This window comes from Adlercreutzia rubneri (genome assembly GCF_009755265.1).
Classification (GTDB): Bacteria; Actinomycetota; Coriobacteriia; order Coriobacteriales; family Eggerthellaceae; genus Adlercreutzia; species Adlercreutzia rubneri.
The window spans coordinates 1-57,671 of the sequence record NZ_WPOO01000007.1; the positions used below are offsets into that span (position 1 = coordinate 1).

48 protein-coding genes and 1 tRNA gene (1 of these 49 running past the window's edge) are annotated in these 57,671 nt (G+C 62.0%); 33 read left to right on the forward strand and 16 right to left on the reverse strand.

Annotation, left to right across the window (positions count from 1 at the left end; all coding sequences use genetic code 11):
* The first annotated feature begins 101 nt into the window (after window positions 1–101).
* Complete coding sequence (locus GO707_RS05605; protein ID WP_157012454.1) at window positions 102–773, forward strand: Abi family protein; 672 nt, start codon at window positions 102–104, stop codon at window positions 771–773.
* A 127-nt stretch (window positions 774–900) separates the two neighbouring features.
* Here the strand turns inward: GO707_RS05605 and GO707_RS05610 are convergent, their stop codons facing one another.
* The 3 genes from GO707_RS05610 to guaA all read right to left on the reverse strand — a co-directional run bounded on the left by GO707_RS05610 (window position 901) and on the right by guaA (window position 5,727).
* Window positions 901–2,436 (reverse strand): restriction endonuclease subunit S domain-containing protein, encoded by a 1,536-nt coding sequence (locus GO707_RS05610; protein ID WP_198161023.1) that lies wholly within the window; start codon window positions 2,434–2,436, stop codon window positions 901–903.
* 3 nt (window positions 2,437–2,439) lie between these two features.
* Window positions 2,440–4,236 carry a restriction endonuclease subunit M gene (locus GO707_RS05615; RefSeq protein ID WP_157012455.1) on the reverse strand — a complete coding sequence of 599 codons (1,797 nt, stop codon included), beginning with the start codon at window positions 4,234–4,236 and terminating at the stop codon, window positions 2,440–2,442.
* Between the two features lie 510 nt (window positions 4,237–4,746).
* Window positions 4,747–5,727, reverse strand: coding sequence for a glutamine-hydrolyzing GMP synthase (gene guaA / locus GO707_RS05620; RefSeq protein WP_117284781.1), 981 nt, complete (start codon window positions 5,725–5,727; stop codon window positions 4,747–4,749).
* A gap of 436 nt (window positions 5,728–6,163) precedes the next feature.
* Here guaA and GO707_RS05625 point away from each other — a divergent pair, with 436 nt between their 5' ends.
* A complete protein-coding gene (locus tag GO707_RS05625; RefSeq protein WP_157012456.1) occupies window positions 6,164–8,380 on the forward strand; it encodes a cation:proton antiporter in 2,217 nt (738 codons plus the stop codon).
* A 292-nt stretch (window positions 8,381–8,672) separates the two neighbouring features.
* Here the strand turns inward: GO707_RS05625 and GO707_RS05630 are convergent, their stop codons facing one another.
* Window positions 8,673–9,929, reverse strand: a complete 1,257-nt coding sequence (locus GO707_RS05630) for an MFS transporter (RefSeq protein ID WP_157012457.1) — start codon at window positions 9,927–9,929, stop codon at window positions 8,673–8,675.
* Window positions 9,930–10,079: 150 nt separating this feature from the next.
* Here GO707_RS05630 and GO707_RS05635 point away from each other — a divergent pair, with 150 nt between their 5' ends.
* The 3 genes from GO707_RS05635 (at window position 10,080) to GO707_RS05645 (ending at window position 13,417) form a co-directional block, all read left to right on the forward strand.
* Window positions 10,080–10,409 (forward strand): thioredoxin family protein, encoded by a 330-nt coding sequence (locus tag GO707_RS05635; RefSeq protein ID WP_161128117.1) that lies wholly within the window; start codon window positions 10,080–10,082, stop codon window positions 10,407–10,409.
* On the forward strand, window positions 10,409–11,899 hold the full coding sequence (locus GO707_RS05640) for a DUF2252 domain-containing protein (protein WP_157012459.1): 1,491 nt from the start codon (window positions 10,409–10,411) through the stop codon (window positions 11,897–11,899). Before GO707_RS05635 ends, GO707_RS05640 begins: the two co-directional genes overlap by 1 nt.
* A 219-nt stretch (window positions 11,900–12,118) precedes the next feature.
* Window positions 12,119–13,417, forward strand: a complete 1,299-nt coding sequence (locus tag GO707_RS05645) for a sensor domain-containing diguanylate cyclase (protein ID WP_157012460.1) — start codon at window positions 12,119–12,121, stop codon at window positions 13,415–13,417.
* A gap of 111 nt (window positions 13,418–13,528) precedes the next feature.
* Here GO707_RS05645 and GO707_RS05650 read toward each other — a convergent pair whose 3' ends face one another.
* Window positions 13,529–14,116: an LOG family protein gene (locus GO707_RS05650; RefSeq protein ID WP_157012461.1), complete on the reverse strand. Its 588-nt coding sequence runs from the start codon at window positions 14,114–14,116 to the stop codon at window positions 13,529–13,531.
* Window positions 14,117–14,329: 213 nt separating this feature from the next.
* On the opposite strand from GO707_RS05650, the gene GO707_RS05655 reads away from it, so the two are divergent.
* Window positions 14,330–15,352, forward strand: coding sequence for a VanZ family protein (locus GO707_RS05655; protein ID WP_157012462.1), 1,023 nt, complete (start codon window positions 14,330–14,332; stop codon window positions 15,350–15,352).
* Window positions 15,353–15,399: 47 nt separating this feature from the next.
* On the opposite strand, the gene GO707_RS12305 is transcribed toward GO707_RS05655, so the two are convergent.
* Complete coding sequence (locus tag GO707_RS12305; RefSeq protein WP_330037496.1) at window positions 15,400–15,570, reverse strand: response regulator transcription factor; 171 nt, start codon at window positions 15,568–15,570, stop codon at window positions 15,400–15,402.
* A gap of 19 nt (window positions 15,571–15,589) precedes the next feature.
* Here GO707_RS12305 and GO707_RS05660 point away from each other — a divergent pair, with 19 nt between their 5' ends.
* From GO707_RS05660 to GO707_RS05670, 3 genes are all read left to right on the forward strand, one after another.
* Window positions 15,590–16,465, forward strand: coding sequence for an amino acid permease (locus GO707_RS05660; protein ID WP_231699532.1), 876 nt, complete (start codon window positions 15,590–15,592; stop codon window positions 16,463–16,465).
* Between the two features lie 20 nt (window positions 16,466–16,485).
* Window positions 16,486–17,607, forward strand: a complete 1,122-nt coding sequence (locus GO707_RS05665) for an aminotransferase (RefSeq protein ID WP_157012464.1) — start codon at window positions 16,486–16,488, stop codon at window positions 17,605–17,607.
* Between the two features lie 447 nt (window positions 17,608–18,054).
* Window positions 18,055–19,452: a uracil-xanthine permease family protein gene (locus tag GO707_RS05670; RefSeq protein ID WP_232325637.1), complete on the forward strand. Its 1,398-nt coding sequence runs from the start codon at window positions 18,055–18,057 to the stop codon at window positions 19,450–19,452.
* 298 nt (window positions 19,453–19,750) lie between these two features.
* On the opposite strand, the gene GO707_RS05675 is transcribed toward GO707_RS05670, so the two are convergent.
* Window positions 19,751–20,116 carry a DUF488 domain-containing protein gene (locus GO707_RS05675; RefSeq protein ID WP_114548547.1) on the reverse strand — a complete coding sequence of 122 codons (366 nt, stop codon included), beginning with the start codon at window positions 20,114–20,116 and terminating at the stop codon, window positions 19,751–19,753.
* 524 nt (window positions 20,117–20,640) lie between these two features.
* Here GO707_RS05675 and GO707_RS05680 point away from each other — a divergent pair.
* Entirely contained in the window at window positions 20,641–21,210 is a 570-nt protein-coding gene (locus GO707_RS05680; protein WP_114548548.1) for an NAD(P)H-dependent oxidoreductase, read from the forward strand.
* 10 nt (window positions 21,211–21,220) lie between these two features.
* On the opposite strand, the gene GO707_RS05685 is transcribed toward GO707_RS05680, so the two are convergent.
* The 4 genes from GO707_RS05685 to GO707_RS05700 form a co-directional block, all read right to left on the reverse strand.
* Entirely contained in the window at window positions 21,221–22,423 is a 1,203-nt protein-coding gene (locus GO707_RS05685; protein WP_157012466.1) for an excisionase, read from the reverse strand.
* 180 nt (window positions 22,424–22,603) lie between these two features.
* The gene (locus tag GO707_RS05690; RefSeq protein WP_231699531.1) at window positions 22,604–24,079 is read right to left on the reverse strand and encodes an MATE family efflux transporter; all 1,476 of its coding nucleotides are present in this window, start codon (window positions 24,077–24,079) and stop codon (window positions 22,604–22,606) included.
* Window positions 24,080–24,233: 154 nt separating this feature from the next.
* Window positions 24,234–25,484, reverse strand: coding sequence for an ATP-binding protein (locus GO707_RS05695; RefSeq protein ID WP_157012467.1), 1,251 nt, complete (start codon window positions 25,482–25,484; stop codon window positions 24,234–24,236).
* 265 nt (window positions 25,485–25,749) lie between these two features.
* Window positions 25,750–26,673 (reverse strand): LysR family transcriptional regulator, encoded by a 924-nt coding sequence (locus tag GO707_RS05700; protein ID WP_157012468.1) that lies wholly within the window; start codon window positions 26,671–26,673, stop codon window positions 25,750–25,752.
* A gap of 204 nt (window positions 26,674–26,877) precedes the next feature.
* On the opposite strand from GO707_RS05700, the gene GO707_RS05705 reads away from it, so the two are divergent.
* From GO707_RS05705 to GO707_RS05740, 8 genes are all read left to right on the forward strand, one after another.
* Entirely contained in the window at window positions 26,878–28,458 is a 1,581-nt protein-coding gene (locus GO707_RS05705) for an FAD-dependent oxidoreductase (RefSeq protein ID WP_157012469.1), read from the forward strand.
* A gap of 153 nt (window positions 28,459–28,611) precedes the next feature.
* On the forward strand, window positions 28,612–29,343 hold the full coding sequence (locus GO707_RS05710) for a nuclear transport factor 2 family protein (protein ID WP_157012470.1): 732 nt from the start codon (window positions 28,612–28,614) through the stop codon (window positions 29,341–29,343).
* A gap of 161 nt (window positions 29,344–29,504) precedes the next feature.
* A complete protein-coding gene (locus GO707_RS05715; RefSeq protein ID WP_173114758.1) occupies window positions 29,505–30,410 on the forward strand; it encodes a LysR family transcriptional regulator in 906 nt (301 codons plus the stop codon).
* Window positions 30,411–30,572: 162 nt separating this feature from the next.
* Entirely contained in the window at window positions 30,573–33,059 is a 2,487-nt protein-coding gene (locus GO707_RS05720; protein WP_157012472.1) for a molybdopterin-containing oxidoreductase family protein, read from the forward strand.
* Window positions 33,060–33,074: 15 nt separating this feature from the next.
* Window positions 33,075–33,695, forward strand: a complete 621-nt coding sequence (locus GO707_RS05725) for a 4Fe-4S dicluster domain-containing protein (RefSeq protein ID WP_114548557.1) — start codon at window positions 33,075–33,077, stop codon at window positions 33,693–33,695.
* Between the two features lie 15 nt (window positions 33,696–33,710).
* Window positions 33,711–34,913, forward strand: a complete 1,203-nt coding sequence (nrfD, locus tag GO707_RS05730; protein ID WP_157012473.1) for an NrfD/PsrC family molybdoenzyme membrane anchor subunit — start codon at window positions 33,711–33,713, stop codon at window positions 34,911–34,913.
* 191 nt (window positions 34,914–35,104) lie between these two features.
* The gene (locus GO707_RS05735) at window positions 35,105–35,440 is read left to right on the forward strand and encodes a hypothetical protein (protein ID WP_157012474.1); all 336 of its coding nucleotides are present in this window, start codon (window positions 35,105–35,107) and stop codon (window positions 35,438–35,440) included.
* Window positions 35,427–35,846 carry a DUF4405 domain-containing protein gene (locus GO707_RS05740; RefSeq protein ID WP_157012475.1) on the forward strand — a complete coding sequence of 140 codons (420 nt, stop codon included), beginning with the start codon at window positions 35,427–35,429 and terminating at the stop codon, window positions 35,844–35,846. The genes GO707_RS05735 and GO707_RS05740 overlap by 14 nt, the downstream gene beginning before the upstream one ends.
* A 47-nt stretch (window positions 35,847–35,893) precedes the next feature.
* On the opposite strand, the gene GO707_RS05745 is transcribed toward GO707_RS05740, so the two are convergent.
* Together GO707_RS05745 and GO707_RS05750 are read right to left on the reverse strand one after the other, a co-directional pair.
* Window positions 35,894–38,656 carry an excinuclease ABC subunit UvrA gene (locus GO707_RS05745; protein WP_157012476.1) on the reverse strand — a complete coding sequence of 921 codons (2,763 nt, stop codon included), beginning with the start codon at window positions 38,654–38,656 and terminating at the stop codon, window positions 35,894–35,896.
* A 63-nt stretch (window positions 38,657–38,719) separates the two neighbouring features.
* Window positions 38,720–38,795 (reverse strand) — tRNA-Thr (locus GO707_RS05750).
* Between the two features lie 356 nt (window positions 38,796–39,151).
* On the opposite strand from GO707_RS05750, the gene GO707_RS05755 reads away from it, so the two are divergent.
* The 8 genes from GO707_RS05755 to GO707_RS05790 all read left to right on the forward strand — a co-directional run bounded on the left by GO707_RS05755 (window position 39,152) and on the right by GO707_RS05790 (window position 49,893).
* A complete protein-coding gene (locus GO707_RS05755; RefSeq protein WP_157012477.1) occupies window positions 39,152–41,422 on the forward strand; it encodes a MurT ligase domain-containing protein in 2,271 nt (756 codons plus the stop codon).
* A 230-nt stretch (window positions 41,423–41,652) separates the two neighbouring features.
* Window positions 41,653–43,353 carry an LCP family protein gene (locus GO707_RS05760; protein WP_232325627.1) on the forward strand — a complete coding sequence of 567 codons (1,701 nt, stop codon included), beginning with the start codon at window positions 41,653–41,655 and terminating at the stop codon, window positions 43,351–43,353.
* A gap of 76 nt (window positions 43,354–43,429) precedes the next feature.
* Window positions 43,430–44,215: an exodeoxyribonuclease III gene (locus tag GO707_RS05765; RefSeq protein WP_157012478.1), complete on the forward strand. Its 786-nt coding sequence runs from the start codon at window positions 43,430–43,432 to the stop codon at window positions 44,213–44,215.
* A 3-nt stretch (window positions 44,216–44,218) separates the two neighbouring features.
* Window positions 44,219–44,689 carry a 23S rRNA (pseudouridine(1915)-N(3))-methyltransferase RlmH gene (gene rlmH, locus GO707_RS05770; protein WP_157012513.1) on the forward strand — a complete coding sequence of 157 codons (471 nt, stop codon included), beginning with the start codon at window positions 44,219–44,221 and terminating at the stop codon, window positions 44,687–44,689.
* A gap of 190 nt (window positions 44,690–44,879) precedes the next feature.
* Complete coding sequence (locus GO707_RS05775) at window positions 44,880–47,345, forward strand: molybdopterin-dependent oxidoreductase (protein WP_157012479.1); 2,466 nt, start codon at window positions 44,880–44,882, stop codon at window positions 47,343–47,345.
* Window positions 47,346–47,352: 7 nt separating this feature from the next.
* On the forward strand, window positions 47,353–47,913 hold the full coding sequence (locus GO707_RS05780; RefSeq protein WP_157012480.1) for a 4Fe-4S dicluster domain-containing protein: 561 nt from the start codon (window positions 47,353–47,355) through the stop codon (window positions 47,911–47,913).
* Between the two features lie 120 nt (window positions 47,914–48,033).
* The gene (locus GO707_RS05785) at window positions 48,034–48,732 is read left to right on the forward strand and encodes a Crp/Fnr family transcriptional regulator (RefSeq protein WP_114540087.1); all 699 of its coding nucleotides are present in this window, start codon (window positions 48,034–48,036) and stop codon (window positions 48,730–48,732) included.
* A gap of 6 nt (window positions 48,733–48,738) precedes the next feature.
* A complete protein-coding gene (locus GO707_RS05790; protein WP_114540088.1) occupies window positions 48,739–49,893 on the forward strand; it encodes an MFS transporter in 1,155 nt (384 codons plus the stop codon).
* Window positions 49,894–49,908: 15 nt separating this feature from the next.
* Here GO707_RS05790 and mscL read toward each other — a convergent pair whose 3' ends face one another.
* Window positions 49,909–50,388 carry a large conductance mechanosensitive channel protein MscL gene (gene mscL, locus GO707_RS05795; RefSeq protein ID WP_157012481.1) on the reverse strand — a complete coding sequence of 160 codons (480 nt, stop codon included), beginning with the start codon at window positions 50,386–50,388 and terminating at the stop codon, window positions 49,909–49,911.
* A gap of 115 nt (window positions 50,389–50,503) precedes the next feature.
* Here mscL and folE point away from each other — a divergent pair, with 115 nt between their 5' ends.
* Together folE and GO707_RS05805 are read left to right on the forward strand one after the other, a co-directional pair.
* Window positions 50,504–51,067 (forward strand): GTP cyclohydrolase I FolE, encoded by a 564-nt coding sequence (gene folE / locus GO707_RS05800; RefSeq protein WP_335878762.1) that lies wholly within the window; start codon window positions 50,504–50,506, stop codon window positions 51,065–51,067.
* Window positions 51,068–51,175: 108 nt separating this feature from the next.
* On the forward strand, window positions 51,176–51,451 hold the full coding sequence (locus tag GO707_RS05805) for an ACT domain-containing protein (protein ID WP_157012482.1): 276 nt from the start codon (window positions 51,176–51,178) through the stop codon (window positions 51,449–51,451).
* Between the two features lie 106 nt (window positions 51,452–51,557).
* On the opposite strand, the gene GO707_RS05810 is transcribed toward GO707_RS05805, so the two are convergent.
* Window positions 51,558–51,941, reverse strand: a complete 384-nt coding sequence (locus GO707_RS05810) for a winged helix-turn-helix transcriptional regulator (protein ID WP_157012483.1) — start codon at window positions 51,939–51,941, stop codon at window positions 51,558–51,560.
* A 116-nt stretch (window positions 51,942–52,057) separates the two neighbouring features.
* Here GO707_RS05810 and GO707_RS05815 point away from each other — a divergent pair, with 116 nt between their 5' ends.
* Entirely contained in the window at window positions 52,058–52,618 is a 561-nt protein-coding gene (locus GO707_RS05815) for a flavin reductase family protein (protein WP_157012484.1), read from the forward strand.
* Window positions 52,619–52,627: 9 nt separating this feature from the next.
* On the opposite strand, the gene GO707_RS05820 is transcribed toward GO707_RS05815, so the two are convergent.
* Window positions 52,628–54,061, reverse strand: coding sequence for a helix-turn-helix transcriptional regulator (locus GO707_RS05820; RefSeq protein ID WP_157012485.1), 1,434 nt, complete (start codon window positions 54,059–54,061; stop codon window positions 52,628–52,630).
* 235 nt (window positions 54,062–54,296) lie between these two features.
* Between GO707_RS05820 and GO707_RS05825 the strand changes: the two genes are divergently transcribed.
* The 4 genes from GO707_RS05825 to GO707_RS05840 form a co-directional block, all read left to right on the forward strand.
* Entirely contained in the window at window positions 54,297–55,916 is a 1,620-nt protein-coding gene (locus tag GO707_RS05825; RefSeq protein ID WP_157012486.1) for a molybdopterin-dependent oxidoreductase, read from the forward strand.
* 14 nt (window positions 55,917–55,930) lie between these two features.
* Window positions 55,931–56,419: a hypothetical protein gene (locus GO707_RS05830; RefSeq protein ID WP_157012487.1), complete on the forward strand. Its 489-nt coding sequence runs from the start codon at window positions 55,931–55,933 to the stop codon at window positions 56,417–56,419.
* A 123-nt stretch (window positions 56,420–56,542) separates the two neighbouring features.
* Window positions 56,543–57,154 (forward strand): molybdopterin-binding protein, encoded by a 612-nt coding sequence (locus GO707_RS05835; RefSeq protein ID WP_157012488.1) that lies wholly within the window; start codon window positions 56,543–56,545, stop codon window positions 57,152–57,154.
* 84 nt (window positions 57,155–57,238) lie between these two features.
* Window positions 57,239–57,671, forward strand: partial view of an isochorismate synthase gene (locus tag GO707_RS05840; RefSeq protein ID WP_232325629.1) — the 5' end (the start) only. 977 nt of this gene lie beyond the right edge of the window; the window shows 433 of its 1,410 coding nt (coding positions 1–433); the start codon lies at window positions 57,239–57,241; its stop codon lies beyond the right edge, outside the window.

Sequence of the window (57,671 nt, forward strand, 5' to 3'; positions counted from 1 at the left end):
GAGAGTACTTCGCCAAGAAGAGGCGCGCTGATTAGCGGTACCGAGACAGCCTACTCGCGGTACCGCCTTTTGCTGATCGCCGGTACCAAGCCAGGTGATCGATGGTACCGCGAGAGGTTACTACTCACAGGAGCCTCACTGACTATCGCAGCTACACTGGTAGGACATACCGCAAGGCGTGGGAGACGCGTCAGAGGCTGCGCAGCGAAATCGATGGCATCATCTACGGCCATAGGGGGCGCGACGTCATCGGCCACTTCCGCGACGCTGACAAGGACATCCCCATCTGGGCCATCTTTGAGGTCATGACGCTCGGTAACTTCGGCTCGTTCTATGATTGTCTCGACAGACGTGTGAAGACGGTCATCGTGCGCGACCTCGGCATGCCGACCAACCTTGATTCTGAACTGCGCCTCAAGGAGATAGTGTTCGCGCTCAAGGATTTCCGTAACGCTATAGCCCACAACGGTGTGGTCCTCGACGTGCGCTTCCAGTCTGGCGCCATCAACACAGGTGTCTCCCAGTTGCTCAAGCAGGAGACCGGTGTGGGCAAGATAGACTTTACCGATATTACCGACTACGTGATCTTGCTGGTCTACCTGATGCGACGCATGGGCTTCACGAAGACGGAGTGCAAGCAGCTAATCGCGGGCTACGAGGCGATAATCGAGCACTTTCGAGCCGAGCTGCCCATCAATGTCTACTCGCGGATTATTAAGACTACCGCACGGGGCAAGTTAACCGCCCTTCGACAGTTTGTGAGCAACGGATAGACGTGGGCCTAAAAGCTTAACGCGCGTGGTAGAATGCAGTCAATAGCGGTGAAAGGCTTCGGCTGACACCTGGGAGGGCCCGATGCGTCGGGCCCTTCTTATATCATGGTTGCTCTTCTACCATTCCTCATTCCTCGGCCCCCATTATGTGAAGTCCAAATGTGTCGTATATGGGCACCTCGTCATGAGCAAGCCAGCTTATGCCAAAGGCAAACGCCTCGATGTCATCCTTGCCCATGATGCGGTCAATGATAATGTTGCGAACGTATTCCGCGATTTCGTCGCGCAACGTCTTATTCTTTGGGATTGGTAGCACGATTTCTGGAAATCGGTTTCCAAGAGTGTCGATAACATCGCGCGTAAACTGCTTGCTCCGGATTTGACGTTTAACGATATACGAGTTCAAAAGCGCGAGGAGAAGAAACGAGCTTACACGCTTCTGGTCGAGCGCGCGGATCTTGATTAGTCCGCCGCAGTAAAGCATCTTGCTTTTTTCTGGAGTGATTATGCATGTATTCCCAATTAAATAGGTGCCGTCTCGCACTAGCAAAATGTCTTCCGCTTGGACGTCTTCCTTTGTTGCATACGCATTATAGATTTGCTCAGAAACGCCCTGCTTGGGGTCGTGCTTGATCTCCCAATTAGCGAAGTCCGAGGTGCGTACGAAGGGAATTGTCCCGGTTCCGTATGCCATCTTTCCGGGTTCGTCGCCACTTGCTAGGGATAGGACGCCGTCTTCGACAAGTTCGGCGATAGTAACAAGGTCACATGTCTCAGCAAGCGTGTCTAGATCTTCGTTAATCATCGGATCGTAATATTTCGGAATGAAAATGTTGTCTACAATTGCGTCTGAGCGCATTGCATATTTTGAGCCCTGTCCAAACTCAAGGGTGCTTGTATCACTAACCAGCTGATTCATTTGCGCATCAAACGGCAAGTTGTCGAACTCCCTGAAAGCGCGCATGCTGCCCTCTTGCAGCGCCTTCTCGATAAGCACAGGGAACTGCTTAACGATGGTTCGCGCATGCATTCGTTTCTTTAGAGCGTCTCCGACAATTACCTCGATTCTCTTGCGAGTGTCTACATCGATGGGAATGGGTAGCATAATCTCGCGATAGCGGGTTCCGATTGTGTCGATGATGTCAGCGGTGAATTGAAACGCTCGGATCTGTTGCTGAACAAGTGGAGTATTCAAGGCGATGAAGAACATCTCTGTTGTGACAACGGAAGGATCTTCGACCCTGAACTTCACAATATGCGACTGGAACAACATGGGCGTATCGAGTGGAGTCACAATACAGCTTGTCCCGATGAGGTAAGTGCCATCCTTGACCAATAGTATGTCACCGGGCTGCACGTCTTCCTTTGCAGCGTATTGCTGATATATAGTTTCGGAGACCCCTTGCTTGGGGATGGTCTTGATCTCCCAGTTGCTGATATCTGAAGTTCGGACAAACGGAATGTCTCCCGTTCCGTAAGCCATTTTGCCGGGCTCGTCACCGGAACATACGCTAATAACGCCGTCATCTATCAATTGTCCCAGATTGAGCAGTCGAAGGTTATCGCCCAACTGACTCATAGAGCTCTCGATTTTGTTGTTGTAATACTTGGGTATCAGGATGTTGTCCTTGATATCGGCCGAAGAAATGACAGTTGCTTTCATGCTTTACTCGCTCATGAGGCGCTTGTACTCAGCGGCAACCGTGGGGATGTCGTCCATCAGTACTTGCTCACCGCGCTCGTCAATCTTAATCGTCGGATTGCCCCGGCTATCGTGACCGCACCATTTCGTCTCGCACATGAAAATGGGATAAGGGTCGATGCTCTCGAAGACTTCGCCTTTCTCAAACTTAATAAATATAACGACGCAGCATTTAGCATGCGTTTCTGGCTGGAACGTATCCTCCGGCAATGTCACCACAGCCTTGATGCGACCCTGCCTCCTTATGTAATCGACAACATAACGGTATTTCGGCATCCCGAATATCGTTTCTGGCAGCACAATTCCCATGCGACCACCTGGCCGGAGAAGCGATATGCATCTCTCAATGAATAGAATCTGAGGCGGCTGCTTGTCGAGAACGACACCTTTCTCAAATGTTCCATCCTTAGCCTGCTTCCAACGATGTCCAAGATCGTAACGCTTAAGAATAGCTTCCGAGTCGATTGCAAGCTTCTTTCCGAAAGGCGGATTGGTGATAATGACATCAAAGGCATCTTCGGTGATGTCATTGCGCGTCTTGCTGCTCCATTCGGATGAGTGCTCAAGCGAGTTCTCACAATGTATTCCGCCACGACCATCGCCTAATATTGCAAGATATGCTTTTGCGACTTTACTAAGGAAACTGTCTTTGTCTATTCCAAAGAAGTTCTTGATAGCGACCTTCTGTTTCTCTGAATCTATCTCTGATTGGGGCCACCCATATTTCGCGCCTCGTGCCTCAATCTCGCTCCACACGTATCGCAGCCCTTCCACGAGAAAACCTCCGCTACCACAGGCGGGATCTAGAATCTTGTCGTCGGGTTCCGGATCAACCATGTCGATAACCATTTGAACAACGTTACGTGGGGTGAAGAACTGTCCTTGTCCGCCCTTCAAAGATGGTCCGATAAAGACTTCGAAAGCAGCTCCGACTGCATCTCGCGTACTTTCCATCAGGCTATAGAGCTGCAGTTCACCCACAACATACAGTAACGACCTATCGTCGATATCAATCGAATCGCTCTTCGTTATAACGTCGCTGTATTGCTTTCGCACGACAGTGAAGAGATCCTTGATTCGCTTTGCGACATTGGATGCGCTCTCGTCTACGCCGGCACGAAACCTAACCGTATCGTCGGGTTTAGTGAACCTCTCATCATAAATCTTGCAGAAGATGAGGTTGATCATCTGAGAGGCAAGAACCTCGTCCCGAGTTATGCCTACAGCGTTGGCTGCAAGGTAGTTGCGTATCGCCTTGAACGTTGACTTCAGACTCTCTGCAGGCCGCAGGTCCTTCCTCTTGAACTTGCCAATATCTTCAAGCCTTTCTCCGTAGCGAGGAATATTTGGTATCTCATAGAATTCGACTTTGCCATCATGCTCACGTTTGGCAAGGAACAATCTCTCGTTGCCATTGAACCATACGCCCATACTCGCTTTGGATAGGCGCATATAGTCTTGAAGCTGCGTCATGCCGTCTTTGCGCGTCTTTTTCTTGCATTCAACAACGATGCTGAGTGTTTCGTCGCTATGTGAAGCATCTGAAAAGACGGCTATGTCAACAGGGTATTCTTTCTTCGTGTCGGAAGGACGCGCTTTTACCCTCCATTGGGGGCGCGTCTGAATGACATCTTTTGGATACCCGTAATCGTCAACAAGGATTCTTGCGAATGGCTGCACCGCCTGTACTTCTTCAGGTGTTGCCCTAAGCTTCTGTCCTGATATGAAATCGATGACGTAGTCATCATTCTTCTCTGCCATTCGCTACTCCAAGCAATAGATACCGTAACTTATCAATAATCTCATTTCTTGGATGTTCTGTGAAGTTATCGGATCGCGACTTTACAAAGTGTCCATTTCGAGCCGCTGATACTTGATTGCAAAGACAAGCTGGACACTGCAAGAGCAATCTGGACAATCGCTGATTCTTAGACGAATCGCAGGAAGATCAATTGGCCAAGTGTCCAGATAAGCTGCAATGATCCAAAATACATCTGTACAACCATCGCGAGTGGTTAACCGAGATCATTCTTTTGAAAAGCTCTCGAATGCTGCCCACTTCTATCTAATTCTCTTGATGCTGCAGAATTAAAAAGCGTGCTCGACCCGAGAATAGAAAGACCCGTCGAAGCTTCGGCGGGTCTGAATTCCATGATTTCCAGTTGAGAGCTTTTCCCGAAGGCCTACAGCTTTTCCCCAACGGAATGGGTGTAAATTACACAGAATTGCAAAGCATAAGACTAGATAAAAAATAGCCTCTGACCTTGCAATTTACTCCCACTCCACCGTGCCCACGGGCTTGGGGGTGAGGTCGTAGCAGACGCGGCAGATGCCGGGGACTTCGTGGGTGATGCGATCGGTCATGCGCTTGAGGAGCGCCCAGTCCAGCTCGGGCACCTCGGCGGTCATGACGTCCACGGTGTTGATGGCGCGGATGATGGCCGGCCACTCGTAGGCGCGCACGCCGTCGCGCACGCCGGTGGCGCGTATGTCGGGCACCACGGCGAAGTACTGCCAGGCGCCCACGTTCGCCGCTTCCATCTCCTCGCGCACGATGGCGTCGGCCTCACGCAGCGTCTCCAGGCGATCGCGGGTGATGGCGCCCAGGCAGCGCACGCCCAGGCCCGGGCCGGGGAAGGGCTGGCGCTCCACCATGTTCTCGGGCAGCCCTAGCTCACGGCCGACGACGCGCACCTCGTCCTTGTACAGCAGCTTCACGGGCTCCACCAGGTCGAACTGCAAGTCCTCAGGCAGGCCGCCGACGTTGTGGTGGGCCTTCACGCCGTCCTTCGACTCCAGAATGTCGGGGTAGATGGTGCCCTGGGCGAGGAAGTCCACCTCGTCGCCCACCTTGCGGGCCTCCTCCTCGAACACGCGGATGAACTCGCCGCCGATGATCTTGCGCTTGGTCTCGGGCTCATCGACGTCGGCCAGAAGATCCAGGAAGCGGTCGGTGGCGTCTACGTACACCAAATTCGCGTCCATCTGGTTCTGGAACACGTCGATGACCTGCTCGGACTCGCCCTTGCGCATAAGCCCGTGGTTCACGTGCACGCACACGAGGTTCTTCCCGATGGCCTTAATGAGCAGCGCCGCCACCACCGAGGAATCCACGCCGCCGGACAGCGCCAGCAGCACCTTCTTGTCGCCCACCTGCTCGCGAATGGCGGCAACCTGTTCGTCGATGAACGCCTGTGCCAGCTCGGGGGTGGTGATGCGCTCCATGTCGTCGGGGCGAACGTTCTCGTCCATTGAGACCTCCTCGGTTTCAGTGCGGCTTTTCCGATGGCGAGATTATAGCGTACAGGGGCAGGGGGCGACGGAGCCTGCCCTCCGGTTTGGCGGCGAACTGCGGTCAAGTGTGCAGGATTTTGCGATAGGGAGAGTGCTTCGGAATCGTTGTGTGCAAGATTTTGCGATAGGGAGAGTATGAACGCCCTTTTTGCGCCCGTTGAGTTCTCCCTATCGCAAAATCCTGTGCGAATTCCCTGCGTGCTCTGCCGAACGGGGCAGTACGCGGATGAACGGGGCGATGGGCCTGCGATGCCTGGGATGCTTTTCCGCAGCGCGAGACGTGACGGGGGCGTGACGGGGATGAAACGGGTGCGGGACGTTGGCACCACGGAAATCGCGGCGTCGGCATAATAGAAGCCGTCAATGGGAAATTGCGTGAGGAGAAGAGGCGCACGTGGAAGTTTTGGAACTGGCGCTCATTGTGCTGGCTTGTGTCATCGGCTCGGCGGTGCTGTGCCAAGTTGTGCCGCGGCTGTCGTTGCCGCTCGTGCAGATCGCCGTCGGCGCGGTAGTGGCCCTGGCCGTTCCAGCTGTCCGCGACGTGAGCATCTCCTCCGAGCTGTTCCTCGTGCTGTTCATCGCCCCGCTTCTGTTCAACGAGGCTCGCGAGACGAACCCTCGCGACCTGTGGGAGAACAAGGGCTCCATTCTGTCGCTGGCCGTGGGGCTTGTGCTGCTCACGGTGCTTGTGGTGGGCTTCGTGTTGAACTGGTTCGTGCCCTCTATCCCGTTGGCTGCCGCCTTCGCCTGCGCCGCCGCCCTGGCCCCCACCGATGCCGCCGCTGTGGGCGCACTCGCGTCGTCGGTCAGCCTGAAGAGGCGTCAGTCGACGCTGCTCTCCGGCGAGTCGCTCATCAACGACGCGTCCGGCGTTGTCGCCTTTCAATTCGCCAGTGCCGCCGCCCTCACCGGGGCTTTCTTGGCCCTCGATGCCGCTGAGGAGTTCGGCCGCCTGTTTCTCGGCGGTATCGCTGCCGGCGTGGTCGTGGGCGTCGTGGGGCTGTACTCCATGCGGGCCCTGCGGCGCGGCGGCTACGAGAGCACCACCATCAACGTGCTCTACGAGGTATTCTCGCCGTTCTTCGTGTACCTGTTCGCCGAATGGCTCGGCACCTCTGGCATTCTGGCTGTGGTGGCCGCGGGCCTCATCATGGCCGATCGCTCCCAGCGCCTCACCTCCGCCTCCATCGCCCAGCGCCAGCTGGTGTCCCGCAGCTTCTGGCGCATCATCGTGTTCCTCATCAACTCGGTGGTGTTCGTTCTTCTGGGTATGCAGCTGCCCCAGGCCTTCACGCCGGCCATTGCCGACCACTTCTCGCTGCCGTTTCTTTTGGGGGTGGTGGCCCTGGTCACGGCACTTATCGTGGGGTGCCGCTTCGGGTGGGTGCTCGTCATGGAGGAGGTCTATCGCGTCGGCCGTCGTCGCAGCCGGCGCCGCACGCTGCGGAAGAAGGCGTCGAAGGTGGAAACGGTGGAGACGAACCAGCCTTCGCCCACGCCGCACCTGCGCCATCGCCGCCCCCATTGGCGCGAGCGCATCGGCAGCTTGCTGAAGAACGCGCTGGTGCTTACCGTGGGCGGTCCGAAGGGCGCCGTCACCCTTTCTATCATCTTTACGTTGCCGCTCACGATGCCCGACGGCGCGACGTCCTTTCCCGAGCGCGATCTTATCGTGTTCCTCACGGCGAGCGTCATCCTGTGCACGTTGCTCCTGGCCGACGGCCTGCTGCCGCTGCTCTCGCCGCGTGTGGCGGAAGCTTCCAACGAGCAGGAACTGTCCCGCGCTGCCATCCGCGTTTTGGAAGGCACCTTGCGCGAGTTGCAGGCCATGCTGGCCTCCGACGAAAACACTCAGTACGATCCGGCTTTGCGCCTGACCATCGCTCACTACTGGGTGCGCCTGGCCCGTGCGCGCGAGTCGGTGGACGATACGTGCAGCCAGCAGATCGGCGCTCTGGCGACCCAGGTGCGCGAGGTGCAGGAGAAAGCCGCCGATGCCATTCATGAGAAAGGTGGCTACGACAACGGCACGCAGGCTCCTTACTACGCCATGCTGCGCGAGGTGCGTCGCTCGCTGGGCTACGATGGTGCCGACGTGAAGGTGGGCTCGCGGTTTTCCACTCTGCGCGGCCGAGCGCGACTTCTGTGGCAGCGCACGAAGCCGCCGGCGGTGGAAAGCGACCAGGACGAGCGCGTCTACTACGACACCTGTCTGTTTGCCATCGAACTTGAGCATGCGGCCATCGATTATCTGCAGGATGTTGTCGACCAGCATGACGGCCGCCAGGGTGCCGCGCAGCTGCTTTTGGAGGAGCATCGCATGGTGCTGAACTCCCTGTGGAACCGCATCAACCACGGCCAGGACGTGAAACAGCAGGATCGCCCCGACATCACGCTGACCCACCACCAGGCCCTTCCCGACGGCATGCAGCCCCTGTTCGGCGGCCAGTTCGCCGAGGCCGCCCGCTACGCCGACGAGGTGGACGCCGACGCCCTTTCCATCGAGCTCGACCAAATCCGCCACTTGCAGGATCACGGGGAAATCTCCCTGCCCGTCGCCAACGAACTGCGCCAGCGCGTCTACGTCCTGCAGATGAGCCTGGGGGAGTAGCGTGTTCGGAGGCCGGAAATGCACTCAATGAGTGCAGTATTGGGTCAGAATGTGCACTCAGTGAGTGCAACAATTGCGCGGATTTCGGAAATCCTTCGACAAATGCCAGTTCGACCCCGTAATGGCCGATGGGCGCTGAGGCTCTCTGCCATAACTGCCTTCAAGTGGCAGAAAAATGCCAGTTGAGGGCAGTTATGGCAGAGGGGAAAATCCGAGGCTTGCCATTTCGGGGTCGAAGTGGCATCCCCCTCTCGCTTCCGCGAAAAAGCAAGGTAGGAGTCTCGCCTCGTCGCTATCCTTCATCCAATGCGCGCACGGATTTGGGGAGGTACAGCACGAGGCCGAGGGCCAGGCAGGCGAGGCCGTCTACGATGAAGAAGGGAGCGACGCCCATGGCCTCGGCGGCCACGCCGCCGATCGCGATGCCGATCGGAGTGGCGAGCCCCATGGCGGCGGTGAGCAGGCCCATGGCGCGGCCCATCTTATCGTCGGGCACGTTGCGCTGGGTGAGCGTCATGGTGGGGCCGTTGAACCAGGCGCAGGCTACGGCCATGACGGCGACGAGAACGATGAAGGCTGGGAAGGCGTCGGGCGGCAAAAACCCGCAGGCTGCCGTGGCCGCGCCCACGATGACGGCCGCCACGGCGATGAGCCCCGCCAGGCGCTTGCCGCCGCCCCAGGCGATGAGGACGCCCGAACCCACGAGCATGCCCACCCCGAAGGCCGCCTCGGCCAGAGACGCCGCATAGCCGTCGCCGCCGAAATGCTGATAGGTCATGAGCGGGAACACCGCCGACAGCGGCCCGAAGATCATCATGCCGACGGTGACGCCGCCGATCAACAGCACGAGCCCGCGCGTCTTCGCAATGGCGCGCCAGCCATCGCGCAGGTTCGCCAGTACGTGCTGACCTTCGGCCGTCGCATCCACCACCGTGGGAATCTTCGCCAGGGCCAGGCCGAGGATGGCCACGCAGGCTCCGGCGAAATCGAGGAACATCACCGAGGAGAAGCCGAGGGTGGTGTACAAGAAGATGCCGAAGGCCGGCGCTCCGATGGAGGCCACCGAGCCCAAAAGCTGATCCAAGGTGTTGATGCGCAACAGATGCTTGTCGGGCACGAGCATGGGCATGGCCGCCATCATGGCCGGACTGTGGAAGGCCTGGCCCACGGCGCGCGCGATGCACACGGCGAGCAGCAAGGGGATGGACACGTCGCCGGCCAAAATGAACACGCCCGCCACCAGCGAGATAACGCCCACAGCGCCGTCGGCCGCAATCATGATGAGCTTGCGGTTGTGCTTGTCGGCCACGATGCCGCCGAAGGGCGAGATGAGCCCCACGGGCAGCATGACGGCGATGTTCATGGCCGCCAGCATAAGCGCGCTGCCGGTGCTCTCGGTGACATACCACACCACCGCATAGCCGGCAGCGTAGCTCGTTATCATAGAGGCGGCCTGCCCGGCCCAAATGAACGCGATGATGGCGAGCCAATTCTTCGGCAGCGGCAGCCCGGCGGCACTCAAAGACGTGGCGTCGTGCAGTTCCGCCATCGAAACACCCAACCTAGGTCGATTCCAATGTCGCCCAGTGTAAGAGAGCATTTTATGCTTGTCAATCCGACTACGATGCGCGAAGGATCCGAGCGATGGAGTTCTCGCTCGCTATACTGGGCTCAGTGCAAAGCGGGGAAGGAGCGCGGCATGGTGGAACTGACGAAAGAGAATTTCGATGCGCAGGTGACCAATGCGGAAGGGATGGTGCTCGTTGATTTCTGGAGTCCGGGCTGCGGTCCGTGCCGAGCCATGGAGTCGGTGCTGGAAGCAGCGGCCGCGCGGCATCCTGAGGTGCGCTTTGCGAAGTTGAACGCGGCGGACTATCCCGACATAGCCTGGGCCTTCAAGGTGGTGAGCGTGCCCACCCTCGTGCTCTTTCGCGGCGGCGTGCCCGTGGACGACATCGTCGGCGCGGTGCCCGCCCAGCGCATCGAGGAGCTATTGGTTGAGAGCGGGCGCGAAGGGAGAGGAGCCTGATGGGCAAAAAGGCAGAGGCGCTCCACAAATCGCTAACCGGGCAAGGGCTGGCGAGCCGCGCGACGGGCTCCTCGCTCGTGCACAAGGTGGCGAGCCGCCAGGTGAAGACCCGGGAAGCGCCCGTTCGAGGGCCTGAATACGAGGCGTCCCAGCAAAAGGGGCAGGCCTGTCGACAAAAGCTGCCTCGCAGCGATCTGGGAAAATGGGAGGTACGTCCAGGCCGCAGCGAGGCGGTCGACCTCATCTTCCAGCAGGATGCCGATCGCCTGTCCTTCCTGGTGCCTGAGCGGCACCGCCGCATGGCGGCCTCGCCGTTCGCCTTCTTTCGCGGCGCGGCCCTTCCCATGGCCGCTGATTTGTCCACGCTGCCCACCACGGGGCTTTTGGTGCAGGCGTGTGGCGACGCGCACATCGCGAACTTCGGCGGCTACCGCTCCCCGGAATCGCACCTCGTGTTCGACTTGAACGATTTCGACGAAACCGCCCGCGGCCATTGGGAATGGGACGTGGAGCGCTTGGTGGCCAGCGTCGCCATTTGCGGGCGCACGCGCGGCTTCGGTGACAAATGGTGCCGCGAGGCCGTGCGTCTGGCGGCCCAGAGCTACCGGGAGTCCCTGGCGTTCTTCGCCACGCAGGGATCCTTCGATGTGTGGCGGGCCTACCTCGATGTGGCCGAGGTACTTCAGGGACTTGCCGACAAGGTGTCCAAGGCCGATCGGCGCCAGGTGGCCGACGATTTGGAGCGGGCATTCTCCAAGACCAACGAGCGAGCCTTCGAGAAACTGGTGCACATGGAAGACGGCGAGCCGCAGATGGTCTACGACCCGCCGGACATCGTGCCCCTCAGCCATTTTCTCTCCCTGGACAACCAGCGGCGCGTCCGACGCAGCCTGGTGCGTATGCTCGATGACTATCGCGCGACGGTGAGGCCGCCCTACCAGGAGCTGCTGAAGAACTACCGGTTCATCGGTGCGGCGCAGAAGGTGGTGGGTGTGGGCAGCGTGGGCACCCGCTGCTGGGTAGCGGCGTTCTCGGGCAATCAGATGGCCGACCCGCTGGTGCTCCAGATAAAGGAGGCGAACGCATCGGTGCTCGAGCGGTTCTGCGGCCGAAGCCCCTGCCTTTCCCATGGCGAGCGCGTCGTGGCGGGGCAGCGCCTCATGCAGACAACCAGCGGAGTGCTGCTCGGTTGGACCCATGCCCGGGACGAGCATGGCCGCCGGCGCGACTACTACGTGCGTCAGTTGTGGAATTGGAAGATGTCAGTCGACTTGGACCATGTCAGCGCCGATGAGCTGGAGATTTACGGCCAGTTGTGCGCCTGGACGCTCGCCCGCGCCCACGCCCGCACGGGCGAGCGTGTGGCCATGGCCTCCTACCTGGGAACGTCGGACAAGTTCGATGCGTCCATGGTGTCGTTCGCGCAGAGCTACGCCGATCAGAACGAAGCCGACTACGAGCAGTTCCTGAAGCGCATAACAGTAAGCTGAGCTCCTGTTTCAAAGCGATAAAGCATATTCCGTGGTGGATGGCCGTTTTGCTTCGGCCGTTCAGTCTGGAAAATTGTTGACAAAACTGCATATCTTCCATCCGATTTTGCAGGAGCGGCGAAAGGGCAGAGTGCTATCATAGGAACTTACCTCACGAGGATGGCAGCGTGTCTCGTTGCCGCTTCGGGCCTATGAGAGGTTGAGGAAAAGGAAGGTTTCATGGTGTCTTTGAGCCGCCTCTTTCACAAGACGGACGAACGTGAAAAACCCGCGACCGCTGCGACGGCTCCGGCGGAGCCGGCCTGCGCGCCGACGGCCAAGGCGACGGTGGCTCCCGTAGAGCTTCCGCAAGAATTTCTCGACAAGTTCCCTGGCGGCATGCTCCGTTACAAGGCCGAGGAGGCCGGCGCGATCGACCGGGTGAGCTCGGGGCTCGTGCGCCTGTTCGGGTGCTCGGATGCCGAGCAGTTCCGCGCGCTTACGGGCAATACGTTCAAGGGCATCGTGCATCCCGACGATTGGGAATGGGTCAGCGCGTCCATCAGCGAGCAGATGGAGCGCAGCGACAGCGACTACGTGCGCTACCGCATCATCCGCGCCGATGGCGAGGTGCGCTGGGTGGACGACTGGGGGCATTTGGTGGAAGACGCCTCCGGCACCCGCTGGTTCTACGCAACGATCATGGACGCCACCGAGCGCGTGCGCGAGAAGGAAGAGCTGCGTCGGGCGAACGAGCGGCTGGAAATTCTCACGGCGCTCTCCAACGACGTGCTCTTCGATATCGAGTGCGGCACGGGCAAAGCCCACGTGTACGGCGATTTCGAGGGTCGCTTCGGTCGCGCGCCCCAGCAAGAGGATTTCGTGGTGAACCGCCGCTGCCAAAAGCCGTGCGAGCTGGCTATTACTTCCCACGACCTGACGCCGCTCATGACACAGATCGGCGAGAACTCACTCGTCGATTTTGAAACCTCGGCGCCCGGTGCCGACGGGGAGCCGGTGTGGTACCGCTACCAATCGGTGGTCCTCTACGACGAGGAAGGCGGTCCGGTGCGCCATGTCGGCCGGCTGCTGGACACGAGCGAGGCGGCCATGCGCGAGAGCCAGTTCCGACGCAAGGCCGAGCGCGACAGCCTCACGGGGCTCTACAACCGCGCCGCCGCCCTCGACCGTATCGAGACCGCGCTGCGTACCGAGAACCGCCCTTGCACGCTCATCGTCGTCGACGTGGACGACTTTAAGGCCGTGAACGACACTTACGGGCATCCCGAGGGCGATTACGTCCTGAAAAAGCTGGCGATCTTCTTGTCCCAGGTCATGCGCAAGGAGGACATCGTGGCCCGCATTGGGGGCGACGAGTTCCTCATTTTTGCCCCGGGCTTGGCGACCGGTCCTGCCGCCGAGCGCGTGCTCGAGCATTTGGCTCGCGGGCCCTTCGCCGGCCAGCGGGCCACCGACGAGGTCGTCGACCCGACCTATCACGCGGCGCCCACCATCAGCGTGGGGCGGCCTGCTGCTTGACGCCGCCGATGCCCTTCGAGGTGCTCTACGCGGCGGCCGACAGCACGCTGTACCAGGTGAAAGAAGCGGGGAAGGCCCAGTACCAGTTAACGGTCATCGGCTAGCAAGCTTCTACCCTGCTTTCTGCAGCAGGGGGCCGTCGCAGCGGACGATGCGGCGCGTGCCTGCGGTGGCCAAAAGGCGCTCCAGCTCCTCCACCGAGCGCGGGAAGTGGCAGCGGTCGAGGTCGCACTGGTCGAAAAACCGGCGTTCGACCATCGACTGCAGGAACAAGCGAAGCGGGTCGTAGAACCCGTCGATGTTCAGCAGGAAGCACTCGTGGGGGCCCATATCGAGGCGCACGCGGGTAAAGATTTCCGAGATCTCCTCCAAGGTGCCCACGCCGCCCGGCAGCGCTACGAATGCATCGCCCAGCTCGATCATCTTCGATTTGCGCTCGCCCATGGTCTCCACGACGATGAGCTCGGTCAGGTCGTGCTGGGCCACGCCGGCCTCAATGAAGAACTCCGGCTCTACGCCGATGACCGGCGCGCCGCCCTCGATGGCAGCACGGGAGACGGCGCCCATGAGTCCGACGGAGCTGCCGCCGTAAACGAGGGTGTGGCCGGCGCGGGCGATCCAGGCGCCCAAGTCGTGGGCGGCCTCTTCGAAATGCGGGTTGTCGCCGAAGTTCGACCCGCAGTACACGGTGATGTTCATGGTTCTCTCCTCTGCGGTGGGTTTGATCTGTTCGGAGAAAGTCCTCAGCATAGCACCACTATCGTTCGGGAGCAAATGAGTCGAGGGGAAGGCGCTCCTTACGAGCCGCTATCGCTTCACTTACCTTGTTGTCACCTTTGCTGCACTGCTTGCGCGCGTCCGTTATGCTGGCTTTGCAAGAGGAGAAGCGCGGAGGCGAGCGAGGAAACCGGCATGAACGCAGTCAAGCATTTTTTGGGAAGCTATAGCGATAACTTCGCTGCGGCATTGGTGCTGTGGCCGGTGCTTTCGTTCATGTTCACGCTGCCGATTCTGGCCTACCTCTATCATCGTGACGGGCGGCTGCGCTTCGGCACGTTTGTGGGAGCCTACCTCACGGTGCTCTACGTCTGCGGCCTCGGCTGCTTCACGCTGTACCCGTTGCCCCAAGGAGACGCGGGTCTCGGCATCACCTACGGCGTCGCCCCCAACTTCAACCCGATGAACTTCATGAACGATATCGCGAAGGACGGCCTGAAAGCGGTGTTCCAGCTGGCCTTCAACGTAGTGTTCTTCATGCCGCTGGGCTTTATCGCCGGGCGGCTTTTGCGCCTGCGCTTCCTTCCGTCGGTGCTGCTGGGCCTGGCGGCATCCCTGCTCATCGAGGTGTCCCAGCTCACGGGCCTGTTCGGCATCTACCCCTACGCCTACCGCTGCTGCGATGTGGACGACGTGATCACCAACACCCTGGGTGCTGCCCTCGGCTGGGTGTGCGCATGGCTGCTCGGCCGCGTAGTACCTCCAGGGCAGTTGGCCGATGCAGAGCCGACGGAGCATCCCGGCTTCGTGCGTCGCTGCGTGGCCCTGTGGATCGACCTCGTCATCGTGTGGCTGGTGGCGGTCGTGCCCTACGGTGCCGTGGCCGTGGGCTTTGAAGTGGCCGGCCAAGCCCCTCCGACGTTCCCTGATATGACGGCGAACCAGATGGCCGCCCTCGTCATCAACGGCTTGGCGATCGTCACGCTCGTCGTGGTGGAAGTGGTCATCCCCTGGTTCCACGATGGATCCACCCCGGGCGGCTCGTTCGTGCGCATGACCTTCGAGACCCATCCCCGCACGACGGGCTACCGGGTGGTGTTCTACGCGGCGCGCTCGGCCACCCTGGTGCTCGCCTACCTTTGGGTGCCGTGGATGGTGATCATCTTGCTTGTCTTTTACCTGGTGAAACGGGAAATGCCCTACGACCTCATTCCGTAGGGGAGCGTCTTACGCCGTGTGTCAGCCTTCTTGTGGCGGCTAGGCAGCTAGGCGCTTCGCCAGAAATCCTGGATGAGGGCCTGGCGGTTCTCGCATTCCGTTTTCTGCAGAAGGCGGTGCACGTATACCTTCACGGTGCTCGGCGCGATAGTGAGCGTCGAGGCGATGTTCTGGTTGTCCTTCCCCTGCAGAATGAGGCGCAGGACCTCGCTCTTCACGGCCGACTTCTGGGGCAACGTGTACGACAACGCCGTGGCCGCGGGGCAGTACGGACCCGACGCGGCGCCTCTCGGGGGCGTCGGCACCCAGATCTTCAACTGCATGATCATCATGATGTGGTGCTTCGTCGGCATCGAGGGCGCCTCGGTCGTGTCCTCCCGCGCCGCCCGCAAGACCGATGTGGGCAAAGCCACGCTCATCGGCTTTATCTGCCTGATGCTCATCTACGTAGGTGCTTCCGTGCTGCCCTACGGCTACATGTCCTCCGCCGAGGTGGCCGCGCTCGACTATCCCGCGCTCGTCTACGTGTTCTCGTCCATGGCTCCTGGCTGGGGCGGCCCGTTCATCTCCATCGCTATTATCATCTCCATCCTGGGCTCCTGGCTGTCTTTCACCATCCTGCCCGCCGAGACGACTTCCGAAATGGCCGACTACAAGCTGCTGCCGGCCTCGTGGGGCAAGCTGAACAGCCACAACGCTCCTTCCATGAGTCTGCTTATCGTGGGCGCGTGCACCCAGGCCTTCCTCATCATCCTGCTGTTCTCGGCCGATGCCTACGATTTCGCGTTCTCCATGTGCACCGTGGCCATCGTCATTACCTGGGCCTTCGCTGCTGCCTATCAGGCTAAGTGGGGCGTGCAGAACAAGAACGGCGTCCAGGCCGCCATCGGTTTCGTGGCCGTGGCCTTCCAGGTGATTGGCGTGCTGTTCAACGGCTGGTCCTTCCTGCTGCTGACCTGCGTGGGCTACATCCCCGGCTTCTTCATCTACGTGAAAGCCCGCAAGGACTACGGCAACGCCATCACCATGGGCGAGAAGGTGTGCATGGGCGTCATCTCCGCTCTCGGCGTCCTGTCCCTGGTGCTGCTCGCCATGGGCGTCATCAGCATCTAGTCGATAAAGGAGCAAGTTCCATGGACATCAAGACTATCGGTGTTGAAGACTGGCTGAACGTGTGGGAGAAGAGCGCGACCTACGACATCGCGCAGTCCACGATCGCCTCTATGACGATGGGGGAGATCCTGCAGCTGGACGGCCAGGCGGGCGCCACCTTCTATGACCGCCTGAACCAGGAGAAGATGAACTACGGCTGGATCGAGGGCTCGCCGGAGTTCAAGGCCGAGGTGGCCAAGCTCTATCGCACCGAGATCGACCCGGATTGCATCCTGCAGACCAACGGCACCACAGGCGCGAATTTGATGGCGCTCATGCAGCTGGTAGAGCCGGGCGACCACGTGATTGCGGAGTACCCCACCTACCAGCCGCTTTACGAGATTCCTCGCACCCTGGGCGCCGAGGTGGAGTATTGGCACCTGCGCGAGGAGAACGGCTGGAACCCTTCCATCGACGAGCTGAAGGAACTGGTGCGCCCCGATACGAAGCTCATCTGTATCAACAACGCCTCGAACCCGCTCGGCGCGGTGCTCGATCGCGAGACGCTGGAGCAGATCGTGGAAATCGCCCAGTCGGTGGGTGCCTACGTGCTCTCCGACGAGGTGTACCTGCCGCTGGAGAACACGGAGAACTTCTGGTCCATGGCCGACTTGTACGATCGCGCTGTCGTGACCAATTCCATCTCGAAGACCTACTCCGTGCCCGGTGCCCGCATCGGTTGGACGGTGTCGAACCGCGAGCTGGCCGACAAGTTCCGCGTGTACCGCGACTACACGATGATCTGCTGCGGCGAGTTCAACGACGCGCTGGCCACCTACATTCTGCAGAATCGCGAGGCCGTGCTCGAGCGCAACCGCGAGATCGTGTTCCGTAATATGGCCATCGCCCAGGAGTGGATCGACAGCGAGCCGCGTGTGACCTGGCAGGCGCCCAAGGGCGTGTCAGTGGCCTACATCCAGTGGGATATTCCCATGGACGACGAGGAGTTCTGCATCAAGCTGCTGAAGGAAGAGGGCGTGCTGCTCGTGCCCGGCAACCGCTTCGAGCTCCCCGGCGGCGCGCGTCTGGGCTACTGCGCGCCCGAACCGGTGCTGCGCGAGGGCCTCGCGCGTCTCGGCCGAGCCCTGCGTCAGTTCGACTAGCCACCTTTGTGCTCGCCGTGGCTGGTCGGGTCGATGCGGCCAGTGCGCGATGGTCGCCATTTCACTTCCTCCGAAACGTCTGCCTTAACCTTCGTTTCCGGAGCTGACGATTTGGGCCGCCCCTCCTATCTCGGGGCGGTCCTTTGGGCAAAATAGGGCACTTCTCGTAGTCTTTCGAGCGAAAAGCCGAGAAATGCGCAGATGTCACCTGGGGAGACGCTCGGGAAGCGACGAGAAGACCCGCGAGAAATTACGAGAAGTGCCCGGTTTTGCCCATTTCAGCGAAAGAGGGGGCTCTTAACATGAGAGCGCCGGGCGGTTTGCGGGGCGCTCGGCCCCTTTGCGGGCGCGAAACCCGGCGGCAACGGAAGCCGTGCCATAATGGGCGGCGACCGATTCCCGCGAAGATTCGAGGTTTCCGTGAGCGATCCCAAGACCGTGCCCACCATGGGCGCCCCCGATGCGTCCGATGCCGTCTACGATGCCCGTACATTGGGTGCGCCGAAGATGACCGTCTTCGGCATCCAGCACATGTTCGCCATGTTCGGCGCCACCATCTTGGTGCCGACGCTTACCGGGCTCTCGGTTTCGGCCACGTTGCTGTTCGCGGGCTTGGGCACGCTGCTGTTCCATTTCCTTGCGAAGGGGAAAGTGCCGGCGTTCCTCGGATCGTCGTTTGCGTTCATTGCGGGGTACGCGGCCATCGCGCCCAACGGGGAAGCGCATCTGCTACCCTACGCTTGTCTGGGCGTGGCTTGCGCGGGGCTTCTGTACTTGGTGGTGTCGGCGCTGTTCAAGGCGTTCGGTCCGCAGCGCATCATGCGGTTCTTTCCGCCGGTGGTCACGGGCCCCATCGTCATCTGCATCGGGCTTATTCTGGCAAGCTCGGCCATTGCCAACTGCGAGACGAACTGGCCTATCGCGCTCGTGGCTATCATCATTATCGTCATTAGCAACATCTGGGGCCGCGGCATGATCCGCATCATTCCCATCCTTCTCGGTGTTGTGGGCTCCTATCTGGCCGCGGCCATCGGGGGCATCGTCGATTTTACGCCGGTGGTCGAGGCGCCTTGGATCGGTTTGCCGGTGCTGTGGGACAACACGGTGTTCGCGCTGTTCGGCCCCAGCTTCGACGCGGGGCTTGCCATCACGGCCATCATCACCATCATGCCCTTGGCCTTCGCCACCATCATCGAGCACATCGGCGACATGTCGGCCATCAGCTCTACCTGCAATCGCAATTTCATCGCCGAGCCGGGGCTGCACCGCACGCTGCTCGGCGACGGCCTGGCCACCATCGTGGCGTCGCTGTTCGGCGCGCCGGCCAACACCACCTACGGCGAGAACACCGGCGTGCTCGCCCTCACCCGTGTCTTCGACCCGCGCGTGGTGCGCATCGCCGCTGGGTTCGCCATCTTGCTGTCGTTCTGCCCGAAGTTCGCGGCGGTCATCTCCTGCATGCCGGCGTGCGTGATCGGCGGCGTGTCGCTGGTGCTGTACGGCATGATCTCGGCGGTGGGCATCCGCAACCTCGTGGAGAACCACGTGGACTTCATGCTGAGCCGCAACGTGCTGATCACGGCGCTCATCTTGGTGCTCTCGCTCGGCATCGCCTACAGCGCGGCCGGGGCCGTCACCTTCGAAGTGGGCGGCGTGACGGTGGCGCTCTCGGGTTTGGCCGTGGGTTCGGTGGTGGGCATCGTGCTGAACATCATCCTGCCGGGCAAGGCCGACTTCGACGCCTGGGATGGAGGCCTCGCCGCCGAGGCCGAAGCCGACGACGTGCCGCTGCCCCTGGAAGCGGAAGTGACCAACCTGCCCATTCGGGAGCAGAGGAGAGGATAGGGAAGATCAGGGCGGTCAATCGGCTGCCCGGTCGATCTGCTGTCCGCTCAATCGGCTGCCCGGTCGATCTGCATCCTACTTTCGGGCGAAAAATTCGAGTTGTTAGAGCTTTGCTTCACGTATTTCTGCGGAGGTTGGGGCTTCGAAGAGGTTTTCCCTGCATAGGCGTAGCGCCATGGCTGCGATTTGCGATTTTTGCGACGCTCTTTTCTGCTGCAAAGTCTAACAACTCAAAATTCTGAGCTAAAAATGTCGCTGATATTGCCTGGGAGTGTCCGAAAATCGCTTTCGCTTTTTCTTATTCGTGCGCGGGGAGCCACTTCTGAAGGACGACGGCCTCGTTCTCTTTTTCGTCGCGGGCGGCGTATATCAGGGTGACACGCGGGTATTTGGCCATTTCGGGGCTGGACAGCTTCTTCGCGAACTTTAGCGCCTCGGGGTTCGCGTCCAGCTCCGCCACATACTTTTCTTGGAAAGTGGCCCAATGGGATGGGTCGTGGCCGAAGGCCTTCCGCAATTCGGTTGAGGGCGCAAGGAACTTCGCCCATTCATCGTAGTGCACCCGGGCCTTGGTGAGGCCGCGGGGCCACAGCCGGTCGACGAGCACCCGGTACCCGTCGCTTTCTTCGTAAGGTTCGTACACGCGCTTGATGGCTATCTTCATGAGAACGCCTCCTTGGGGCATGGTAGATAATGAGCAGGACACAGTAAGCTCACCTGCGATTATCGTGCGCCATGCCCATCGTCGGCACCTGGCGCGTCTCCTGTAAGCAAAGCGCCCCTGCCTCGTTACGAAGCAGGGGCGCTTCCCGAGGGTTGATTCGACTTTGCCTGTAGTGCGCGCGAGTCGCAGGGTGCCAATCTGGCAAGTTTTCGGCGTTGTTCGACGTATTTCGCACCCCGGAGGTTCAAGTAGCTGCGAGGTCTTCCTCCAGGTATGTTTCCGACCTGGGAAAACGTAGTGCAGGCCATAATGCGTATCCCTTGCTGCGTCCCCTGATGTCGAAAACCGCCGAAAACTTGCCAGATTTGCCGATTGTTTTTGCGCGGATGCCCTGCGAACGTCTCCTGAGGCATCCGAATGAGGGTGTCTGACGCTGCGGATGTCGATTCGTGGCTGAAGGTGGCGCGAGGTGAGTGGCGGCTCGCGGTACAATGGCGTCGTTCAATGGGAAAAGGAGGAACGCCATGACCGTGCTGTTCGTGAATGCCTGCCTGCGCGGAGACGAGTCGCGCACGCTTACGCTGTGCCGCGAGTATCTGGAAGGTATCGAGGACGTGAAGGAAGTGAACCTGTCCGAGATGCGCCTCGAGCCCTACTACGGCGACTCGGCGGCCTATCGCGCCCAGTTGGAGGCCAAGGGCCTGTTCGACGACCCCATGTTCGACATTGGCAAGGACTTCGCCGAGGCGGATGAGATCGTCATCGGCGCTCCCTACTGGGATCTGTCGTTCCCGGCAGCGCTGAAGATATACATCGAGCACGCGGCCGTTATGGGCATGACCTTCCACTACACGGAGGAGGGACGCTGCGAGGGGTTGTGCCGCGCCAAGCACCTCACCTACATCACCACGGGCGGCGGTCAGGTGAGCGCCATGAACTACGGCTACGAGTACCTCTGCGGCATCGCCAGCATGTTCGGCATTCCCGAGACGCGCTTCGCCGCCGCCGAAAACTTGGACGTGGTGGGCGCCGATATCGAGGCGAACCTGAATGAGGCTCGCAAGGTGCTCAGCCGTCTGAAGGCGACGCGGTAGGGAAGAGACGCTATCGCGCGATGCGAGTGAGCAGATCCACCTTGCTGCGGACAGCGTCGACGATAGTGGCCACGCGTCGCTCGGGAATATTGGGATTCTGGGAGAGGATCGCGCCCACTTCCTCGGGGTAGCCGTCCAGCATGACCGGGTCGAACCAGTCGAAATAGCCGTCGAACAGGCGCAGCTGGTCGACCGGCTTCATGCCGTTCATTTTGAAGGGCTTGGCCATATACAGGAAATCGCCGGGCACTTCCAGGAACTCCGCGTCGGACCACAAGCACGATCCGGAGTCGAACACCGGCGCGATGCCCGTCACCTCAAGCGTCTCCACGTTGCGGATGATGCCGAAGTTGCGGTAGTGACGGTCGCGGTTGGCCAGCACGAAGTCGCCGGCGAACATCTTGGCCAGCGAGGTCATGGTGGCGTCGGCGTCAAGCCCCAGATCCTCCAGGTGCTTCACGTAGAAGCGCAGATCGGACAAGTTGTTCGGCTGTTTCACGTTGCGGATGACGTCCCAGGCGGCCACCAGTTCCTCGTCGGGCCCCAGCAGGTTCGGGCAGGCAGAGTACACCCGGCGTCCGTCCTCGAACAGCGTATAGGGAGTGAACTCGCCGGGTTCCATCAACCGACGGTGCAACGCCGTAGCGGCCACCTCGTTGTAGGGCTCCTGATTCACGAAGCCCACTCCTGACTTCAGCAGCACGCGCTCGCCGTTTACGATCTTCCACTTCTTCAGAAGGTCGCCTCCCAAGGTGCTGTTGGGGGAGGACAGGCTTACCGTGCGGTAGTCCGGCGCATCGGGGGAAGACCCCGCTAAGTCCTGGCCCAAGGTGAGAAATCCCAGGTCATCAGAGAAGTCGTTGTCGAAGAAGTTGACGGCGTCCCACGAGGCGGGATCGTCCTCGTCGTTCAGCCAGTAGCGGTCGGAAAGCGACAGCCCGAAGCTCTTCTCGGCGAGCACCAGCGTGCTTTCCAGCTGCAGGTTCTCCAGAAGACGTTTGACATGCGCACGGGAAGCAGGGATGGCGCGGTGGCGCCACCAGTAGTTCAACTCGGCCTTGGAAATGTCGCCCCGGCGATCGACGAACCCGAACGGCGCCGCCTCGGGGGCGAACACCTCGCGGATGCGCACGGCCTTGTGGTCACCCAGGTCGTAGTCGAACGACAACACGGGCGTGTTTTTGTTCATGAGCACGTAATGGGCAAGGGTCACGAGGTTCACCGCCTTTCGGAGCATGGGGCGCCGCGACTTGGGACGCGGGACGTTGGGGCTGAGGGTTCGGCGTTGAGCCCATTATACGGGAAACCGTCGACCTATGCCGACCTACGCCGCTGCGGGTTCGATGGGGCGCGACCGTCCCACGCCGCTACGGATCCAATGGGGCACGCCGTCCTACGCAGCCGCAGGCTCAATAGACCGGTAGCAGCGGCGGCGCACGATGAAATAGGAGACGAGCATGGCCACGATCATGAACGACCAGGTGACCGGATAAATCACCATAAGGGTGTCCCAGGTGCCCGAAAGCGGGAACACCCAGGTCACCAGCGCCACGCGCAGCACGCAGGAACCGAGGATGGTGATGACCGCCGGCAGGGTGGACCAGCCCATGCCCCGCATGGCGCCGGCGGGCACTTCGTAGAAGGTGGTCAGGCAGTCAGGCAGCTCCACGAACCACAGTCGCACGAGACCGAAGCTGAGGGCGGCCGCGTCTGTGGTGAACAGCCCTAGCGCCCGGGTGCCCAACGCCGTGAACGTCACGCCCAAAATAAGCGACGAGGTGAACCCGAACAGTACGCACCAGCGGAAGATGGCCCGGCAGCGGTCGGCGTTCTTCGCGGCGAAGTTCTGGCCGGTAAAGGTGACGGCGGTCTGACCGAAGGCGTTCACAAAGAAGTAGGTGTAGTACTCGAAGTTCAACGTGGCCGCCGAGCCCGCGATGGCCGCCGAGCCGAAGCCGTTAATGGTCGCCTGAACGACGGTGTTGGAAAGCGAGAACACGGCGCCCTGAATGCCGGCGGGAATGCCGATGCGCAGGATGCCGGCCAGCTCGGGGCCGCAGATGCGCAGCTCGCGCAGGTGCAGGCGGAAGGGGCCTTCCTCGCGCATAAGGAACGCCACCACGATGACGGCGCTCAGGGCAGCGGCGATGACGGTGGCGATGCCGATGCCGGCGGTGCCCCAGCCGAACAGGCGCACGAAGGCGAGGTCGAGGACGAAGTTCACCACGACGGCGGCAGCGAGGGCGTACAGCGGCCGTTTCGCATCGCCGTGGGCCCGCAGTAGCGCCGACCCGAAGTTGTAGATGGTGAGAAACGGGATGGCGCAGAAGTAAAGCCGCACATAGGTGAGCGCGTCGGCGAGGGAGTCTTCGGGCATGCCGATGGCATCTAGCACCCAGGGGGCCAGGGCGAGCCCCGCCCCGCCCAGGACCACCCCGGCGATGAGTGAGAGCGCCATGGCCGTGTGGACGCTCTTCTTGATGCTGTGGAACTCGCCGGCACCCACATGCATGGCCACCACCACGTTGGCGCCGATGGAGAGCCCCACGAACAGGTTCACGAACATAGCCGTCACCGGGTTCACGCCGCCGATGCCCGCGAGCGAGAAGCTGCTGACGAACTGTCCGGCAATGGAGGCATCCGCCGAGTTCAGCAACTGCTGGAGGATGCTGCTCAGCGCCAGGGGAATGGCGAACCGCAGAATCTTGCCCGGCAAGGGGCCGTTGAGCATATCGATGCCGTTGTCGCGCTTATCGCGTCGATTTCGCTTAGGGCGGGTGGCCGGGCTGTTTGACTTGTCGAGCTCGTCGCGCCCATCGGGCCGACGCGCGTCCCTCTCATCCGATATGTCTCGCTGCAAAGATTCCATAACGAGCGAATCATAACGCGGCCGCCACGGCCGCGCCCCACGATTATGCCATCGGCGTGCGAGACGGCTGCAATGGGATTGTGACCGTTGAGCTGCTCGTTGCGAGGAGGATGCGGTTTGGTGTTACAGAGAAATATCGAAGGGCTTTCTCCCGCTAGTTTCTCTCGTAGCGGACGGAGCGGCCTTCGCCGACCTTAGTTACGAGTCCTTTCTCAACCAATGCATTCAGAGTTCTGATAGCCTTGCTTTTCGATAGCTGCGTCTTTTCGCTTATCTGGGATCGTGTGAGAGCAGAGCCCTTGGCGAGCACGGCAAGTATGGCTTCCTCGTCGAGTGTTACGTTCTCAAGCACTGTCACGGGAAGCATCACCGTAATCGAGCTATCGCGCAGAGCGAAAGAGGGCGATACTGTTTCATGGGCGTATTCGTCCAGGATGCGCGGGATGCCCGTACCGAACCGTTCTATATGTCCCAGTCGAAAGAAAACGTTCGCAAGGATTGGGTTGCGAGCCACTGAAGGGCCTCCTGCGAGGTAGAGCTCCTCTGTGATTCCGGCAGGCAGTCCTCCTGGCGAGGTTATTTCAATGCGATCGGCAAACATGCCCACTTTTATGTTGGCGCGAACGTCCCAGCAACGGTGGACAAGCGCATTGGCGATAGCCTCCCGAAAAGCCTCCCGCGGTACGAGCGTCTTCGCTATGCGCTCGAATCCGACGATTTCTTCGTAGGCGTAGTAGGTGTCGAACACTTCTAGCGTGCGTTGCATCTGCTCAAGAACCGACATGTGCTCGAACGTGTGCCGGGCGTTGATGATGTTGATGCTCTCGCCGAAGCGCGCAATATCAATGCCAGGGAAATGATTGCTATCGGCGAGAAGGGCGGCCGCGTTGCAGTATTCGCCGGAAGGTGTCATAAGCTCAAGCGAAATAAGGGAATTTTGATCGAGGGGTTTGAGCCCCAGTTTGGAGGCGAGCTCCTTCTCGAGATGGCCAAATGCGAGGTCCTGCTCTTTTGCGACGAGGGCGTCGAAGCTGACATGCTCACCCGTCAAGACGAGCCTGCCGTACTCAAGGCGGCTCACTTCGACGGTTGAGGTGTCGGCTCTACGATAGGCGCGTCCAGAGAAAAGATAGGGTTTGTCGGGGCCTTCATGCACCGTTAGTGTGACTGTTCTTGTGTCCTCTTCGATGGACAGCTCGAAACGAGGCACTGGATCGATCGAGTCGTTAATCGCATGTTCGACGCGAAGGCAGGTGTCTTGCGGATCGGTCAATCCGACGGGCGTGCCGTCGTCTGCGATGCCGAAAATGATCTTCCCCGTGCCGTAGTTGGCATAGGCGCTGACGGTCTTCAGGTAGCTTTTCGACAGCTGCTGCTTAAACTCGAGAGTGGTTGTTTCGCGCATAGTGTCCGCCTTTTCGTCGCATCGTTGCAGACATTATGCAACGAAAACAATTTTCGTTTCAAGTGATTGCAACGAAAACAGGCAATTTGTGCCTATCGTCGCAGGGCGCGGGGCGTTTCGATGTCGTGATAAAAGGCGCCAGTCTTCCTCCTATAATCCGAAATGTCGTAAGAAACTGGGAGTTTATTGCGACATTTTCAAAAGAGTTACGCGCCACCTGCCTGAGTAACTTATCAGTTTTATGTCTAGCGCATTCAGTTAGCGCTTAGCTCGCAAGTCCGTTTTCCTTTCTGCAAGCCTCCATGCACTCGAGAACGATGGCTGCACCTTCACGAACCCAATCGCTGGCGTCAGCTGAATACGTGAGAGAGGTGGGCATGCCGAAGGGCTTTCCGTCGAGCTCTTCGAAGAGCACCACGTCGGCGCGGTCGGCGAACCAGTGGCGATTTTCCGATAGCCCGCAGATGTGGAGGCCGTCGCCGTAGGTGGCGAAGGCCAGGCCGCTCATGCCGTTGATGGGCTGAAGGCTGAAGCGCAGATTCAGATTGTCGCCCAACATGCGCTCGTAAAGATAGCGGATGCGGTCGTAATTGTGGGCATCGTTGATGATGATGGATGCGCCGCGAAGGTCATTGCGAGAAAGCGCGGACTTGTTTGCCAGGGGATTCGACGCCATCATGCTGATACTCATGCGGAAGGCCAAACACGTTTTTGTTACCAGATCGAGAGCGCTCGCCTCCTTTACGAGTGAGGCGAAAGGCGTGTAGTCGTAATCGAGCACGATGTCGGCCGAGCCATTGACGATGGGCTGGAAGATGGGATCTCGGTAATCGTGCTCGACGAAAGCAAAGGGCATGGGCAGCCACTCTTTAAGTTGGGTCGCAAAAAGCGGAGTTGGATATTGAACAGCGATGCGAAGAGTGGCATCAGGATCGCCCATCTCTCGGCACCGTGCCAGCGTCTCGTCGAGTCCATCCAGCAGCGTTCGGGCTCCGTCGAGAAAAACGGCCCCTTTGTCGGTGAGTCGGTTGCCAGCTTTCCGGTCGATGAGCGAAAAGCCCACGTCGCTCTCGAGCGCAGCAATATGGGTGCTTAGCGTTGATTGGGCGATGAACAGCTCTTTGGCGGCATCGGTGAAGCTTAAGTAGCGAGAGAAAACGGCGAACTCCCGCAAATACTCGGTTTTCATAGCGGATCTCCTCCCTTGCTTTTTTGCATTATCGCATGTTGCGCAAAACAAGAGCACGACGTCCGAGACGGCGATATCGGATTTCACGAACAGCCATCATGAAACGTGATAGAGGATCGCGCATTTGCATTTAGCTATCGCCCTGGCACCAGCGCACTATGGGGTCGTGCCGAAGGGCAACTAATGTAAGGAAAGGGGACAATCATGAATTTGAACGAAGGACTCAATCGTCGCAGCTTTTTGAAGGGCGCGGCTCTCATGGGTGGAGCCGCCGCTTTTGCCGGCATGGCTGGCTGCGCGCCCCAAACGTCCGCCTCTCAGGAACTGAGCTCCACGAGCGATTCGGCGTGGGACAAAGAAGTGGACGTTGTGATCGCCGGCGCCGGCGGCGGTGGCCTGGCTGCGGCCGTTGAGGCCTCTGCGGCGGGCAAGGAAGTTGTCGTGTGCGAAGTGATGAGCAGCGCCACCATGTCCAATTCAGCCCTGTGTGCCGGAATGATTCAGGGTGCTTGCACGAATCTGCAGAAAGAGGCCGGCATCGATGATTCGGTCGAGGAGTTCGACAAGTACCTGACGGCTGTGGCCGAGGGCTTCGAGAATCCCGAGCTGCGCCGTCTGTACGCCGAGAAGTCCGGCGAGACCATCGATTGGCTAGCCGAGCAGGGCGCGGCTCTTTCCACTGAGCGCCTGTCGACCCAGGGCACCATGGTGGACTACTACACCGATGTGACGCCCGCCGTGGCCCGCATGCACCAGAACGCCGATGGCATCGGCGCCGGTTTCACCGAGCCGCTGCGCAAGAAGGCCGAAGAGCAAGGTGCGGAGTTCATGTTCGACACCCAGGTCACGCGTCTGCTGACTAATACCGATGGCGAGGTGGAAGGTGTCATCGTGGCAGATGGCGGCAAGGAGCAGCGCATCAAGGCGCGTCTGGGCGTCATCTTGAACACTGGTGGGTTCTCGCGCAACGCTGACATGGTGCGCAGCTTTATGTCGCCCGCAATGCCCGGCATGTTCAACGATCGCCCCATTATGGGCTCTTACGGCTCGCCGTGGCAGCAGGGTGACGGCATCATGATGGCCTGCGCGCTCGGTGCCAAGCTGGTGAACCCGTGGTGCGCCTACAACGTAGCGCCGGGTTTGGAGCGCAAGGTCGAGGACAACTCTGCGGGCTACATCTCCATTCCGGGCCTGTTCGTCTCCACCGACGGCCAGCGTCATGTGTTGGAGACCGGCCGCCCCACTGAAAACGTCGTGGGGGATGTCTGGAAGCAGCCGAACGGCTACGTGTGGAACATCTGGGACCAGGGTATTGCCGATGCGACCGCTGAGTATGGCGGACCGGTTCTATATTGCAGCGATGGGTTCGAGGAGGAGATCTCTGGTGGCTACGTCGTCAAGGCCGACACCGTGGAGGAGCTGGCCACTGCGCTCGATTTGGATGCGGACACGCTTGCGAAGACCATCGCTGTTTTCAACGACGGCGCAGCGAGTGGCGCCGACGCGCTGGGTCGCCAGGGAGCGATACCGCTGATGCAGCCGCCCTTCTTCGCCGGTCGCGTGATCGCTGTCTCGCCCGATACGGCTGGCGGTGTGGACGTGAACACCAACACCCAGGTGCTCAATGTGTTCGGCGAGGTGATTCCGCGGCTCTATGCCGTGGGCAACATGGTTGGTGGCTTCAAGGGCAAGGTGAACGCCGGCTGCGGCCAGGCGCTCGGCTGGACCTACACCTCCGGTCGCATCGCCGGCCAGCACGTGGTGACGCTGGAGCCACTTGCGTAACTATTTCGATGTCGCCTGCCGAGTCCTCCCCTCCCGCTCGGCGGCGCGATCCAATGAGGCGAGGGCGGCCCCGGCTGGCGGGCGCCCTTGCCGGTATGGCTAAGGCGGGAGTTGGCGGATTGTCGGAACGCAAGCGAAAGACAGAGGAGTGTCATGATGGAGAATTCGACGAACGAACGGCAGGATAATCGCGAAATGGATCGACGCACCGTGGTGCTGAAGGGAGCCGCAGTTGCCGCCGGTGCTTTGTGCGGCGCGAGCGCCTTGGGCCTTGCGGGCTGTTCGACGCCAATGGCCGATACGGGGGAGCAAACTTCCATGGATGAGCTGATGAAAAAGATGCAGGAGCTCGAGGATCGGCTTTGGGTTGCCGAGGCCAAGGAAGAGATTCGCTACAAGTTGTGCATGTACGCTCGTGGCGACGATCGGCAGGATGCCGCCATTAGCAAGCCTGTCTATGCCGAGGACAGCTACGTTGATTTCGGTACGAGCCCGGAATTCGGCGAAGTGTTCAAGGGCTCGGGCCAGGAGTGGGCCGAATATTGCGCGAACACGATCGATAAGGGTATTACGGCTAATGGCGGTTACTACGCGCACCAGATGTACAACATCGCTATTACCGTGAATGGCACGAAAGCTGGTTCCGAGACCTACGCGAACGCACCGGTGATGAGTCCCAACGAGGACGGCACTTGGCACGTGCTCCAGACGGTGGCCCGCTACTGCGACAAATGGGAGTATCGCGGTGGGGAATGGGTCATCGTCGAGCGTATCGTCACTAACGATTTCGGTTGGCACCTGACGTCGGAGAAGCTGCAAATTCCCTACGGCTGCGCCTTCGACGAGACCGATCCGTCCTACGGCGCTCTCGCCTACGGTGCTTAAAAAGTCGTAGCGCGCATACTGTTTAGGATGTTAAGCTTTAGCGAGCTGGCATCGATGGAAGGTCCGTCCTCATGCGGGCCTTCCATCGTATTGGATTGCTGCGGAGGGAGGCTCGTCGGGCTGCGTTGGCCGATCGGAGCCGCACGGCACGAGGAGGGGCTGTGGACATTCAGCAGATCAAGTACTTTTCTCGAGTTTATGAGATGCGCAGCTTCACGCAGGCGGCCGACTCGCTGTTCATTTCGCGGCAGGCATTGCGCAAGTCGGTGGCGCGGTTGGCACAGGAGATGGGGGAGCCGCTGTTCGAGAACCGGGGTAACGTGCTCTTCCCCACGTCGGCGGCCGATCTGCTGTTCAGCGCCTCGCGTCCGGTGTTGAGTGCGTTCGCGCAAATGGAGGCCGAGTTGAACCTCGGCAAGCTAAAGAGCCAAGGGATCGTGCGTTTTGGGCAATCGGTGGAGGCAAGCGACGTTATGACCTCGGGCGAGATGAGACAGGTCATCGACTTTTCCTCGACAAGCGAGCTCGTGACCAAGGGAATGCGCTTCACCGAAGCAAACTGCGTGGAGCTGCGCCAACAAATCCTTGAGGGCGATCTTGATTATGCGAGTCTTATCGCCACCGTGGTGAACGAGTCCCTCTTTGATTACGACACGGCCATTGGGGGACGCATCCACATCGCCGTCCGTACTGATGATCCCCTTGCTGAGAAAAGCTTCATACGCCTCGAGGATTTGGAAGGACGTCCCTTCACCTCTCAAGGAGCTGGATTCGATGTGCACGATCGCCTGGTGGAGGCGACCGAAGAGCGCGGTGTCAAGCTTAACATTGTGTGCACGCGTTCGGGTTTGCACAATCGGCTCGAAATGGTGCAAACCGGGGTGACGCTCACCTATGCCTACCGCGATCTGAGGTTTCCCCGCGTTGCACCAGACGTGGTGTGCATTCCCCTTGAAGAGTCTCCCATGAAATGGTTCTACTGCACCATTGCGAAGAAGGGGCTCGGCGATCCCTATTTGCTGCGGTTTTTCAGCGGCAAAGAAGATTTCGTCCTCTGGAAGGACTGACAGCGGTTCGTCTCCATATCTAAGCGAACTTCTTCGTAAACCAAAAGCTCCCGGCGAACAACTCAAAGATTCTCCCCTTGGGCCTCGTGCGATTTCAGAATGAGGCCATAAGATGCCCGTCAATAACGTCGGCGGGCACACGAGACGAGGAAAGGGGACATCTTGGAGTCTGTTCAGAACACGACGGGAACTCTGACGCGAAGAGGGTTCCTCAAGACCACGGCCACGGCCGCGCTCGTTGCGGGCAGCGCCTCGGCTGCGGGTTTCGCGGCGCTGACGCCCAAGACGGCATCGGCCCAAAGCGACGAGAAGATCTGCACGACCTACTGCAACGCCTGCATGGGGTGCCCGTTGGAGGCAGTAGTGCGCGACGGCTACGTGGTGCTGACGCGCGCCAAGGAGATCGAGGGCGCGCCTATCGACCAGAAGCGCATGTGCGCTCGCGGCGCCTCCATCCCCACGCTCATCGTGCAGGAGAAGCGCATCCAGTACCCCATGAAGCGCGCCGAGGGCACCGAGCGTGGCGCCGGTCAGTGGGAGCGTATCAGCTGGGACGAGGCCATCGACACCATCTGCACGAAGATCAAGGAGTACCAGGCAGAATTCGGCTCGGGCAGCGTGTGCTCCTTCACCTACGGCACTACTGAGCCTCGCAACATGTACAATCTCAACCGTTTGGAGAACGTGGCCCAGTTCTCGCACCAGAACCGAACCACCGACTTCGCGCTCACGCAGGGTACCATGTACACGGCGGGCGGCTTCTACTATCAGGGCGGCGCCGACATGGATCTCGTCTCCCAAATGAGCACCTTTGTCGTGTGGGGCCATAACCCCATCGTGTCCTGGCCTAACGCCTGGCACTACATCGCCGACGCGATTGAGAACAACGATTGCAAGCTCATCGTCGTCGACCCCAACAAGAACACCATCGGACAGAAGGCCGACTTGTTCGTGTCGCTGCAGCCCGGCACCGACGCCGCGCTCGCTCTCGGTTTGGCGAAGATCATCGAGGAAGAGGGCAAGACGGATGATGCCTTCATGCAGCAGAAGTCCTGCGCTCCGTTCCTCGTGAAGGAGTCCGACGGCCGCTTCCTGCGCAAGAGCGACTTGGAAGAGGGCGTTGCGGCCGACGCCGACGACTTCGCCGTATGGGACGAGGCCACGAATGCCATGGGCTACGCCTCCACGGCGCAGAACCCCGTGCTGCGCAAGAAGGGCATCGAGGTCGCCGGCCAGCGCTGCAATACGGCCTACAGTCTGCTCATCGACCGCATCAGCGAGTATCCCATCGAGATGGTGTCCGAGGCGACCACCGTTCCCGAGGAAACCATTCGCACCTTCGCCGACCTGCTTTGCCGCCCTGGCATGGCCGACATCTTCCAAGGCTATGGCATCGACCATTACGGGCACGGTTTCAATACCATTGCGGCAGTGAGTGTTTTGCGTATTATGCGCGGTATGGTGCCTGAGCCCCGTATGAGTTACCCGCTTAATTCCAGCGGCTTCGATGAGACGGAAACCGAGCATCCCGCTATCGTCCAGTCGCTGGGTACCTTTATGTTCAACGACCTGCTCGACACGGGAAAATACACATTCCCGGGCGTGACCGCGCACATGGGCGAGCAGGTGATGGAGCTTCCCGATGTCACGGTAGAGCAACCGCTCAAGATGCTCATCTCTTTCGGTGCGAACATCGTGAACTCAGCTCCCGACCGTAACAAGACCATCGAGGCGTACAAGAAGTTCGATTTCCTTGTGACTGCCAACATCGAGTGGTGCGATACGGCCGACATTTCCGATATCGTGCTGCCGGCGGCCACCATTCAGGAAGTGGGCGGCCCCATTGGCATGAACGGCTGTCTGGTTTGGGCCGATAAGGCCGTCGAGCCGAAGTTCGAGGCCAAGTCCGACTACGACATGGCGAACCTCATCGGCCGTGGGCTCGGCTTGGACGAGTGGTTCCAAGAGGAGTTCGACGAGGGCATGAAGCACGTGGTGAACACGGCCATGAGCGCCGCCATGGGCATCGATGCCGACAAGCTGAAGGAAGCCGGCGTGATGTACGTGGGCGCCGTTCCCATGCCGGCCTACATGACCATGACGGGCAAGCTGCAGTTCTATCAGGAGAACCCTGGTCCCATCGAGAACTACGGCCAGCCCATGGATCCCGCGAGCATCGCGCTGCCCCATTGGGAGCCGCCCATGGAGGCGTGGCCCGTCACAGCCGGTGGCTTCGATGCCAACCCCCTGGCCGAGAAGTACCCGCTCATCGTGACCGCCGGCACCCGTCGCTTCCGCGTGCACTCCTACTACGGCCAGAACCCGCTGCTGCGCGAGATGGAGATCAACGAGCCCTGTGTGCGCATCAATCCCGTGGATGCCGAGGCCCGCGGCATCGAGGACGGCAGCTACGTGCGCCTGTTCAACGACCGCGGCCATGCGGTGGCCAAGGCCACCTTCAGCGCCGGTATTCGTCCGGGCTGTCTGGATATCGACCGCGGCTGGCAGCGCTCCCAGTACCTAAGCGGCTGCAACAACGACCTGACGAGCAAGCAGATTGTGGACTGGACCTGCCCCACCTACGCCTACCACGATTGCCTCGTGGAAATTGAGCCGTGGGACGGAGTGGTGGCGGAGTCTCAGGAATAAGAGGAGGAGGAACCCATGAGATACGGAATGGTCATCGACCTTAAGCGCTGCTCTGGCTGCAAGACCTGCTCGGTCGTGTGCAAAGTGGCCAACAACATCCCCAACGACATTATCTGGAACCGCGTGCTCACCGAGGGCGGCAACGCGCCTGACACGGCTGGTGGCACCTGGGACAATCCCGAGATGCAGCACTGGCCCGTGGCCTGCCAGCACTGCGAGAACCCTGCCTGTACCAAGGTGTGCCCGGTGGGCGCCACGTGGAAGGACGAGCAGACGGGCATTGTGCGCCAGGACTACGACAAGTGCATCGGCTGCCGCATGTGCCTGGCCGCCTGCCCCTACACGGGTGTCCGCTCGTTCAACTGGGAGGAGCCGGCCTACTACGCCGACTTCGCCCTGGGCGACGCCGATGCTGCCAAGCACGAGAAGCACACGGTGGAGAAGTGTATCTTCTGCACCCAGCGCGTGGCCCGCGGCGAGCAGCCGGCCTGCGTGGCCGACTGCATCGGCCGCGCCCGCCACTTCGGCGACCTGGACGACCCGAACTCCGAAGTGTCCAAGCTTTTGGCCAGTCGTGAGTACACGCAGCTGCACGCCGAATTCGGCACCAAGCCCTCTGTCTATTATCTCGTCTAGGAAGGGAGATACGCTATGAACGATGCGAAAGGAAGCGCCGCGTCTCATCGCGGACTGACCGTGGGGATCATCGCTTGCGCGGTGGTGGCTGTCATCGGCGTTGCCCTGTGGATGGTGCAGCTGTCCGGTGGCATGATTCAGACCGGCATGCGCAACCTCGATTCCTGGGGCTTCTACATCACCCTGTTCATGTTCTTCGTGGGCCTGTCCGCCGGCGGCCTCATCATCAGCTCCATCCCCAACGCCTTCGGTATGAAGGGCTTCGGGGACATCTCGCGGGTGGCCATTTGGACGAGCATCTGCTGTACCTGCGTGGCCATCGGCTTTGTGGTGGTTGACTTGGGCGGTCCCTTGCGCCTGTGGGAGCTGTTCGTCTATTCCAACCTCTCATCGCCGCTCATGTGGGACATCATCGTGCTTTCCACCTATCTCATTCTCTCCATCGTGTATCTGTGGGCCTACCGGCGCGAGGATGCGGGGAAGATGTCGCACACCGCCATCCGCGTCATCTCCATCATTGCTCTGGTGGTGGCGGTGGGTGTGCACACGGTGACGGCTTGGATCTTCTCGCTGTCGGCGGCCCACGAGTTCTGGCACACCGCCCTGATGGGCCCGTGGTTCGTGGCCTCAGCGCTGGATTGCGGCACGGCGCTCGTGCTCATCGTGGTCATCGCCCTGCAGAAGGCCGGGCGTCTTACCATCGAACGCTCCTCCATGGTGAACCTGGCGAAGATGCTCGCGGTGTTCACCTGCGTCGATCTGTACTTCTTCGCCTGCGATCTGCTGACGAGCGGTTTCCCCGGCGGCGAGGGCGCCAATGTGGTGGCGATGCTGGTCACCGGCCCCTTGGCGCCGTTCTTCTGGACGCAGATCGCCTGCATGGTGCTGGCCTGCGTCATCCTGTTCGTGCCGCGCCTGCGCACCAAGGGCGGCGTGGTTCTCGCCTCGGCGCTCGTGATCGCCGGTGTGTTCTGCAAGCGCTGCGAGATCTTGGTGGGCGGTTTCCAGATTCCCAACATCGAGTTCGCCGACGTGGCCAACCATATGACCATCACGAACTGGGAGTCCGGCATGTCGCTGTTCGGCTATCAGGGCCTCGTGTACTGGCCGACCCCCTTGGAGTTCGGCGTAGCCCTGGGCGTGGTGGCTCTCGGTGGCTTCCTGCTGCTACTGGGTCTGAAGTACCTCCCCCTGCACCTTAAGGAGAAGACCGCCTAATCGGCTGCTCCGGTACAAGATAGCTCTCTCTTCGAAGAGCCGCAGGCCCCGCAGCTTGCGGCTCTTTTGTTGGGAAGGAAAGGAAGAGGAAAGGGTACGCGGTGAATTTGAGTTCGAAAGAAGCTAAGCGGTCGCGGGGGCAAAGGTCGGCGAGAAAGAGGCTGCTGGCCGCTGCGGTCGTAGGTGCCGTCGTGGTCGGTGCGGTGGGGGTGGGGTTTGCGGTTGCGCCGGATTCGGGGCTGCATCCCCTGACGGCTGACGTTGCTTGTCCGGTAGCGGGTTGCACGAACGGTGCGTGCCACGGATACGACGCCGTTCCCGAGCCCGACGGGCACAGCGAGATGCGCTGCCCCGAGGCTGGCTGCACATCGGTCGAGTGTCATGGGTGGGAGACGCTCGCGAGGCGCTACCACCAGGCCTCCGACATGTCTTTGAATCTGTGGATACTCATGCCCATAGTGCTGGTGCTGGGCCTTTGGGTGGTATCGCGTCGTTTGTCGAAAGGGGAGCGGCATGCGGGCGCCTAAGGTCATTTTCGATATTGTGTTGCTGGCTCTCTATTTGGTGGCGGCGAACCCGGCGTTGACGGGAGTGCCCTTTCACGAATATCTTGGGGCGGGCATCTTCGTGCTCATGGTTGCCCATGTTGTGGCGAGCGGTGAAGGCCTGGGCGGCCGCGGTCGTTGGGCGCAGCGCGTGCTCAACGGGGCGTTGCTGGTCGCGCTCGCGTTCTGCGTCGTATCGGGAGCTATGGTGTCGGGGACGCTGCTGCCTTCTTTGGGCTTCTATGCGACGGGCTACTATTTCTGGGGCCCATTGCATGCCCTATCCGCCAAGGTGCTGCTCGCTGCCCTGCTCGTCCATATTGTCTTGCGCACGCCGGCTGCCGCATCGGTACTCCGTAGAGAGCTGGCGAGAGAAAACGAGAGGTAGGTATGCTGGCGAGCGCTCGCTCCTTCGCTCTCTCGCTCTTCAGCTCCTTAGCCTTCCAACTCCCTCGCAAGGTAGCGACCGGTGAGGCTCATCTGGTTGGCGGCCACTTGGGCCGGAGTGCCCTCGGCGACGATGCGGCCGCCGGTCTCGCCACCGCCGGGCCCCATGTCGATGACGTAGTCGGCGTTGGCGATCATGTCCAGGTCGTGCTCGATGACCACGACGGTGGCGCCGTGCTCGATGAGCTTCTGCAGCACGCCGATGAGCGTTTCCACGTCCAGCGGATGCAGCCCGATGGTGGGCTCGTCGAAGATGAAGAGGGTGTCGTCCTGGCTGCGGCGCATCTCGCTGGCGAGCTTCAGGCGTTGGGCTTCGCCGCCGGAAAGCGCTGGCGTGGCCTCGCCCAAAGTGAGGTAGCCCAAGCCCAAATCGTGCAGGATCTGCAACTTGTCCCACACCTTCTTCAGGTGGGCGAGCGCGGAAAGCGCCTGGTCAACGGTGAGAGTGAGCACCTCGGGAAGCGATAAAGTGTGCACGCTTTCGAAATCGCCGGCGTGAGATCCTTCGACTCGCTTCGCCTGCTCAGGATGACATGATGAGCCTCCGTAGGGGGCGACCTCGGTCGCCCCTTGCCCGGAAGCACGGTGACTCGCAGTTGGGAGGGCGGACCAAGATCCGTCCCTACGAAGAGTCATGTCCGAAGCTGTCTCTGTTTCATGGGCCGCGTTGCGCTCCATTTCGGCGTTGGCGGACAGTTCGACGTCGCCTTCGATGGCCATTTGGATGGCGTAGGCCTCCCGCCCGTAGCGGCTGCCGCGGCAGTCGGGGCAGGGGATGTCCACGTCGGGGAGGAACTGCACGTCCAGGGAGATCTGTCCCGTGCCGTCGCAGGTGGGGCAGCGCAAAGATCCGGTGTTGTAGGAGAACGCCCCGGCTTTCAGCCCCTGCTCCTTGGCGTTCGGCAGGGCGGCGAAGGCGCGGCGCAAATCGTCCAGCACGCCGGAGTAGGTGCCCACGGTGGAGCGCACGTTCACGCCGATGGGCGTGGCATCCACCAGGTCGACCCGCGCGATGCCCGGCGCATCCACGGACAGCACATGCCCTGGCAGTGTCGTGCCGGCCAGTGACGCCTTCAGCCCGGCGACGAGGCTTTCCAGCACGAGTGTCGTCTTGCCCGAGCCGGATACGCCGGTCACGCAGGTCAGACGCCCTTTCGGAATGCGCGCTTCCAACGGATGCACGGTGTGGATGGCGTCGGTCTCCAATGCGATGGCCCCTTCGTCGAAAAGATGCTCGGGCGCGACGGGCGTGCGCACCCGCACCTTCGCCGTTCCCGCCAAAAACGGCCCGATGCGACTGACTGGGCTCGCTTCCACGTTGGCCACCGACCCCTGGGCGATGACGCGGCCGCCGTCGGCGCCCGAACCGGGGCCGATCTCGATGAGGTGATTCGCGTGGCGCAACACGGCCACGTCGTGATCCACCATCACCACGGAGTTGCCGTCGGCCAGAAGGTCGTCCATGACCCCGAGCAGCCCCTCGATGTTCGCCGGGTGCAGCCCGATAGAGGGCTCGTCCAGCACGTAAAGGACGCCGGTGGTGCGGCTGCGCACGGCGCGCGTGAGAGCCACGCGCTGGCGTTCGCCGTTCGAAAGCGTCTCGCTGGCGCGATCGAGGGTGAGGTATCCCAGCCCCAGCTGCTCCAGCCTTTGTATGGGCTCGGTCGTCTCGCTCGTGATGGAGTCGCACATCGGGCGCATTTCCGCCGGCAGCCACGGGGCCACGGTGGGAATCCAGTCGCGCAGCTCGTCCAGCGACAAGGCCGTCACCTGGGCGAGGTTGCGCCCGTCGATGGTGGACGTGCGCGCCTTCTCGGACAGCCGCGTGCCGTGGCAGTCGGGGCACACCGACTCGCACAGGAACTTCGCCACGCGCGCCATGCCCTTCTCGTCCTTCGCCTTTGCCAGCGCGTTTCTCACGGTATTCACGGCGCTGTAGTAGGTGAAGTCCAGCTCGGTGGCATGGTCTTTGTTCTTGGGAACATACAGAATGTGGCGCTTTTCCATGGGGCCGTGCAGTACGATGTCCTTCTCGGCATCGGTCAGATCCTTGTAGGGCACGTCGGTGCGCACGCCCATCTCGCGGGCCACCTGGGGCATGAGCGACCACATGAGGTTGCGCCAGGGGGCCACGGCGCCCTCTTCCAGGGTAAGGTTGGGATCGGCGATGAGCGTGGACTCGTCGATGTCGCGCACAACGCCGGTGCCGCCGCAGGTGGGGCAGGCGCCGCCGCTGTTGAAGGCGAGATCCTCGGCGGAGGGGCCGTAGAATTCCACGCCGCAGGTGGAGCAGGTGATGGGCAGATCGGCCGCCACGTTCAGGGTCGGCGCGTTCACATGCCCGTTGGGACACACGTGGCAGCCGAGGCGCGAGAACATGAGACGCAGGTAGTTCAAAAGCTCCGTGGAGGTGCCGAAGGTGGAATGGACGCCGGGAATGCCGGGCCGCTGGCGCAGGGCGAGGGCGGCAGGCACGTGCAGCACCTCGTCCACGGTAGCGCGTCCGGCCTGGGAAATGCGCCGGCGCGTGTAGGTGGAAAGCGCCTCCAGGTAGCGGCGGCTGCCCTCGGCGTATAGAACGCCCAGCGCAAGCGAGCTTTTGCCCGAGCCGGAGACGCCCGCAATGCCCACGAGCTGCCGCAGCGGCACGTCCAGCGAGAGGTTCTTCAAGTTGTGCACCCGCGCCCCGCGCACCTCAATGGCGGTAGGCTCGGTGAAGGCAAGAGGCGTGGCGGTTTCGATGTGTTCCATGGAGGCTCGATTCTCGCGCGATATGCAAAGCGCCCCGCGGCGGGGCGGGGCGCTTTCGAATTCTGGAGCCAACGAGCGGATTCGAACCGCTGACCTACGCATTACGAGTGCGTTGCTCTACCAGCTGAGCCACGTTGGCGAGAGTGCTTCTTGCGAAGCGGCTGTTTAGTATAGCGAACTGGGCGATGCTGCGCAAGCATTTGGAGCTGCGAATTCCTCTTTCGCGCACAACGGTGAAGGTGAATTGTGCCGAATTGTGCCGAATTGTGCCGCCTTCGGGAGTGGCGGCCTTCAATGGCCCTTCGGCACTTCAACATTTCGGCTGAATCTGGAAAGGCCGTGGGTTGAGGCGGGGGAGGGCGCTCCAACGCTATACTGGTCGCCATCGAAAAAACGGGGAGTGTGGCTTGAAACTCGCGGTGTGGTAGCACAGTCAAGCCGCTTAGGGTGACCTTGAGCGCGGCCGCCTCCTCTTAAGAGCAACGAGGTGCATTCATGAGCTTGAGGTTTTCGCTTGCGAAGGCGGCCGGCGCCGTTTCAACCTGGGGGCTGCGTCATGTGGCGAGGCGGCCTGCGGCTAATCTGCCGGGGAAGATCGCGCTCGCCATTGATCCGTCGCTGCTCGACGAGCTGCGCGGCAAGTGCGCGCAAGGCTCGGTCATCACCGTGGGCACCAACGGGAAGACCTCGACGAACAACCTGCTTGCCGACGCCTTCGAAGCTGCCGGGTGCACTATCATCTGCAATCGCACAGGGGCGAATCTGGCTGCGGGCATCACCTCGGCGCTTCTGCAGCAGCCGGCTGCCCAGTGGGGCGTTTTCGAATGCGACGAGCTGTGGCTCGCCCACGTGCTGCCCCGCCTGCGCTCGAACTATGTGCTGCTGCTGAATCTGTTCCGCGACCAGCTCGACCGCTGCGGCGAAATCGACCGCATCCAAACGTCCATTGCGGGGGCGTTGGCCGCCTCGCCGGACACCGTGCTCGTGTACAATGCCGACGACCCGCTGTGCGCCCGCATTGCCGACGAGGTGCCCAACCGCACGGTCGCCTATGGCCTGGACGAGTCCATGGGCCTGGCCCAGAACACCGTGACCGACGCCCAGATGTGCCAGAAATGCGACGGCATGGTGCGCTACCATTACCGCCAGTACGGCCAGCTCGGCGACTACTTCTGCGACCAATGCGACTTCGCGCGCCCGACATTGGACTTCGCCGGCCGCGACATCGCCATCGGCCCCGCTGGCGTGACCATGGAGGTCTGCGGGCCTGCCGGCTGCGAATCGGTGCACACGCCGCAGCCGACGCCCTACGCCGCCTACAATCTCGTGGCCTCTTATGCCCTTTGCCGCGAGGCGGGCATTCCCACGGCCGATTTCCAGCGGGCCCAGGATGCTTTCAACCCGCGCAACGGGCGCCTGCAGCGTTACCGCCTCGGCGGTCGCGACGTGCTGCTGAATCTGGCGAAGAACCCCACGGGCTTCAATCAGAATTTGAAGATCGTAGAAGCTGACCAGGGTCCCAAGATGGTGGCCTTCTTCATCAACGACCAGGTGGCCGACGGCCATGATATCTCGTGGATTTGGGATATCGATTTCGAAGAGCTTGCCGGACAGCCGGGCACGGTGGTGTTCGCTGGCGGCTCCCGTGCCCACGACCTGGCGGTGCGTTTGAAGTACGCCGGCATCGAGGCGGCGGTGATCGAGAACATCGAAGACGCCTTCTCCCGCCTGGGGGCGCTTGTGGCCGCGGGCACCCTGCCGGCCGACGCCGCCGTCTACGCCATCGCGAACTACACGGCCCTCCCCCAGGTGCACGCCGCCCTGAACGCCATGGAAGCCGCCGAACCCGCTGTCGCCCCCGCCCCGACGCCGGCCCCGATCGCCGAGGCCGCCGGCGCGAGTGCCGCTCCCACCTCGTGTCATCCTGAGCGCAGCGCCGAAGGCGCGGAGCCGAAGGATCCCGCAACCTCCGAGCCTTCCGCAACTCCCGCCTCTCTCGCATCTGAGGAATCCCCTGAGCCCCCCGTCATCATCGCCCATATGCTGCCCGACCTGCTGAACCTCTATGGCGACGGTGGCAACGTGCGCATCTTGGAACAGCGCCTGCGCTGGCGTGGCATCCCCGTGGAAGTGCGCCGCATCCAGCACGGAGAGGCGGTGGACTTCTCCCAGGTCGACCTCGTTTTCATGGGCGGCGGCCCCGACCGCGAGCAGAAGCTTGCCAGCGAGCAGCTGCTGGCGATGCGCGACGAGCTGGCCGTCTATGTGGAAGGAGACGGCCCGCTGCTCGCCATCTGCGGCGGCTACCAGATTCTCGGCCGCCAGTGGCTGTGGGGCGACGAGCTCGTGCCCGGCCTCGGCCTCATCGACATGGAGACGCGCCGCCCCGGCACGTCCGCCGACCGCCTCATCGACAACATGGTGCTGGAATCCCCCCTGGCCGCCCATCCTGTGGTGGGCTACGAGAACCACGCCGGCCGCACTTACCTGGGCGAAGGCGTGGAAGGCTTCGGCCGCGTCGTGTCCTCCTGCGGCCACGGCAACAACGATGACGATCGCGTGGAGGGCGCGCGCTACAAGAACGTTGTGGGCACCTATTCCCACGGGCCGCTGCTTTCTAAGAATCCGGAAGTGGCCGACTGGCTGCTCGCCCGCGCTCTCGAACGCCGTGCGGGGCGCACCGGAACCCCGGCCGCCGATCTCGCTCCTCTTGATGATGGCGCCGAGCTCGCCGCCAACGCCTCCATGGTCAAGCGCCTGTCGTAGGAGACGCTTCAATGCTGACGCTCCTGCTCGGCGCATCCGTGGCGAAGTTGTGGGCAATCTGCCGTTCTCCTATGGCTTTTCACTGGTAATGGGGCCCATTTTGTTGCGCCGTTCGGCAATTCTTTGCCAAAATGTTACTTCGAATTGAGCAATTCTTGGTTTTGCGGTGCTGCACGGCTTGCGGTTCTGCTCGCCAAGGAACACGAACCACGAAAGCGAGACCTTCCAGGATGGCCGAAACTCCAGGCAAGAACAACCCTCGTGCCCAACACGCATCCCAGCCCGTGGGAAAGTCGAACAATCCGAGGCATTCGCAGCCCGTCGGCGCCAACAACCCCCGGAACTCCCAGCCCCTTGGGAAGGCGACCAACAATCCGCGCCATTCCCAGCCGGTAGGGTCGAACAACCCCCGCCATTCGCAGCCCGTCGGCTCGAACAACCCGCGGCACTCCCAGCCGCTGCCCAAGCAGCCCGCCCTTGAAGGCATGGCGGCCAATGCCGTGCCGGCGCTACCGCCCATGGCCGAGCCCAACCCCTATTCCCGCGGAGCCACCGGCGACGACTACGCCAAGGACCGTCGCCGCAAGAAACGCCGCCGCATTCTGCTGGGCGTGCTGGCCTTCGTGCTCGTGGGCGTGCTCGGCGCCACCGGGGCCGCTTGGGCCTACATCTCCGGTATCGAGCAGGAGATGAACGAGGACATCACCCCCGAGGTCGTGGAAGCCTTGGAGGCGCCGGCCGAGTACGACGGCGGCACCTTCTACATGCTGCTCATGGGCACCGACAAGTCGGCTGCTCGCGAGCAATCGACCCAGTATGCTGGCGATACCTTCCGCTCCGACTCCATGATCCTCACCCGGGTCGATCCACAGAACAAGAAGGTCACCATGGTGTCGATGCACCGCGACACTGAGATCGAGATCGAGGGCTACGGCCTGCAGAAGCTGAACGCCTCCTACGCCATCGGCGGCCCGGCGCTCGCCATCAAGACGGTCTCCCAGATGGCCGGCGTGCCCATCTCCCACTACGCCGAGATCAACTTCGACGGCTTCGAGGATGTCGTCGATGCCCTGGGCGGCGTGGAAGTGGACGTGCCCATGGAGATCAACGACGACGAGGCCGGCGGACACGTGGATGCGGGCGAGCAGACGCTGACCGGCGAAGAGGCGCTCATTCTGTGCCGCTCGCGCCACTCCTATGACGAGTACGGCGACGGCGACCGCTACCGCGCGGCCAATCAGCGCCTGGTGCTGGGCGCCATTGCCAAGAAGATTCTCTCGACCGATCCGGCCACCATGGCCAACACCATCAGCGCGCTTTCCCAGTACATCACCACCGATTTCAAAGTGGGCGATATCGTGGCGCTGGCTACCTCCATGCAGGGCATCGATCCGTCGAAGGACATCTACTCCGCCATGGAGCCGACGATCAGCGAGTATAAGAACGACACGTGGTACGAGCAGCTTGACGTGGCGGCGTGGAACACCATGATGGGCCGCGTGCGCGAGGGCTTGCCGCCCACCGAGGCTGACGAGGTGGACGAGTTGAACGGCACCGTGCTCGCTAGCGTTGGCGACGGCAAGGCGGCCGCCAGCGACAGCGAGGGCGTTCGGGGCGCAAACGGCACGCAGCGCCAGACCTTCGGCGAGACGCGCACGGGTATCGTCACCATCAAGAACGGCAACGGCATCAACGGCGTGGGCGCCGAGGCCCTGGAGCGCATCAAGCCGCTCGGCTACACCGCCGACGCCTCGAACGCCAACAGCTTCAGCTATGAGGAGACGGTGGTCGTCTTCGACACGCCCGACCAGCGCGTTTACGCCGAGGAGCTCATCGATGCCCTCGGTTGCGGGCGCGCCGTGCAGAACACCGACGGCGAGTATGTCTACGACGGCGACTTCCTCATCCTGATCGGTTCCGACTGGCAGTAGTGGGGGTTCCGTCCGCCCTCGTCGAGTATTATGGAAGGCCCCGGATAGTCCGGGGCCTTTGCAGTAAAGGAGTCCCATGCGATTTGTTTCGTGGGATGTGAACGGCATTCGCGCCGTGCTGAAGAAGAATTTCCTGGAGGTGTTCGACGCCTTTAACGCGGACATCTTCGCCATTCAGGAGACGAAGTGCCAAGTGGGCCAGGTGGAGTTGGATCTGCCAGGCTACCACCAATACTGGAGCGCCGCCGAGAAGAAGGGCTACTCGGGCACGGCGGTGTTCACCCGCGAGGAGCCGCTGCGGGTGCTGCACGGTTTGGGCAACGAGTATCTGGATGCCGAGGGACGCATCGTGGCCTGCGAGTTCCCCCAGTTCTGGTTCGTGAACGTGTACACGCCGAACTCCCAGATGGAGCTCGCGCGCATCGATCACCGTATGGAATGGGACGATGCCTTCCGCGATTTCTGCAAGGGGCTTGAGGCCGGCGTGCTGCCCGACGGCGCCTCCAGCGACCCGAAGCCGGTGGTGATGTGCGGCGACTTCAACGTGGCCCATGAGGAGATCGACCTGAAGAACCCGGGCCCCAACCGAGGTGCGTCGGGTTTCTCCGACGAGGAGCGCGGGAAGTTCACCGAGCTTGTGGACGCCGGTTTCACCGACACCTTCCGCCTGCTGCATCCGGACGAGACGGGCCGCTATAGTTGGTGGAGCTACCGGTTCCGCGCCCGGTCGACGAATGCGGGATGGCGCATCGACTACTTCCTCGTGAGCGATGCGCTGCGCGATCATGTGGTGGCCGCCAGCATCTACGACGACGTGGAGGGCTCCGACCACTGCCCGGTCGGCCTCGAGCTGGATATATAAATGCTGAAGATAACTGTCGTTGCCGTGGGCAAGCTGAAGGAGAAGTTCTGGGTGGCGGCCTGCGACGAATACTTGAAGCGGCTGCGCCCCTACGCGAAGGTGGCCGTGACCGAGATTCCCGATGTCGATCCGGCCCGCGCCGGCGGCGTGGAGGCGGCCCGCGAGCGCGAGGGGGCAGGCATTCTGGCGGCGGTGCCGGAATGCGCGCACGTCATCCTCATGGCCATCGAGGGAAAGCAGCGCTCGAGTGTCGACTTCTCCCGCCACCTGGACGATTTGGCCCTGCGCGGCGCAAGCGAGCTTGCCTTCGTCATCGGCGGTTCCGACGGCGTGAGCGATGCGGTGCGGGCACGCGCCGACGAGACGTTCTCTTTCGGCCCCATCACCCTGCCCCACAACTTGGCCCGCGTCGTGCTGCTCGAGCAGCTCTACCGCGCCTTCAAAATCTCCCGCGGCGAGCCCTACCACAAGTAGCGCCGCTTTTCGACGTCTAGTCAAAAGTGGGAAAGCGGTGTGCCCAGTTTTGGGCAGAAGCCCGCGCGTCCCCTTCCTATACTGACCTCATTCGCCAAGAGGGGGTGCAATCACGAGGGACCGCCCTCCTCTTATAACGACCCGGCGCCGCAATGCGCGTCGCCGCTCTTACGAGAGAAAGAGGAGGAGTATGGAAGAGAAAGAGCAATTCGCTCCCACCGAGATCGTGAAGGACGGCAAGGTCACGCGCCGCACCTTCGTGAAGGGCGCGGGCTGGCTGACCATCACGTCCGCCATCGGCGCCAGTGCCCTTGGCTGCGCCCCGGCCCAGAAGAGCGAGAGCGAAGATGACAAGCTGGCCGAGACCGGCCCGGTGGCCGATCCCGAGGAGGGCTTCACCTACAAGAGCGCTTGCTGCTCGGTGAACTGCACCTCGCGCTGCCATCTGCGCGCCCGCGTGAAGGACGACAAGATCTACACCGTCACCCCCGGTCAGATGCCCGGGCGCGACGATTACGCCAACTGCTGCCTGCGCTCCATCGGCCTGGGCACGCGCACCCACGACGAGAACGTGCGCGTCATGCATCCCATGAAGCGCACCGGCGAGCGCGGCAGCGGCGAGTTCGAGCAGATCACCTGGGAGCAGGCCATCGACGAGATCGCCGAGCGCATGGAGGCCACCAAGGCGCAGTACGGCCCTAAAGCCTGCGGCTTCTACTCGTTCACGGGCAACCTGTCGAAGCTTTCCTGGGAGGCGCCCACCCGTTTCGCCGGCACCTACGGCGGCACCGCCTTCGATATCGAGGGAATCATGGGCGACCACGGCGCCACCATGGGCATGACGCTGTGCTTCGGCCAGGGCCGCGGCGCTCACGACACGCGCGACTATATGAACTCGAACATGGTGGTGCTCTGGGGCCGCAACGTGGCCGACACCCACACCTCCGAGTTCCGCTACCTTGTGAAAGCCCGCGAAAACGGCGCCAAGATCGTCGTGGTGGATCCGCGCCTGTGCTCCACGGCGGCCATCGCCGATCAGTGGATCCCCATCAAGGCTCAAACCGACCCGGCGCTGGCCCTCGGCATGATGAACGTCATCATCAGCAAGGACCTGCACGCGAAGGACTGGCTCGTGGCCAACTCCGTGGCGCCCTTCCTCGTGCGCGAGTCCGATGGCGCGATGCTGCGCGACGGCGAGGGCGAGGACGCCGCCTGGATGGTGTGGGACACGGCGGCCGGCAAGGCGGTGCCCAACACCACCGAGGGCGTGACCGCCGCGCTTTCCGGTACCTTCGAGGTGAACGGCGAGACCTGCCGCACCGCCTTCGACCACCTGTGCGACGAGGTGTCCAAGTACACGCTGGAGTACACCTCCGAGATCACGGGCCTCGACCCCGAGGTCATCGAGAACTTCGCCATGGAGTACATCAACGCCCAGCCGGCCGGCATCCGCATGGGACAGGGCATGCAGCGCGTCTACAACTCCCATTCGCCCTTCCGCACCGTGGCCACGCTGGCCGCTGTGGCCGGCTACATCGGCGTGGAGGGCGGCGGCGCGTCCCACGCGGGCGGCACGGCGTCCATCCGCTCGACCCCCGGCATCACCATCCCGGCGTTCAACTACGACGAGTGGGCGAATACCGGCGCCAACGAGGTGAACATGGTGAAGAGCTCGACGCTCTACGACCAAATCATCACCAAGCAGCCCAACCCCATCGATTTCATGTGGTTCGCGAACTCGAACTTTATCAACATGAGCCCCGATGCCAACAAGATCATCAACGAGGTGCTGCCCAACATCTCCACCATCGTGACGGTGGATCCCTACTGGACCTGGACGGCGAAGTACTCGGACTACGTGCTGCCGGCCTGCAACTATTGGGAGAAGTGGGACTTCCTCGATCGCTCGCCCTGGGTGTTCTTCCAGAGCCCGGCTGTGACGCCGGCGGGCGAGAGCAAGTCCGACGTCGAGATCATGTCCCTGCTCGCTGCCAAGGTGGGCCTGGGTGACTTGTGGAACAAGACCGACGAGGAATGGGTGCGCAGCTTCGTGAACGAGGAGCATCCGGCCTGGGAGGGCTTCGATTTCGACAAGGCCGTGGAAGAGGGCATCTGGGGCCGCCCCGACGGCATCTACGACTCCCAGATCGTCTTCGCCGACGGCGTGTTCCCCACGCCTTCCACGAAGTTCACCTTCTACAACGACGACTTGGTGGAGTTCGAGGAGGAAGTGCCCTGCTACAAGCCGATGCTGGAAGACCCGAAGGGGCCTCTCGGCGAGAAGTACCCGCTCGTGTTCTTGCAGTACCACGATCGCATGAACGTGCACACCCAGCACATCGGCATCCCGGCGCTGGCCGGCATTCAGGACGAGCCTCTGCTGGAGATGAACCCGGTGGACGCCAAGACCCGCGGCATTGCCGACGGCGACGTGGTGAGTATCGTGAACGATCGCGGCGCCTGCAAGATGAAGGTGTTCGTCACCGAGGGCATCGTGCCCGGCACGGTGGCCACCCAAAGCGGCTGGACGCCCGACTACACCATCGAGGGCAACTACCAGACGCTGACCCACTTGACGTTGAACCCCACGGAAGAGCACATTTCCCAGACCTGCACGGCATTCTACGACGTGCTGGTAGAAGTAGAGAAGGCGTAGGTGCGACATGGCTAAGCAATATGGAATGGTGATCGACACGACCCGCTGCATGGGCTGCCAGACCTGCGCGGTCGCCTGCAAGGTATCCAACGACGTGCCCGGCGAGCTGTACTGGGCCCATGTGGAAGGACTCGAGGGCGACCTGTACCGCCCCACGGGCACCTTCCCGAAGGTGAAGATGAACTTCCGTCCCACGCTGTGCAACCACTGCGCCGAGCCGGCCTGCGTGGCCAACTGCCCCACCGGCGCCATGGCCAAGCGCGAGGACAACGGCGCTGTGGTGGTGGACCAGGAAGTCTGCATCGGGTGCGGCACCTGTGTGAACTCGTGCCCCTACGAGGTGCCGCAGATTGACGAGGCGGCCGGCGTGTCCTCGAAGTGCGCGATGTGCTTCGATCGCTTGGACAACGACCATCGTCCCTGGTGCGTGCAGGCCTGCCCGGCCGAGGCCCGCATTGTCGGCGACCTGAACGATCCGGAAAGCGAAGTGTCGAAGTACATCGCCGAGAAGGGGGCTCAGCCCTACATGCCGGAGAACGGCACCACGCCTTCGGTCTATTACGTGTAAGCCCTCCCTCCTACAGGGGCAGCGACGCTCAGTCGCTGCCCCTGTTCGCTTCGAGGGAAGGCGCTTTGGTACAATAAGATCGCGGACGCGGGGGATCGGCCGCGAGAGGGGAGGGGAACCATGACGTGGACAGGGAAGAACGAGGTGCTCGACGAGGTCATTGGCCGCGCCGAGCTGGAGCGCATGCTTGACGAGGCGGGAGCCACCTATACGTCTCGGCGGATTCCGGCGGGCGCCATGGTGTTCTGGAGCGGCGAGCCGGATGGCAACCATTACTATGTTGAAAGCGGCTCGGTGGAGCTGTACGGCGTCGATGCCGCCGGGCGCAAGAAAGTCATCGACCGCTACGGTCCCGGCATGTTCTTCGGATTCCATATCCTGCGCGACACCAATCTGACGATGTCGACGGCGCAGTGCTTGGAGGACAGCCGCATTCTGGCCATTCCCAAGGAATCGTTCTTCAAGTTGCTTCGCGGGGGCTCGGATTTCTCCGAATACTGCGTGCGCTATTTGTTCGGGCTTTTGTCCATGCAGACCAACGAGATGCTGAACCAGTCGTTCTACGTGACGGCCCAGCGAGTGCCCATGTTGCTCGCCAAATTGGCGGCCGAGCGTCTTGCGGAAGACGCGGCGCAGCAAATGGTGGTGCTTCCCTACAGCAACAACGACATCGCCGACATGCTCGGCGTGAGCCGCAACTCGGTCACCTCGGTCGTCTCGCGCTTGCAGGCCCAGGGGGTCATCGAGAAGCAGCGCAGTGCCATTCGCATCATCGATGCGCAACGCCTCGCCGAGATTGCCCAGCTCGAGCAGGAGTAGCGGACTATGGGCCGGCAACTTGCCCCACTGTTTTTCGCCGCCTTCCTCGCTTACGGCTACAACAATATCTTCATGACGCTGACCCCCTCTTTCGTGGTGGCCGCAGGAGGGACGTTGGCGGAAGCGGGGCTTCAGAACAGCGTGTATCTGGCCGCGGCAGTCCTCTTGCGCTTCGCCTTCGGCCCGGCGGCGGATCGGTGGGGCACGAAGCCGGTCATGCTCGTGGGCCTTGCGTCGTTTGTGCTCGGGGGCATTCTGTTCCCGCTGTGTGCCGAGTTCTGGCAGATGCTTTTGGTGCGCTGCGTGCAGGCGGTCGGCCTTGCTTCTTTCTGGTCGTCGGCCACAGCCACCGTTTCGGAGGCGGCGCCGCCCCAGGCGCGGGGCCGCTGGCTCGGCCTGTATCGCCTGACGACCTCCGCCTCGCTTCTTCTGGGGCCTCTTGTGGCGTTCGGGCTCGTGAAGGCCGCGGGGTTCGCCGCGTGCTTCTGGATGCTTGCTGGATGCTCTGCTGTTGCCTTGACTTGCGTTGGCGCCATGAGGCTCCCTCGCCGTCGACGCGAGCGGCTTCGGGTAAAATCCCCCTGTGTGGAAGGCTCGCTTTCTCTATCGGGAGTTGTTGGTATGGCGGTGACCGGGACGTTTGTCGCTGCCATGGGGTACGGGCTGCTGTTCAGTTTTGGAGGCACCTTCATCTCGGCTGCCGGAATGACCGAAAACGAGGGATGGTGCTTCACGCTTATTGGGCTCGGGGGCCTTGCGGCCAATCCCGTTGCCGGCATCCTCTGCGATCGCCGCGATGCGCGCCGGCTGTTCGGCGTCCATGGGCTGCTCATGGGGATGGGCGTTGCGCTCTTCGCCGTGGCGGCATCGTCTTTGCCAGCCCTTGTCGTTTCGGGCCTTTGCATCGGCTATGGCTATGCGGGCGCCATGGTGTGCGCCCAGGCTATGATTGCTCGCCAGGTGGCGGAAGGCCGCCAGGCGACGGCGCTCGCCCTGCAGCAGAACGCCATCGACGTCGGCATCGCCTCCGCGAGCGCTCTGTATGGAGCGGTGTTTTCCGTTTTCGGTGCTGCAGCCGCCGAGCCCTTTGTTTGCCAGGCATGTCTTATCGCGCTCGTCGGACTGCTGCTAGCGAAGCGTTGGGCGTCCCCGGCCCGATGACCGGCGTGCTGATCGCTACTTCTTCACGATCTCGATGGTCACCTCGGCCGGGGCGGGCAGCTCGGCGGTGCAGTGGGGGCAGCGGGTGGCGCCCACGTTGATCTCTTCAAGACAGAAGGGGCAGGTGGGGGCATGCTCGATGACTTCCTCGCCCTTGGCGTTTTTCAAGAAGGGCAGCTTCGCCGTGCCGTCCTTCATCTTGTTGAAGGCCTTCACGATCATGAACGCGACCCAGGCAACAATGAGGAAGTTGATGATTGCGCTGATGAAGGCCCCGAAGTCGATGCCGTTCTCGGTGCCGGGCACGGGGATAGTAAGGCCGGCGACGTCGGTGCCGGCACCTCCGGTGATGAGCTTGATGAGCGGGTTGATGATGTCGTCGGTCAGCGACGTGACGATGGCGGTGAACGCCGCGCCGATGATGATGCCGACGGCCATGTCGATCACGTTGCCGCGGTTGATGAACTCTTTGAACTCGGCCAGGAGGCTTTTCATGGTCGATCCCTTCTTGCGTGAAACCTTCTGCCAAGGTATTATGCCGCTCTTTTGCCGTGTGTCCATAGCGTCGTGATAACATGGCGCCAACCGTTTACAAGGAGTTACGACAACCGTGGATACAGCGAAAATCGAAGCAGGCGTCCGCCTGATTTTGGAAGGCGTCGGGGAAGACCCCGAGCGCGAGGGGCTGCGGGAGACGCCGGCGCGCGTGGCCCGCATGTACGAGGAAGTGCTGGGCGGCTTGGAAGAGGATCCGTCGCGGCATTTCGACGTGACCTTCGACGAGGGCCACGAGGAAATCGTGCTCGTGGGCGACATCCCCTTCTTCAGCATGTGCGAGCATCATCTGGCGCCGTTTTTCGGGAAGGCGCACGTGGCCTACATCCCTGGCGCGGACGGGCGCATCTGCGGCATCTCGAAGCTGGCACGGCTTGTGGACGGCTTCGCCAAGCGCCCCCAGGTGCAGGAGCGCCTGACCGGGCAGATCGCCGACACGCTGGTGGAAGCGCTGCATCCCGCCGGCGTCATCGTGGTGCTGGAGGCCGAGCATATGTGCATGTCCATGCGCGGCGTGAAGAAGCCGGGCGCAAAAACGACCACGCGGGCCGTGCGCGGCTGCTTCGAAACCGACGCTGACGCCCGCGCCGAGGCGCTGTCGCTGATCTTCCGAAAGTAGCGCCCGTCCGTGTCGTTTCGGCACGCATGAAGCATCTGCTCGCGTCATTCTGGGCGAGCGTAAGCGAGTCGAAGGATCCCCAACGACCCAACCAGAAAGAAGGTTCCCATGAAGTGCGTCATCTCTGTTCTCGGCAAGGACCGCTCCGGCGTGGTGGCCGCCATCGCCACCACGCTGGCCGACTGCGGCGCCAACATCGACGACATCTCCCAGACGATTCTCGGCGAGGGCCGCATGTTCTCCATGACCATGATGGTGACCCTCGATCCCGCCGTCGCTGACTTCAACACCGTGCAGGAGCGCCTGGCCGCCGACGGCGAGCGCCTGTCCATGCAGGTTCTCATCCAACGCGAGGACGTCTTCCAGGCGATGTACCAAATCTAGGGGATCGCGCGAACCCAGAGTCCAGCCCTCGATGCGTTTGCGTAGCTGCTCGGGCTCGATGCTTCGGGCGTCCAGGTGCGGCTGCGGTGCGACTGCGCGGTAGCGACTACCGAGGGCGATGGGCTTCGCCCCAGGTGCACATTTGGTCGAGCACTTCCATGAGCGAGGTGCCCAGCTCGGTGAGGGAGTACTCCACCTTCGGGGGAATCTGGGGGTACTCGGTGCGCGCGATGAGGCCGTCGCGCTCCAGCTCCTTCAGGTTCACCGAGAGCGTCTTGTCGGAAATGCGGCCCAGATAGCGGCGCATTTCGTTGAAGCGCACGGGCTCGTATTCCATCAGGCAGTAGAGAATCACCATCTTGTGCTTTCCCTGAATGAGGGAGAGCGTGTAGCTGTAGCCCGTCTGGGAGAAGTCGGCCTCGGCGATGGGGCGTGCGCTGTCTGTCAGGGCTGGCGCGCAGGCCGCGTTCGACGGGATGTTTTCTGTCATGTTTCGCTTTCCTTAAAGATAGTACCTAACTAATAAACCAGTACTAGCATTCGTTTCCCTCGTATACGATACTCGAAGCGAACGGAAATGCAAAGCCTTCGGGAAAGGATGCAAGCATGAAGAAGGACCTGGGCAGTGCGAGCGAGCTGTTCCCCCAGTCGGTGTTCATCGTGGCCAGCTACGATGAGGCTGGCGTGCCCAACGCCATGAACGTGGCTTGGGGCGGCGCGTGCACGCGCAACGAGATTGCCATCAACATCGGCGACCACAAGACCACCGAGAACATCCTGGCCAAGGGCGCCTTCACCGTGGCGCCGGCCGATGCGGCCCATGTGGTGGAGGCTGACTACTTCGGCATGGCCACGGGCCGCACCGTGAACAAGGCCGAGAAGTCGGGGCTGACCTTCGTGCCGTCGGAGCATGTGGATGCGCCTGTCATCGAGGAATTCCCCCTCACCATGGAGTGCATCGTGCGCGATGTGCAGGACTGGGGCGGCGAGAAGCGCTTTATCGGGGAAGTGGTGAACACGCAGGTCGACGAGGCGATCCTCGACGAGGAGGGCCGGGTCGATTTCGCCCGCATGCGCCCCATCGTGTACGACTCCACGCGGCGCATCTACCGCGTTGTCGGCGAGGAAGTGGGCGGCGCCTGGGACGCCGGCCGCCCGCTGATGTAGCGAACCTCCCTATACCTCGCGCAGGCGGCGGAGCAGCTCCTGCTGGTTGTGGACGTCCATCTTGCGATGGATGCGCGCGATGTGGGTGCGGGCCGTGTTGAGGGCGATGACCTCGCTCTCGGCGATGGCGGCAGCGCTCTGCCCTTGGGCAAGAAAGAGCAGTATCTCGGCCTCGCGTTTCGTGAGGCCGAATGTTTTTGCGGCCTGGGCGCAGCGGTCGGCGGTCTCCTTGTCCTCGAACCGCTTGGGGCTGAGCTTTTTCTCAAGGCCCCACACGAGCTCGGCGCGTCGATCGTCGCCGACCCAGAACGTTCCGGCTACCAGCAGCGCGAAGGCGATGACCGACAGCACGTTGTAGAACAGAGGGCTCAGGGGGAGGGCCGTCTTCAGCGTATCGCCCGTAACAACGCCGCCGATGACGAAGGGCACGGCAAGCAGCGCGGCCGTAAGGGCGGTGCGTGTGAAGCTGCCGCCGATCTTTCGGGCCACAACCAGTGTGGCGAGCAAGTAGAAGGCCAGGTAGGTATCCATGGCGCATTGGGCGAAGCCGATGGAGACGAAGGTGAATCCGCTCAGAGCGAAGGACAGCAGCAGAAAGCTCAGCATGGTCAGCGGGAAAATGCAGGCGCGGACCTTCGGCCAGAGCCGCTCGACGTTTTCGGGGCGCACGAACACGAGGTAGAAGACGAGGCTCGCTGCTATGGAGCCGAGGTAGCAGGGAAGAAGCTTGTCGTGGCCCATGGGGATTACCCCGCTGGCCAGGGCGTGGGTCAGCCCGAAGACAAACCAGTAGGCGCCGGTGTGCAGCAGCAACGCCGGGGGAAGGGCGCGCCGTGGGACGTTCTGGGGCTCGGGAGCGGCTTCCCGCGCGTTCGCGGCGCCCGATCCTGCCCGCAGACAGACGAAGGCGCCGACGAGCAGGCCGAGGTGCAAGGCAAAACGCAGGCCCAAGAAGGGCATTGCCAGGGCGAGGGCCCACACAGCGCATTCCAAAAACCCGTACAACCCGATGCCGCCGGCGATGAGGAGGGCCGCGTGCGCCAGGGGGAGCGCCGTGAGAGCGCGCATCATGAAGAAGAGCACGACGAAGAAGGACGCGCTCAAAAGCAGCTGTGCGCCGACGATGCCCGCGGGAGCCTGCACGTTCACGGCACCGTAGAACGCGAGGCCCAGAGCGCCTTGGGCCAAGGCCGTTCCAAAAAGCCAGCGCCGCTCGTGCGCGCGCCACGACGAGCGGAGGCCCGCGATGAGCGCACAGGCAATGAAGGCCCCTCCGTAGGAGGCCACGCAGCTCTCCACTTGGTTGAGATAGCCGGGTAAGAACAGGAACCCCTCGTCGTGGTACAGGTTCTCCCACGCCAAGTAGGCGCCCAGGGCGCAGGCGAGGAGCAAGGTGCGCCCTCGCGGATGCTCGCGTGCCATCTCGCGTGTCTCCCGACCCATGACTCTCCCTTCCCTCGATTTCCCGATTATAGCGAAGGGGTGCGTCCCGATGGCGCCGCCTAGGCGTGCCGAGGGGCCCGTTTAGGGGAAATACTCAACAAATGAGTACGTTTTCATAGTGTTTACCTGCGCTTTGCTGCACCGATGATGACGCTCAGATCTATGCAATTTGGGAGACTTCCCACCAGATGCGAGGGCGTGCAAGACCCTCGCCCGGTAGGAGAAGGAGGATAGTATGAAAAGAGTATTCAGCCGGAAAACGGAGGGCGGAGGTGTGCGCTTCGGCCGAAAGCACGCGCTCGTGGCCGCAGTGTGCCTGACCGCTCTGGTGCTGTGCCTGGCGGCCTGTGCGCCGACAGCGGCCCCCCAGGAGGGAGGTGCGGGCTCGACGCCTGTGGCCGAGACGGGAGAGGAGGCCGATGAGAGCCAGTCGTTCTCCACGGCGGCGGACTTCACCGAGCATTCGACCGGCCTGTACCCGGACATCCAGCGCAATGCCGAGTTCCAGAACTCCGGCAACCGCGGCTGCGCCGCGTGCCACGACGACCTGTTCACCTTGGACAAGAACAACGGCAGCTTCGTGCATATCACGAACCAGGTGGGCATGAAGAAGGGCACCTACAACGGCGACTGCGTGGTCTGCCACTTCTCGAAGGCGGGCACGGCGGGCAATATCATGTCCGAGAACATCCACGTGCGCCACTACGGCAGCACCGAGTTCGTGAACGCCAACGGCAACTGCTGGAGCTGTCATGTGACCGATACCGATGATGACGGCAACATCGTCATGAAGCTGTTTGAGGACATCCAGTACGATGCCCGCTACGGCGGCTACCCCAACGAGGACGAGGTGGATATCGACTGGTTGAGCCGCCACGGCTGGGACGAGGGTACGTTCAGCGGCGTGGTGCGCCTGGCCGAGCCCAACGTCTCCTTCGAGGTGGATCAGAACGCCAGCGCCGAGGAGGCCGAGTTCAACATCTTGAACTTCGAGCGCATCGACGGCAACGACACCTACGACGCGCTGGAGAAGTCCGTGGCCGATGGCAGCTATCGGCTGAAGGTGACCGGCGTCGGCAAGTCCGGCGAGTACACCATCGACGACTTGAAGGCCATGCCCCAGACCGAGTTCACCGCGGCGCAGATGTGCCTGGTGGCCGGCTACAACACCGCCATGCTGGACAACATGCCCATGAAGGGCGTGCGCCTGGCCGACTTCATCGAGGCCGTGGGCGGCGTGGATGCGGGCGTCAACACCATTACCCCCGTTGCCTGCGACGGCTGGACGGCCATCTTCCCCGGCGGCTCTACCGACCTGCAGGCCTATCTGGACAACGACGCGGTCATCGTGCTCGAGGCCTACGGCCACGATCTGTCCATCTATCAGGGCGGCCCGGTCAAGATCTTCGTGCCCGGCACCGGCGGCACGGCCACCGTGCGCAACCTGGTGGGCCTCGACTTCAGCCAGACCGACAATCCGCCGAGCTACAGCGACGTCGCCGCCGGGCTGCTGGAGGTGAACAAGACCATCAACCTCGACACCTCCTGGTTCGACAACGACGGCGTGCAGGGCAAGGTCGGCGAGCCGCTCGTCATGGAAGGCGCCGCGTGGGGCTGGACGTTCGGCGACGACTTCAAGTACGAGGTGGACAAGATCCTCATCTCCTTCGACTACGGCAAGAACTGGGTGGAGGTCGATTCCCCCGACGAGTTCGACCCCTATCAGTGGACCCACTTCACCATGACGTGGACGCCGGAGAAGGCCGGCACCTACGTGGTGAAGGCCAAGGCCGTGAGCAAGGACGGCGTCGAGCAGGGCAAGGACGCCAACATCATCGTTCAGGTGAGCGAATAGGGAAGGAGAGCATCGTGACGACGACGAAGACTATCGGCGCGGCGGCCGGCAGCTTGATTCTGCTGAGCTCGGCGGCGCTGGCGGCGGCTCCTGCCGTCATGGGCATCACGGCCGATGCGGCGCCGACGAGTGCGGTCGAGCAGGCTGCGGAGCAGACGGTGGCCGAGACCGCCGGCATACAGCAGGTGGAGGGCCAGTTCAGCTACGACCAAGGTGTGACGACCTCCACCGAGGCCATCGCCTCGGTGTTCGCCAAAGCCGCTGCCACATTGTGCGCCGCGCCGGGGGAGAGCGCCCCGGCTGCGGCGGCGGGGCCCATCGAGGTGACGGCAGAGGGTGCCTGTCTCATTCAGGCCACGGTGGGCGATCTGGCCGCCGACGAAGGGGCCGACTCCTACACCATCGGCTGCTCCTGCGCCACGAACGGCCCGGGCGGCGGCGCCATCGCCAACGCTGAGGTGTCGGGCGTGTCTTTGGCCACGCTTGCGGCCCTCGCGGCCTAACCCTGAAAGCCCGCGTCCCTCCCCGGCGCCGGCTTCATAGAAGCGCGACTCTGCCAGCCTCCCGGCGGGGTCGCGCTCATGTACAATGGGGACAGCAAGCAACGTGAGGGCAAGGCGGAAGTCATGGAGCAGTCAACCGAGAAGCAGGGCATCGACCCGAAGGCGGCCGAGGGCTGCAATACCGTCACGTTCACCGCAACGGATGGAGCGGTGGTGTCGTTTCCGCTGGACTTCCTCATCGAGCGCGGCGCCATCATCGCCGACAAGATCAACGGCGAGAACATCGCCGATGTGATGGGATGCTCCAACCAGCTGTGGATTCCCGGCTTCCCGGCCAAGTACTTCATTCGCGATATAGCGAAGATCGATTTCACCTGCGAGGACGAAGTGCCCCCGCTGCCCGATTTCACCGACGACGGGCACGACTACACCAACCGCCCCAACGTCTCCTGCAAGGCGGAGTACGTGGGGCGCGTGGGCGAGACCATGATCTTCGAGGGCTGGGCCGACGATTTCGACAAGCGCATCGTGGCGGTGGAGTTCTCGCTCGACGACGGTACCACGTGGACGCGCCACGAGACGGCGGGCACCGATGCGGTGCGCTGGGTATGGTGGATGTTCGAGTGGACGCCGCAGGAAGAGGGCATGTTTTCCATGAAGGTGCGCTCGGTCAACGAGGACGGCAAAGTGAGTCCCATTCCCGCTGTCCATAACTTCCAGATTATGGAGTGGTAGAATCTCGCCAGGGACAGGATAGCTGCGCCGCGCCGCGGTTGACGACGCTTTCATGAGGCGAGACAGGGCAAACGAGATACCACTATGACGCGAATCTATACGAGCAACACTCCGATCGAAGCCGATTTGGTGGATGCGTTCTGCGCGTTGCAGAAGGGCTTTACCGACCAGTTCGTGTATTACGACAAAGCCCGCGCCTGCCGCTACATGGGCCTCGGCCGCTGCATTGCGCTGCCGAGTTTGCGCGAGGTGGAATACGAGAGCGGCGAGGGCGGCCCGCTGCATGTGGTGGCGGCCGCAGAAGGCTGTGCCTCGGCCTTCAGGGGCGACGCGAGCGGGGTGGCGGCCGCGGGGGAGGGCCTGGGCGATGGCCGCGACGTTGCCTTTGGGGCCGCGGGGGCCGGCCGGGCCGAAGCCGCGGTTGGCGACGCTGCCGTCGAGCAGCCGCCGGTGTTCTTCTCGTTCAACCGCTTCGACGCCACCAATCCCGCGCCGGCCGACGAGTTGATGGCCTCCT

Coding starts and splice junctions, on each gene's coding strand:
- GO707_RS05695 (WP_157012467.1), bottom strand. CDS start 25,484: ATGCGCGAAACAACCACTCTCGAGTTTAAGCAGCAGCTGTCGAAAAGC.
- mscL (WP_157012481.1), bottom strand. CDS start 50,388: ATGAAAAGCCTCCTGGCCGAGTTCAAAGAGTTCATCAACCGCGGCAAC.
- GO707_RS05710 (WP_157012470.1), top strand. CDS start 28,612: ATGATGGAGAATTCGACGAACGAACGGCAGGATAATCGCGAAATGGAT.
- GO707_RS05790 (WP_114540088.1), top strand. CDS start 48,739: ATGGGCCGGCAACTTGCCCCACTGTTTTTCGCCGCCTTCCTCGCTTAC.
- GO707_RS05675 (WP_114548547.1), bottom strand. CDS start 20,116: ATGAAGATAGCCATCAAGCGCGTGTACGAACCTTACGAAGAAAGCGAC.
- GO707_RS05665 (WP_157012464.1), top strand. CDS start 16,486: ATGGACATCAAGACTATCGGTGTTGAAGACTGGCTGAACGTGTGGGAG.
- nrfD (WP_157012473.1), top strand. CDS start 33,711: ATGAACGATGCGAAAGGAAGCGCCGCGTCTCATCGCGGACTGACCGTG.
- GO707_RS05605 (WP_157012454.1), top strand. CDS start 102: ATGGTACCGCGAGAGGTTACTACTCACAGGAGCCTCACTGACTATCGC.
- guaA (WP_117284781.1), bottom strand. CDS start 5,727: ATGGACGAGAACGTTCGCCCCGACGACATGGAGCGCATCACCACCCCC.
- GO707_RS05775 (WP_157012479.1), top strand. CDS start 44,880: ATGGAAGAGAAAGAGCAATTCGCTCCCACCGAGATCGTGAAGGACGGC.
- GO707_RS05825 (WP_157012486.1), top strand. CDS start 54,297: ATGAAAAGAGTATTCAGCCGGAAAACGGAGGGCGGAGGTGTGCGCTTC.
- GO707_RS05650 (WP_157012461.1), bottom strand. CDS start 14,116: ATGAACATCACCGTGTACTGCGGGTCGAACTTCGGCGACAACCCGCAT.
- GO707_RS05805 (WP_157012482.1), top strand. CDS start 51,176: ATGAAGTGCGTCATCTCTGTTCTCGGCAAGGACCGCTCCGGCGTGGTG.
- GO707_RS05690 (WP_231699531.1), bottom strand. CDS start 24,079: ATGGAATCTTTGCAGCGAGACATATCGGATGAGAGGGACGCGCGTCGG.
- GO707_RS05645 (WP_157012460.1), top strand. CDS start 12,119: ATGGTGTCTTTGAGCCGCCTCTTTCACAAGACGGACGAACGTGAAAAA.
- GO707_RS05705 (WP_157012469.1), top strand. CDS start 26,878: ATGAATTTGAACGAAGGACTCAATCGTCGCAGCTTTTTGAAGGGCGCG.
- GO707_RS05780 (WP_157012480.1), top strand. CDS start 47,353: ATGGCTAAGCAATATGGAATGGTGATCGACACGACCCGCTGCATGGGC.
- GO707_RS05740 (WP_157012475.1), top strand. CDS start 35,427: ATGCGGGCGCCTAAGGTCATTTTCGATATTGTGTTGCTGGCTCTCTAT.
- GO707_RS05670 (WP_232325637.1), top strand. CDS start 18,055: ATGGGCGCCCCCGATGCGTCCGATGCCGTCTACGATGCCCGTACATTG.
- GO707_RS05760 (WP_232325627.1), top strand. CDS start 41,653: ATGGCCGAAACTCCAGGCAAGAACAACCCTCGTGCCCAACACGCATCC.
- GO707_RS05755 (WP_157012477.1), top strand. CDS start 39,152: ATGAGCTTGAGGTTTTCGCTTGCGAAGGCGGCCGGCGCCGTTTCAACC.
- GO707_RS05630 (WP_157012457.1), bottom strand. CDS start 9,929: ATGGCGGAACTGCACGACGCCACGTCTTTGAGTGCCGCCGGGCTGCCG.
- GO707_RS05785 (WP_114540087.1), top strand. CDS start 48,034: ATGACGTGGACAGGGAAGAACGAGGTGCTCGACGAGGTCATTGGCCGC.
- GO707_RS05640 (WP_157012459.1), top strand. CDS start 10,409: ATGGGCAAAAAGGCAGAGGCGCTCCACAAATCGCTAACCGGGCAAGGG.
- GO707_RS05655 (WP_157012462.1), top strand. CDS start 14,330: ATGAACGCAGTCAAGCATTTTTTGGGAAGCTATAGCGATAACTTCGCT.
- GO707_RS05635 (WP_161128117.1), top strand. CDS start 10,080: ATGGTGGAACTGACGAAAGAGAATTTCGATGCGCAGGTGACCAATGCG.
- GO707_RS05700 (WP_157012468.1), bottom strand. CDS start 26,673: ATGAAAACCGAGTATTTGCGGGAGTTCGCCGTTTTCTCTCGCTACTTA.
- GO707_RS05680 (WP_114548548.1), top strand. CDS start 20,641: ATGACCGTGCTGTTCGTGAATGCCTGCCTGCGCGGAGACGAGTCGCGC.
- GO707_RS05810 (WP_157012483.1), bottom strand. CDS start 51,941: ATGACAGAAAACATCCCGTCGAACGCGGCCTGCGCGCCAGCCCTGACA.
- GO707_RS05615 (WP_157012455.1), bottom strand. CDS start 4,236: ATGGCAGAGAAGAATGATGACTACGTCATCGATTTCATATCAGGACAG.
- GO707_RS05765 (WP_157012478.1), top strand. CDS start 43,430: ATGCGATTTGTTTCGTGGGATGTGAACGGCATTCGCGCCGTGCTGAAG.
- GO707_RS05835 (WP_157012488.1), top strand. CDS start 56,543: ATGGAGCAGTCAACCGAGAAGCAGGGCATCGACCCGAAGGCGGCCGAG.
- GO707_RS05610 (WP_198161023.1), bottom strand. CDS start 2,436: ATGAAAGCAACTGTCATTTCTTCGGCCGATATCAAGGACAACATCCTG.
- GO707_RS05745 (WP_157012476.1), bottom strand. CDS start 38,656: ATGGAACACATCGAAACCGCCACGCCTCTTGCCTTCACCGAGCCTACC.
- GO707_RS05725 (WP_114548557.1), top strand. CDS start 33,075: ATGAGATACGGAATGGTCATCGACCTTAAGCGCTGCTCTGGCTGCAAG.
- GO707_RS05820 (WP_157012485.1), bottom strand. CDS start 54,061: ATGGGTCGGGAGACACGCGAGATGGCACGCGAGCATCCGCGAGGGCGC.
- GO707_RS05815 (WP_157012484.1), top strand. CDS start 52,058: ATGAAGAAGGACCTGGGCAGTGCGAGCGAGCTGTTCCCCCAGTCGGTG.